The organism is Hydrogenophaga sp. L76, assembly GCF_057654755.1.
In genome coordinates this window covers 57672-113438 of the sequence record NZ_CM172807.1, presented here as the reverse complement: position 1 = coordinate 113438, position 55767 = coordinate 57672, and the positions used below count along the sequence as shown (strand labels likewise).

Genomic DNA, 55767 nt, shown 5'->3' with positions numbered 1-55767 from the left:
CGCCTTCCTCGACCAGTTCGCGGACTACCGCGCCACCATCGGCCCCGCCATCGCCTACCTGCAGGGTCGCGACTCGACGCTGGCCCACCGCATCGCCGCGCGCGGCCTGCTGCCCGAAGGCCCGCGCTTCTCGGCGCTCGACGCCTACGTGGACGACGGCAGCGGCGACCCGCTGGCCTGGGCCTTCGGCGCGCTCGGCGTGCAGGACAAGGCGCGCCACCTGTGCACGCTCTACCTCAACGATCTGGCCGACGTGCTGCGCGACGCGGTGGACGAACGTTTCGAGTTCGTGCGCTACGCCGAGTCGCTGGCCAGCAGCCAGCCCACCTTCGACCCGCTCGCGGCCGCACTGGCCGCGCCGCCCACGCTGGTGGATGACCTGCTGAGCGACCTGACGCTGGCCGCCATCCACCGCCACAAGCCCGCGCTGGTGCTGCTATCGGTGCCCTTTCCCGGCTCGGTCTACGCGGCCTTGCGCATCGCGCAGACCATCAAGGCGCACCACCCGCACATCCGCATCGCGCTGGGCGGCGGTTTTGTGAACACCGAACTGCGCGAACTGTCCGACCCGCGGGTCTTCGATTTCGTGGACTTCGTGACGCTGGATGCGGGCGAGCGGCCGGTGCTCTCGCTGATCGAACACCTTCATGGGCAACGAGGGCGCCAGCGCTTGCAGCGCACTTTTGTGCTCGAAGACAGCACTCACCCCAACCCACCCCCAGGAGAAAAGGGAGAAAAAACCAGCACGGCCACCGTGCGCTACGTCAACTTCGCCGAGCCCGACATCCCGTTCGAAGACGTGGGCACGCCCACCTGGGACGGCCTGCCGCTGGACCGTTACCTGAGCCTGCTCGACATGCTCAACCCCATGCACCGCCTGTGGAGCGACGGCCGCTGGAACAAGCTCACCGTGGCGCACGGCTGCTACTGGAAGAAGTGCAGCTTCTGCGACGTGAGCCTCGACTACATCGGCCGCTACGAAACCGCCACGGCAGAGAAGCTGGCCGACCGCATCCAGCAGATCGTGGAAGAAACCGGCCAGACCGGCTTCCACTTCGTGGACGAAGCCGCGCCGCCCAAGGCCCTGAAGGCGCTGGCCGAAGAGCTGATCCGGCGCCAGCTCAACATCTCGTGGTGGGGCAACATCCGTTTCGAAAAAACCTTCACGCCCGAGCTCGCCGAGCTGCTCGCTCAAAGCGGCTGCATCGCCATGAGTGGCGGCCTCGAAGTGGCGAGCGACCGCCTGCTCACGCTGATGAAAAAAGGCGTGTCGGTCGAGCAGGTGGCCCGGGTGACCAAGGGCTTTTCCGACGCCGGCATCCTCGTGCACGCCTACCTGATGTACGGCTTTCCCACGCAGACGCTGCAGGACACGGTGGACGCGCTCGAATACGTGCGCCAGCTGTTCGAGGCCGGCTGCATCCAGAGCGGCTTCTTCCACCGCTTCAGCTGCACCGTGCACTCGCCCGTGGGCATGGACCCGACGGCGTATGGCATTGAGCTGATCCCGCTGCCGCCGGTGAGCTTCGCCAAGAACGACATCGGCTTCATCGACCCCACGGGCACCGACCACGACGCGCTCGGCATCGGCCTGCGCAAGGCGATCTACAACTACATGCACGGCCTGTGCGTGGAAGACGATGTGCGTCGCTGGTTCGAGCACCTGCCGCACAAGGTACCCAAACCGACCGTGAGCCGGCACCGCATCGGCAAGGCGCTGGCCGCCGCGGCCCACTGACCCCGGCCAGAGGCCGCGCAGGGACGGCGCGGCCTCAGCGCATCATCTGCAGGTACGCGGTGGTCACCGCCACCTGGGATTCGTCCAGCGAGGTCGCCACGGTGGTGCCGAACGCCATGCGGTCGTCAATGGGCCAGACCTGCCCGACGGTGGTCGCGATCGCGTTGGCGAACGACACATCGCGGAAGCGGCCGAAGCGTGCGTCGTTGCGGCCATCGATCTGCTGGTCGAGCATCGACGCCAGAGACGGGGTGACGCTGCTGAGCACCATCACGTTGCGCGGACGAGTGGCGTAGGTGTTGACCGTGGCGCCGGGTTCGGCCCAGTTCACGCTCTGGAAACAGACCCGCACTTCCTGCGGGTTGCCGTTGCTGTCCAGGTAGACGTAGCGGTCCGCGCTGCCGGCCGTGCGCCCTTCGGGCAGGCGCACGCCGGCGGCCAGGAACGCGTTGAGCATGTCGTTGCCGCACAGCTGGCTGCCCGCCGGGGCGGTGCCGCCGTTGATCTGCCCGGTCGGGTTGGTGGCGCTGTCGCCGGGCGGGCGCCCCACGCCGTTCACGTAGGCCTCGTACGCCAGTTGCCAGCCCTGCACGAAGTCGGTGGACAGGCGCTGGTTGGCCGCGCTGCGCTGCAGGTCGCGGCCCACGGCCACGGCGCCCAGCAGCAGACCGATCACCAGCAGGGTGATGCTCAGCTCCACCAGGGTGAAGCCGCGCTGGCGATGGCCAGGCTTGGTGAGCTTGGCATTGGTTGGTCGATTCATGGTGCACACCCCGAAAACATATGTAGGACTCAGAAGCCGATGGCATCCGCGAGCAGCGCGTTGCGGTTGATGGAGATGGACAGGTCGGTGATCGCCGTGGTGCGGGCCGCAAATTCGGCGTGCGTGTCCTGGGCGTCCACCAGCGAGTCCACGGCCAGCCCCATGGCGACACCCGCAGCAATCCCGCCCGCCACCGCGGCGGCGATCCCGACCGCGGTCAGGCCGATCTGGAACGATCGTGCGCCCACGCTCATGGTGGTGTCGGCGGTGGCCGAGAGCATCGCCTGGGCGGCGTCGGCCCCGCCGGCAATGGCGCTGGTCACACCTGCCGTGGCGGCCGCGACGTCCGCCTCCGCCAGCTTGACCAGCACGTACAGCTGGTCCCGGTAGTCGTACAGGGCCCGCTCCAGCACGAACGCTCCGGTGGCGGCGTTGAAGTGGGCGTGTTCGGCCACCGACAGGCCCGTCTCGCAGCCCAGCAGGGCAAACAGCTCGGCGTGGCTGGCGGCGAGCACGGTGTCGTCGTAGGCGTGGGTCGCGCGGGTGCTGGACGATTCGAAGGTCGGCGACGCGTCGCTGGCCGTGGCGTTGGCGCCGTCAAAGGCCTGGCCGTTGCCGTCGGCGTCGAGCAGCCCCGGCGCGGCGATAGCGAACGCGGCCGGGCGGCGCACGCCCGCGGAGATCACCCCGAGTGACCCGGCGGGCGCGGTGGCGGCGTCCGAGGCGGTGTTCAGCGCCAGGCAGACATCCACCTGGTTGACCGCGGCGGCACCGCCCACGCCGCAGGGCGGCGCGTTGGCCGCATTGCATGCGCTGTTGAGCGGCGCCGCAACGTCGCCGGACTGGGTGGCACCCAGCAACCCCGCCGTGGCCACGGGCAGGGGCGGCGCGCTGCCATTGGGGGCGTTGCCGTTCTGCGGGCGGGGGTCGGGCGTGCGCACGCGCAAGGGGTTCATGCGGTCCTGCGCCACCGCCAGGTCGCGGTCCAGATGGGCTGTGGCCGAGGCCTCGCGGGACACGCCGTAGCGCAGCCGGCCGGCCTCGGGTCGGGGCAGAGCCAGCGTCTGCCAGGGCACATAGCCGACCTGGCGCAGCCCCCCGCCCGCGAGCGAGCAGGACTCCACGCCGTTGGCGTCGGCCGCCGGGCAAGGCAGGCGGTGCCGGGCGTACAGAAAACCCAGCACCGACTCGCGGGCCTGTTGTTGCGCATCCAGCTGCACGGCAGACACCCGCTGGCCGGCGGACTGCTGCCAGAACGCCACCGCCCCCCACACGATGAGGCCCAGCGCCAGCAGCGCCACCGAAATTTCCACCAGCGTGAACCCCTTCATCCGCTGTCTCATGGGTTGAGTCCTTTCGTGTCGAGTGCGATGGACTGGCTCAGCGCATCGGCCAGCGCGTTGAATACCCCGGCCGCGTAGGTGCTGGTGGCGACGAGCTTGGCCCTGGAGTCCACCAGCGCCTGCTGGGCATCCACCAGGTCCTGCGCGGCCAGCCCGACTTCCGTGACGGCCACGGCCATGTTGACGGCCGCGATGGCCACGGCGTAGACGGTCAGGCCTTCGGTGTTGGCCGCCGAGGCCAGCCCCACCAGAGTGCTGGTGGTGGAAATGGCCAGACCCATGGCGGCCATGGCCACGCCGGTTTCGGCGCCGCTCACGCCGTCTTCGGCCGTGGTCACGTCGAATTCGCGCAGCGACCAGTATTCCTGCATCACGCGGGTGGTGTCGTACTGGGCGAAGGCCGCCTGGGCCGAGCCCTGGGCGGCGCTCAGCCGCGCCACGCAGCCCAGGCGCGTGGACAGGTCGGCCGGCCCCACGGCCAGGCCGATGTCGTCGAAGCCCTCGTCCTGCGCGCGGCCCGGCAGGTCGAACCGCCACGAGCCGCCCGCTCCGACCCGGTTGTTGCCGTCGAACTGGCCGTTCATCCCCGGGTGCACCAGCGTGTAGGCCACCGGCAGGCTGGCCGTGATGTTGCCGGCGCTCAACACGCCGGCTGCCGTGGGATTGGCCGCGAAGCCGCGCAGCAAGCGGCACCAGTCCAGCCCGTTGACCGCCGTGCGCCGGGCCGCCGCCGAGGTGATCAAGCTGGTCACCTGCGTGGCTGCGGTGGCCGCGGCCGGCGCCTCGGCGGTGGCCACCGGCAGCACCGGCACGCCGTTGAAGTCGATGTTCAGGTCGGGCGATATCCAGGCCGCTCCGGTGGCGGCCAGGTCGGCACCACCACCGCGGTTCACGCCGTAGTGCAGCACGCTCATGTCGCTGCTCAGGCCCAGCGTTTTCCAGGGCAGGAAAACGGCATCGGCCGTGCCGCAGGCTTCCACCCCGCCGGTGTTGGCCGCGGAGCACGGGAGCCGGTGGCGCGTGAGCACGAAGCCCTCGACCGCCGATTGCGCCTCGCCCAGCTGGCGCCGCATGTCCTGCGCCGAGACGGGTTGTTGCGTGGCGGCAATCCAGCGCCAGAGCATCAACCCGATCACGCCGACGATCACCAGCGACACGCCCAGCTCGATCAGCGAGAAACCGCGCTGCCGGCGGCGGATGACAACGGGGCTCATCGCGTGCCCCCCTTCACATCGACGTTGATCAGCAGATCGGCGGCCGTGGTGGGCGACCAGGGCGTGACACCGGTGCCGGTGAGGTTGCAGGCCGGCGGGTTGTCGGCCTGGGCCTTCAGGTCGTCGTAGCGCTTCTTGGTATCCACTTCCATCTGTTGCGCGGCGCTGAGCTGCGTGTTCAAGCCGTCGAGCTGGCGCTGTATCGTCAGAGGCCTCATGTATCTGCTGTCTGCGTGGGGTTGCGTCGACCCCGTGTTACCGCCCGATCCATACAGGTCCCGCATCGCCGACTGCACGTACGGGCTGCTCTCATAGCTTCCCGCCGGGCAGGCCGGTACCGGGAGGGGCTGCGGGGTGCAGGCGATATAGGTCGTGGGCGGGTAATAGAAGTTGTAGGGGCCCAGGCTGCCATTGAAGAGAGCGCTGTAGGCCGACTGGTAGTTGCCGCGCGCGCCGTTGAGCACCGCCAGCGCGCTGGCTTCGGCGGTGATGGCGGCCTGCAGGTTCGCCCAGGCCTGGTTCCGCTTGACGATGGCGTTGTCGCGCTCCGAGGTGAGCGTGGTGACGTCGTTGAGCAGCGCCAGCTCACCCTGCTTGTTGCTGCGCTGGAGCTGCAGCGCTTCCTTGGTGGTCGGGTTCGTCTCGGCGGCGATCTGGATGTCCAGCGCGGCGATCTCCGCCTGCACCTGGGGTATCAGCGTGGTGCGGTTGGCCAGCATGTTGTTGTAGCGCACGACGATGTCGCTCCAGCTGTTGTATTCGTTCTGGTAGTTCACCCGGGAGGCCTGGGCCGCGGCGTAGTCCACGGCCTCCTGGTTCCAGGTGTTCGAGCGGTTGACCAGAAGGTTGACGGTGCCGTCGAGGTTGGACGACGAGCCGCCGTACCTCACCCAGTAGTACAGGGTGTTGATCGCGTTGGTCTTCGCGGTGTTCGCGCTGGCCAGTTCGATCTGCTTCTGCGCGATCTCGCCCTGCACGCGGGTGACCTCGGCCTTGGCCTTGTTCCACTCGGTCAGCGACGCGGCGAGCGCCGCGCTGACATCGGGCACGGGGCACGACACCGATTCCGGCGGCCGGCTGTTGTCGGCCAGCACCAGTGCGTTGCCCGCCATGATCGCGGCCGTGACGTTCAGGGCGATGGTCGCGGTGTTGGCCACGGTGGACGCACCGGCGAGCACGGCCGAGGCGATGTGCTGCGGGAAGGCGGCGCAGGCGTTCACCGCCAGGCCCAGCGTGGCGCCGCACAGCGTGGCCTCGGCCACCGCGTTGCCCGTGTCCGAGGCGGCTTCCACCACCGAAGCGGTCAGCTCCACCGCCGTGATCGCCGCGCCCAGGGCGGCGAAGATCACCGCCCGCTCGGCGGCGTCGATGCTGTCCTCGCGCATCTCGTCAACCTGATCCACCACGTCCAGCCCCAGCGCCACGGTGTCGATCGACTGCGCCAGCGGCTGGCAGTGGAAGGCCGACTGCAGGCTGGCGAACGAGCGCTCGCGCACCACATCGTCGTAGCTGCTGAGCAGCGGCGAGCGGTCGGGGTCTTCCACGGTATGGCCCGCCGAGGCGTTGACGCCGTCGAACAGCGAGCCGTCGCCGTCGGTGTCTTCCAGGCCCGGATGCACCAGCGCATAGGCCACCGGGCGCAGGGGCGCGGAAGTTACGTGGGCCATGCCCGTGCCGAAGGTGGCGACCGCGCCCTGCCCCACCCGCTGGCACAGGTCGGGCAGGGTGATGATGTCGGCCTGGTAGCTGCCGCCGCTGGCGGTGGTCTCGCGCATGGCCGCGAAGGTGGTCGCGTCCCCGTCGTACTCCAGCGGGCGCCAGTTGTCGCCCCTCAGCGCCAGGTCGTAGGCGGTGGCGCCGCGCTGTACCAGGTAGCGCAGTTGCGCCACGCCGACGCCCGCATCGGCCCCCGCCAGCTTGAGCGACACCGAAGGCAGCCAGCCCTTCTGGGCCCCCGCGGCACAGTCCTCCAGCCCGTCACGGTCGGTGTCGGGGCACGGCAGGCGCTGCATCACGGTGGCAAAGGTGATCACGGCGGTGTCTGCCTGGGACAGGGACGCGCGCTCCTGGCGCGAGCTCTGCAGCGCGGAGCGTTCGCGCCATTCGAGGTAGCCGACCAAGGCCAGCCCGCCCACGATCGCGATGAACAGCAACACCTCCAGCAGGCCCAGGCCACGCTGGCGGCGCCGGACTTTCAGGGTGGGCACACCGGCCCCGGGCGCCACACGCATCAGCCCCCTCCCAGCGAGTGGTTGACCGACTGGCGCACCAGGTCGTAGATCGGCAGCAGCAGCGCCACGATCAGGAAGATGAACAGCGCGCCGGCCAGCAGGATGAGCGCGGGCTTGATGATCTCGCCCAGCGACTTGACCACCACGTCCAGTCGCTTGCGGTATTCGCTGGCCAGGCGGTCAAGCTGTTTGTCCAGCGAACCCGACTCTTCGCCCACGGAGATCATGCGCACCGCCATGGCCGGAAACCCGCCCACGCGGCGCATCGAAGCGCCGATGCCTTCGCCGCGCGCCACGCCGTCGCGCACCCGCAGCAGGCGCTCGCGGTAGAACTGGTCGGTGGTGGCGCGGGACAACACGTCCAGGCTGACCATGAAGTCCAGACCGGCGCGCACCAGCAGGGCCAGGTGTTCGCTGATAAAGGCCATGCCCGAGGAGGTGGACAGGGTGCGCGCGATCGGCAGGCGGTGCAGCAGCTCGTGGCAGGCAAGCTTGAAGCCGGGGATCGAGCGGTACAGCCACATCAGCAGCAGGATCAGCAGCACCACACCGACCACGAACAGGACCAGGAACTGGACCAGCGCGTCCGACACGGTGATCAGCCACTGCGTGAGTGGCGGCAGCTTGGCCTGGAGCTGCTTGAACAGCTGGGCCATGTTGGGCACCACGTAGTAGAGCCAGAAGAAGCCCACACCCAGGATCGTGGTGAACACCAGCACCGGGTAGATCAGCGCCGTGCGGATGTCGCGGCGGATGTCGATCAGCCGCTCGATGTGCGAGGCCGACTCCAGCAGCATCCGGGGCAGCTCGCCCGACTGGTCGCCGATCTCGGCCAGGTTGCGCACGGTTTCGGGGAACACGTCGGGGTGGCGCGCGAACGCCTGCGGCATGCGCATGCCCGAGCCCAGGTCGGTGTGCACGCGCTGCGCGAGCTCGGCCACGCCGTCGTCGCCGGACTCGTCTTCCACCAGCGTCCTGAGCGCCTCCATCATCGGGACGCCCGCGTCCAGCATGATGCCCATGTCGCGCAGGAAACCGGCCAGGTCCTGCTGGCGCACGTGGCGGCGAAACAGCCGCAGCCGCAGGTCGTTGACGGCGGTGAACCAGGCCGGCAGGCGCACCAGGTTGAGCACGGCACCCTCGGTGGTCTGCTCCAGGCGCAGGCGTACCGAGTGGTCGCGCTCGACCAGCAGGCGCAGAAAGCCGCTCTTGACCTTGCCATGGGGCAGCAGCACGCGGTAGAAGTAGGTCCGCAGACCGGCGGCAGTGCTCATGGCTTACTCCAGTCCAATGGCGCGGCGCACCTCGTCGACCGTGGTCTCGCCCTGGAGTACCCGGTACCGGGCCAGGTGCACCATGGGCTTGAGCCCGCTGGCCTCGGCCAGCTCGCGGATGCGCGCCCGGGGCGCCTCGCCCACGATGGCGTCGGCCAGCTCGCGCTTGACCGTGAGGATTTCATAGACCGGCAGCCGGCCGCGGTAACCGGTGCCGCGGCAGTGGATGCAGCCGGCGCCGTGGTGCACCATCGAGACCGCCGGCCCGAGCCAGGCTTTTTCGTCTTCGGTCGCGGCGCGCTGGGTCTTGCAGTAGGGGCAGATGCAGCGCACCAGGCGCTGGTTGATGACCGCCACCAGGTTCTCCGCCACGGTCTCGGCGTCCACCCCGAGCAGCCGCAGGCGGGGCACCACGCCAAAGATGCCACCCACGTGCAGGGTGGAGAGCACCAGGTGCCCGGTGGACGACGCGTCAAGCGCGGCCCGTGCCGTCTCGGCATCGCGCACCTCGCCCACCAGGATGATGTCCGGGTCGTGGCGCAGGAAGTGCCGCATGGCGCTGGCAAAGTCGTAGCCGGCGCGCCGGTTCACCTCGGTCTGGCAGGCCACCGGCACCCGGTACTCCACCGGGTCTTCCACCGTCAGCACGTTGCGCTCCACCAGCGGCTGCACGCGCAGGGCGGCGTGCAGGGTCGTGCTCTTGCCCGAGCCGGTGGGGCCGGTGATCAGGATCAGTCCGTGCGGGCGGGCGAAGGCCTTTTCCATCTCGGCCACGTCGTCTTCCAGGAAGCCCAGGTCCTGCAGGCGGTCGAGGTCGCTGCGCTCGGCCAGCAGGCGCATGGCCACGCGTTCGCCGAACTCCGAGATCATGGTCGAGACCCGGATCGTGTAGGTGGCGTCCATCAGCTTGATGGTGAAGCTGCCATCCTGCGGCAGGCGCTGCTCGCTGGCGTCCATGTCGGCCTTGAGCTTGATGAACGACACCAGGCGGTCCAGCGAGGGCGGCATCGCAAACATCGGGCGCAGCACGCCGTCGATGCGCATGAGCACCCCGCGGCTGCGGGCGGTGGGGGCGAGGTGCACGTCCGTGGCGCGCTCGCGCACGGCGGTGTGCAGGATCAGCTCCATGAGCCGGTCGGGGCTGTAGGCGTGGTCGCGGTCGTCAGCGAGCTTGCGGATCTCGGATTCGATCAGCCGCTCGACCGGGTTTTCCTGGAAGTAATAGTGCTGGTGAATGGCGTCGATGACGGCGAAGAACTCGCCCTGCCAGAACACCACCTCCTGGCCCACGCGGCGCTGGATCAGCGTCGCCACGGCCTCGGGCTCCGCGTCGCCCAGCAGCACCCGCAGCTTGTCGCCCTCACGGCCCACCGGCAGGAAGTTGTGCGTCAGGCACAGGCTGCGGTTGAAGGCCGCGGCCACTTCCGGGTCGACCGCGGGCACCTCCCGGAATTCGATGCCGCGCTGGATCGCCAGCTGGCGCGCCAGGTCCTTGGCGCTGATGAAGCCGAGCTCCACCAGCATGCGCCCGAGCTTGTGCCCTTCGACCGCCTGCTTCTGGCGCACGTAGTCGATCACGACCTGGCTGACCAGACCGTTGGACACCAGCATCTGGCTGAAGCTGAGACGGGTTTCTTTCATGGGTTCCATCCCGGTATCACTGTTCTTGTACATAGAACTTCTCCAATAGCAGGCCGCTCAGGGGGTCCACCTCACCCGAGGGACTGAGGCCCAGTTCGTTCTGGAATTGCTGCAGGGCGCGCCGGCTGCGCTCGCCCCAGATGCCGTCCACTTCCCGGGGCAGCAGGCTGCCGTATTCGGTCAGCGCGATCTGGAAGCGGGCCGCGGTCAACCGTTTGTTCAGGGCGTGGCCGGCCTGGGGCGTGCTCCAGGTCAGCCAGGGCTGGCCCTGGCGGGTGTCCATGCAGACATCGGCCAGCCGGGCCAGGCGCGCACCCAGCAGCTGATGGGTCCTTTGCGCCAGGGGCTGGCTCACCACGATGCGCCCGGCGGGCTGTTCGGTGGCGGGCTCGCACCCGGCGCCAAAGAGGCCCTGGGCCGCCACCGTCTGCGGCGAGGGGGCCGGCGCTGTGCCGGGCAACGACGGGTTCAGCGCGACCGCCCGGGCGGCCACAGCATCCGCCTGCGGCTGCGCGCGGCCGGCATCCAACCCGCCAAAGCGCGAGCCCAGGGCCGCCCCGGTGGCGACCAGGCCGGCGAGGGCGGCGGCGACCAACCACGGCCGGCGGTCGCGCACCGGCGGCACCACGCGCACGACCGCTGCCGTGGGCGTGTCCACCAGATCGACCCGGCTGTCGTTGATGGCCTCTTTCATCAGGTTCGAGTCGATGACGTTGCCGTTGCGCGCCGCCAGTCCGTACAGGCAGCGGTCCATGATCAGATGGATCTGCCGGGGCACGCCCTGCGTTTCGCGCCAGAGCAGCTGGCAGGCATCGGTCTGCAGCACGAGCGAGCCATCGCTGCCGGACGACTCGAACCGGAACCGCACGTAGTCGGCGATCTCGGCGCTGGTCAGGCCGTACAGCCGCGAATGCTTGACCAGGCGGCTGCGCAGCTGGCGCAGGCTGTGCTGGGACAGCATCTCTTCGAGCTCGGGCTGGCCGGCCAGCAGGATCTGCAGCAGCTTTTCCTGGTCGGTCTCCAGGTTGCACAGCAACCGGATCAGCTCCAGCGAGCTGGCCGAGAGGTTCTGCGCGTCGTCGATGATCAGCAGGCAGGTCTTGCCGTCGCGGTGGTTGGCGAGCAGGAAGGTGTTGAGCGCGGCGATGTCGGACGACATCGCGCCGGTGCCTTCCAGACCGAAGTCCTGCAGCACGGCGGCCAGCAGCTCCGGCCCCTGCAGGAAGGTGTTGAACACCAGCGCGGAGACCACGTTCTTCGCCGCCAGGTCCGTCATCAGGCGCCGCACCAGCGTGCTCTTGCCCATGCCGACTTCGGCCGTGAGCAGTGAGAAGCCCTTGCGCGACAACACGCAATGCTCCAGCTCGACGAGCTGCTCGTCCAGGTGTGGCGTCGAGAAGTAGCAGCCCGCGTCGGGCGTGTAGGGAAAAGGGCTGCGCACCAGGCCCAGGGCGGTCAGGTGGCTGTTGGGGGTGTTCATGGCTGGGCCTCGCTGCGGGCCAGCTGATCCACCGCCGTGCGCAACACGGCCGAATTCGGGTTCTGACGCAGGGACTTGGCCAGCACGTCCCTGGCCTGGTCAAGGCGCAGGCGTTTCTTCTCGATGGCGGCCAGGTTGAGGCTGGCGTGTTCGTCGCCCGAGAGCTTGGCCAGCAGGCGCCGGTACAGGCGCTGCGCGCCGTCCAGATCGTCGGTCTGGTGGGCAAACCAGGCCTCGGCGCGCAGGCGGGCCACCGACGACTCCGGCAGCTTCGCCTGGATCGCCAGCAGCTGCTGGCGGGCCGTGTCCACATCGTGGCCAGCCAGCGCGTGGTTCAGCGCATCGAACAGGGCCGGCAACTCGTCGGGCACGGGCCGTGCCACAGGCACGCTCGCTGGGGGAGGCGCGCTCTCGGCGTCTCCCTTCCTCGCGGCGGCGGGCTCGGCGGACTGGCGTGCGTCCTGAGCATTCGGGACGTTCGACACGTTCTGCTCGGACGCGGCCGGCGCCCTGGCCGGGCCGGTCGCGGCCGGTGCCGGTACCGACAACGACGGCGAAAACACCAGTTGCGGCGAAGCGGTGGGCAGCGGCCGGTCCGCCTTGGGCAGGTCCACTTCAGGCAGATCCGCCACAGGCAAGGCCACCGGGGCAGCGCCCGGCAGCGCCGGAGCAGCGGGCGCAGGCGCAGGCGCCGCGGACGGCCCCTGCTGGGCCGCCAGGGCCAGGCTCACCATCCACCCGGTCAGCACCGCCACGGTCACGCTCCCCACGCCCCACAACACCGGCTCGGGGTTCCAGCCGCGCCGGACCGGCGCGGGCGTGGCCACGCCTGTCCTCCGACGGCCAGAGGGTTGTAACGGTGCCGCCTGCTGTTCGGTTTGTTTGAGGGCCTGGTAGATGAGGCTCATAGGAGGCGAACACGCAGCACGACGATGAGCTCACGGGCAGACTGGCTGGTGTTTTCCTTGGTGACCAGCTTTCCGAAGAGGGGCACATCCGACAGGAACGGCAGTCCGCCGTTGTTGTTGGCGCTCTTCTGGTCGATCAGGCCACCGACCACGACCACGTCGCCATCGTTCACGTTCAGGGTGGTGGTGAGGCCCTTGTAGGCCACCTGGGGCAGGCTCACGCGGTTGGAGTCGTTCACCTCGACCAGAGCCAGGCTGGAAGGGTCCACATCGCTTTGCACCGGGTTGATCAGCAGTTCGATGCGACCGTCCTCGCGGATCATGGGCAGCACGCCGACCATCACGCCGGAGAACACGGCGTCGGTCTGCACCTCGGACGAGGTGGTGGTCGCGCCCCCGCCGATGTTGTTCTCCGCCGAGCTCGACTTGGACACGTAGCGCTGGCTGGTGCCCACCGACAGCATCGCGGGGGTGCCGTTGCGCACCTGGATGTTCGGGTTGGACAGGATGCGCAGGTTGCCGAACGAACGCAGGGCGTTGATCACGGTCGATCCGCTGCTGTCCTGGTAGGCCAGGCCGCCGCCGGTCTGGCCCGTGCCCTGGCCGACCAGCCGGGCCGGAATGGTCAGGCTGCTCGCGGGGTAGTTGCGCGTGCGCGAAGAGTTGGGCAGATTGGCCACGCCACCGGCCAGTTCCAGCGCGCTGGAGCCGAAGTTCAGTGCGACCCGGCTGCGCAGCTGGGTCCAGTCGATGCCGAACTGGTAGCCATCGTTGAGCGTCACGTCGATCAGCTGCGCCTCGATGTAAACCTGCTTGGTCAGCATGTCCTGGGTGTTCTTGATGAGCTTTTCCACCGAGCGCATCTGGGACGGACGGGCCTTGACGAACAGCGTGCCGGAGGTGCGGTTCAGCGTGAAACCGTGTTGCTGGTTGGGCTGCACCACCTGGGTCGGGTCCTGGTTGCCGCGGGCCGCGGAAGCCGGGTCGACCACGGGCGAGCGGGCCTCTCCCAGGATGGTCTTGAGGTTGTTCTCGATCTCGGTGTAGGGGTCGGCCCGGTTTCCGGCCGCAGCACTCATGGACAGGCTGCCCGAGATCGCGGAGTTGGCGCCGGTGGCGTTCGAGCCGAACACGTTGCCGCCCGAGTTCAGCGACATCTGCGTGTTGATGTTGAGGAAGTCCATCGCGAAGAACTTCTCTTCGTGCAGCTTCACGCGCAGGGTCTGGTTGCGGATTTCGCCGGCCACGTCGTAGCTGCGCAGCAGCTCGTTGAAGGCCTCGCGCAGCGACACGTCCTTGAGGAACATGTCGGTCAGCGCACCCTGCTGCACCACCGCCGGCTCGACGATCAGGTTGACCTTGGCCGCGTCGGCGAAGGCGGTGAGGATCTGGCTGATGTTGCCGTTGGAGACGGCCACGCTGATGGTCTTGCCTTCCAGCGGGTCGTAGGTGGGGGCCGCGGGCTCCAGGGGTTTGACCGCCGCGGTGCGGCGCATCTCCCGCAGGATCTGCTCCTGCTGGGCCAGCAGCTTGGCCGACTCGGCGCGCGACACCTCCTGCATGCGCTTCAAGGAATCGACGTCGGGGTCGCTCAGGTGTTTGGCGCTCTGGGGCGGCGGAGCCACGCAGGCGCCCAGCAAGGCTGCTGAAACAATCGCGGTGGTGGTGGCCATTCCGGGCTTGAGCATGGAGATCTTGAAGTGGTGCATGGCGGTCTTTGAAGCGGAGAAAACGGTGAAGGAAAGGGCGGGGGCTCAGGGCAGGCTCTTGCGCAGCCAGCCGGCCAGCTGCGCCGGCGATTCGGAAAGAACGACGTCGTCGTTGGTGGCACTCACGGGGGTTCCGGGGCTGAACACACACGGGCCGGCGCTGGCATGCGGCGGGTCCAGCCGCTCGCCGTCACCGCTGCGGTCCTTGAGCGGCACCACGATCCAGTAAGCGACCGACGTCTGCCGGTTGGCGGTGCAATCCACCGCGCCGGCCACACCGCCGTCGCCGGTCAGGTGGGGCTGGTCGCTCGCCAGCGCCAGGCCGGCCACGTTGTTCAGGGCAACGATCAGGTCGCTCACGTCGCGGTGGTTCACATGGCCGGGCGCGTCGCCGGTGCGCTCCAGGTTGAGCGCCAGGTCCGCGTCGGCCGCGGCACTGGCGTTGGGCGCGCGGTACACGGCGTAACGGGCGCGGTATTCGGCCACGGGCAAGCCGGCGCCCACGCTCACATAAGGGAACCAGCCGATCCGGTTGCCGCTGCCGCAGACACCGCCAGCCAGACTCTCCAGGCCTGTGCCCGCAGCGCTGGTGTCGGGGCATGGCAGGCGCCCGTGCCGCACGGCGAAGGCGCGCAGCTGCGACTGCACCTGCCGGGCCATGTCCTGGGCCTGCCGGCGGTCCTTGCCATCGAGCACCGTGTCGTAAGCGGAAAAAGCGGCCCAGCTCAGCAAGCCGCCCACCACCAGCACCACGGCCATCTCCACGAAGGTGAAGCCGTGTTGCGCGCGGGTGCGGACGGGCCTTGTGCGCGCTCGGCTCAAGGGTGTTTCTCCCCGGCCAGCAGGTCTCGCGAGTACGACTGCATGGTCTTCGCGCCGTTGGCCATGCGGTCGCTGATGTCGCGCAGCTCGCCCAGGATGGCCTGGCGGCGCGCCACGTCCTGGGGCGCCGTGCTCTGGGCGATGCGGCCCAGTTCCTCGCTCAGGCGCTGGGTCGTCACGCTGTGCTGGATCATCTCCCGCATGACCTGGAAGTACCGCGGGTCGAACTGGCCCTGCCCCAGCGTCTCGATCTCGTCGAGCAGCCCCTGTGTCTCGGCCAGCGACAGCTGGGGCCCTTTGCTCAACAGCTCGTTGACCTTCACGCGAATCCGCACCCGGATCTGGCGGCGCTGCTCGCGCGTCAGGGCAGGGCCACTGGCCTGGGCCTGGGGGGCCACGGTCCAGGGGGCGGCGCTGCCTTCAGCGCCCAGCCCAGGCCCGGGCGGCGCGGTGCCGGTGGACGGCGCTGGCACATTGGCGGGCGAGCCCGGCAGGCCCGCGGGCGCGTCCAGCGCGCCGCCAGCCGGCAAACGGATCTGGGGTGCACCCGGCCGCGCCACCACCAGACCCGGCTCCGAGGCCGGCCTGGACAACCAGACGCCGGCCAGAAAGGCCAGCAGCAGCAGACCCAGCCCGCCTCCAACGATCACACCCTTGTTCATCAGTGGCCTTTGCCCCGCGAAGGAAAGGCGCCGAGCACGCGCAGGCGCTCCAGCGGAACGGCGACATCGATCTCTTCGCCACGGGCGGAGAACGTGACCGTCTCGATGCGGATGGACTTGACCACGAGGCCACCCGCCACCTGGTCGCCCACGCCCACCAGATACCCATCGACCACGGCCTTGCCTTCGCTGCCGTCGCGCAGCACCACACTCACACGCGGCAGGGCCACAGCCGAGAGCGCGACCCGCGCGGGCCGCGGGCTCCCTTTCACCGGCTTGGCCGTGGCCACCTCCAGCGGCAGGGCAAAGATGCTGCCGTAGTCCGCCTGCGCCTGCACGCCCTGGTCCACCGGCGTGACCGGCACCCGGCCGATCTGGGCCAGCCCGTACGGACGGCCCGCGGCCGCGCCGCGCAGGGCCACCAGCGCGGTTTTCACCTCGTCCTGCTCGCGCACCTGCTGCTCGCTCAGGGGACTGAGCGATACCTGCAGGGGCGGCATCGGCCGGCCATTGCCGCCGATCTGCTGGGCAATGCCCGCCATCGCCAGTACCAGCAGCGCCGTGGCGGCGGTGGTGAGTGTCAGGGCTGCGTATTTCATGGGCTGTATCACTGGATGCTGTACTCGGAAAATGACACCGCGCCGGGTGCCCGCCAACCGGCGGGCCACCCGATCACGGGCCAGGCACTCAGAGGCTCTTGCCCGGCTCGACGGGTTTCAACAGGTAGGCGAACGCGCCCGGTGAGCCGTCGTTGGGAGACACCGATTCGGCCTGCCAGCCCTGGGTCTGCAACTCGGCCAGAAAGCGGCGCAGTTCCCGGTTGGCCGGGCCGTCCACCACGCCGTCCACGCGGAAGCGGGGTTTGGCCTGGCTGTCGGTCCTGACCAGCTGGACACGCTGCACCCGCACGCCGGGGCGCGCCGCCTGGCGCACCGTGGCGAGCATCTGGATCGGGTCGTGGACCGCGGCGAAACCGAGTTGGCGCACGAAGCTGGCCGCCTCGGGATCGAGGGCCGAGGCACTCGCCTGGCCGACCTGGCTCACGCGCTGGCGCAACTGCTCCGTTTCGTCCTGCAGCGCCTGCAGGGTGGTCTGCTCCTGTGTGATCAGGTGGTTCGAGAAAAAGGCAAAGGCACCCAGCCCCACCGTCATCACCGCGATCAGCGCGGCCAGCGGCACCACATAGCGCTCGCTGAGCCAGGCCATGCGGCCCAGCCAGGGCGCCTGGATAGCGTTCGAATCCATCGCGTCGAGCAGGTTCGGCAGCACGGTGGCGCAGGTGGCCTCGCCGTTGAGGAACGACTCGTGCGGCATCAGGCGCACGTCGTTCAGGCCGGCTTCGGCCAGCCGCCCGAGCAGACCACGCTCCACGTCCAGATCGTCGGACAGCACACCGCCCCAGCACACGCCCTTGGGCGCGCCGGTCCAGCCACTGGCCTTGAGCTGCATCACCACGGTGCGCAAGGGGGCGTGCAGATCGGCGGGTTCGCTGCCGATCGCCGTCGCGCCGGCGTAATGCATCTTGCCGCCGGCCGCGCTGAACGCGTGCAACTGCGAGCCCAGGTGCAGCACCTGCAACTGCTCGTCCGCGGCCGGACCCTGGAACAGGCCCGCCAGCGGAACGATCAGGCAATGGTCGGGCTGCTGCTGCGACCAGGTCTGGAACTGTTGCCACAGCTCCAGCGGAATGGCGGTGTACAGCACCACGCTGCTGTCGGTGTGGCGTATCTGCCGGTGCACGAACACCTGCAGCGGGCCGTCCACGGCACCTTCGGCGCGCACTGCTTTTTCGATGATGGCCGCGGCGTACTCGGCCTTGCCCTTGCAGGCCTGCACACCGATCTGCGACTGGGCGAACTCCACCACGACGAGCGCGGGGCCCTTGACATCGGCCCAGGGCTGCAGCTCCCGGCACTGGCCCTGCGCGAGCTGGAACCAACCCTGCGCGCAGACAAGAATGATCTGGTCAGGTTTCATTGGGCACCCAACGGAAAGTAGACAACACCGGAGAGCTCCAGACTGAAGCCCCGGTCATCGGGCAGTGCCGGCGTGAACAGGCCCGCCGTGGGGCTGACCACCGACACGTCGAAACGATCGGCGGCAAACCACTGGAGGCCGCCACCGCCGAGCTGCTGGCCCAGCAGGCGTTCGGCCTCCAGGCGCGACACCGCCGACGGCGCACGCTGGACACGACGGCTGCTCCAGCGGGCGGGGTCGAAGCCCTCGCGCTCGGCCAGCGCGCGGATCTCGGCGTCCTGGCGCGCGTAACGCTCGCGCTGCTCCACCACGGGCATCAGGCCACGCAGCTGGCCCAGCTCCGCCCGGGTGGCGGCCACCTGTGCGCGGGCCTGGTTCAGCTGCGAGACCTGGCTCATGGCGAGCCAGGCCGCCACCGCCAGGGCGACAGTCACAGCGCCGAGGACGATCAGACGTCGATGACGAGACATGGCCATTTACTGATCCATCATCCAGTGGGCGGTCAGCAGCGTGACGCGGTCTTCGTCGTACTGCCGGCCCGTGGCGGTTGCCGCGTCAGGGTTGTTCGCCCCCACCGTGATGGCGTCGGTACCGCTCTGGTTGTTGCCGCCGATGTTGCTGGCGATCGTGTTGTTGGCCTCCCAGGACGTGCCCGGGGCATTGGCGTCGACGGCCTGGGTGTGGGCCGCACGGGCCTGGATGCGGAAGCGGCCTTCGCGCGAGTCGGGCTTGCCGTCGACCAGCTGGTCGATGTAGCGGGCCAGGTCGGGCGTCAGTCCACGCACCACCATCACGTTGCCGGAACCGCTGGCGGTGCCCGCCGGGTTCCACTGGAAACACACCTGCACTTCGGCGGAGTTGCCGTTGGTGTCCTGGTAGACGTAGCGGTCTTCGTGCCCTTCGCCGCGGCCCGGCGGCAGGCGCACGCCGTGGCGGGTCATGAGCGTGCGCAGCGTCTGCACGGCCAGCGTGGTGTCGCCCGCGCCAGACTGGTTGACGGCGTAGCCCTGGCCTTCGCAGATCTTGGCGCCGGTGCCGGTGAAGTTCTCGGGAATGCCGGCGACGGCCTGGCCGCCGTTGCGCTGGCACGCCCCCGTCCCGCCGATGGTGGTCTCGGCGCCGTTGATCATGTAGGTGGGCGCCTGCTGGCAGTCACCGACCACGGTCCCGGTGCGCTGGTAGTACTGGTCGTACGCCATCTTCCACTGCTCCAGGAATTTGTTGGAGACCTTGGTGTATTCGGCGTTGCGCTGCACATCCTTGCCGATGGCGATGGCGCCGATGATCAGGCCGATCACCGCCAGCACAAGGGTCAGCTCGATCAACGTGAAGCCCGACTGGGCGCCCCGGCGGGCTTTGTAAGAATGGGTCATGGCGTTGTTTCCTGAAGAATGGGGACGGGAGGTCACTGGTTCATCTTGTAGACGGCGACCACGGTCACCACCTGGCTCTCGTCGCGCTGGAGGTTGTCACCCGCGGCACCTGCGAGGCTGGCGGCCGTGTCGTCGTTGGTGCGGTTCCACTGCACGCCGGGCGCGTTCGCGATGCCGTTGTCCACGCCCTGCAGGCGGAAACGGCCTTCCTGGGCATCGGGCTTGCCGTCGACCATCTGGTCGAGCATGCGCGCCAGCTCGGGTGTGAGGCCCGAGACGATCATCACGTTGCCCGCGCCCTCGGGCTCACCGGGGTTGTTCCACTGGAAGCAGACCTGCACCTCCTGCGGGTTGCCATTGCTGTCGAGGTAGACGTAACGGTCTTCAAAACCCTCGGCACGGCCGGGCGGCATGCGGATGCCGGCCTGCGTCATCTGCGTGCGCAGGGTGGTGGCCGCGGCAGCGGTGCGCGCGGTCATGGCCGCGTTGTCGGCCTTGTCGCACACCCGGGGCGGTGCCACGACCGCGGTCATGTTGCCGCCCGAGATCGGGAGCACCCCGCCGGCCACGTAGGCGACGCCGTTGACCATCAGGCGCGGCGCCACCTGGTCGTCGCCCACGACCACGCCGGTGCGCTGGTAATACTGGTTGTAGGACTGCTCCCACTGGTCAATGAACTTGTTCTTGACCTTGGTGAACTCCGCATTGCGCTGGACATCCTTGCCGATGGCCATGGCACCAATGATCAGGCCGATGACGGCCAGCACCACCGACAGCTCCACCAGGGTGAAACCGCCTTGGCGTTGCTTTCCAGCAACGCCACCGAATCGCTCAAATCCACGCTTCATGAAGACTCTCCAGTGATTTTTTGTAACCGCCGCGAGTCTATGGAGTACGTTTCTGCTTAATCTGTCACAACCTGTCACAACTCAGCAATACCTTGATAAAGGTCCTGCAGACCTGTCAAAGTGGTGTCAGGCGTGATGTGTCGCACGCCGTGCTGCGGTGCACGGCGGCGTGTGTGGCACGGCGACCCGGGCAGGGTCCGGTGCCGGGCGGGGCGTGTTTATTCGAACCGCAGCGGGCTTGCCAGCCGGTAGCCCCGGCCCCGCACGGCGTTGAGCGCGTCCGCGGGAAAGCCCATGCCATCGAGCTTTCGGCGCAGGCGCCGGACGAGCGAAAACAGGGCGTTGTTGTGGTCGATGTCTTCTTCCAGTCCGGACCACAGCAGACGCCTGAGGGTCTCGCTTTCCACCACGGTGCCGTGTGACAAGGCCAGCGCGTGCAGCAGCATGGCCTCGCGGGCGGTCAGCTGGCAGGGCTCGCCACCGGGGCAGATCAGCTGACCCTTGGCGACCTGCAGCACCGGCAGGGGATCGGCCGGCTCAGACTCCGCGGCCAGCGGCTGGCCGCGTTTCACCAGGGCCGTCAGCGCCAGCTCCACCTCTTCCATCTCGGCGGGCTTGAGCATGTACACGTCGGCCCCGCAGCGCCAGCCGGCCAGACGATCGGCCGGCGAACTGCGCCCGGACAACATGACAATGCCCAGCCCCGGGTGGGCCGCTTTGACCCAGCGCGCCACCTCGGTGCCGCTTTCCTGGGGCAGTCCGACGTCGAGCAGCATCACGTCCGGCACGTGCTCGGCCAGGGCCAGGCGCACGCCCTGGCCATCGCTCACCGCGCGAACCCGCCAGCGGCCGCTGTCCTGGAGGAAGTCCACCAGGGCTTCGCGCAAATCGGTGAAGTCTTCACAGACCAGTACATCCCACATCCATCACACCTTGTCCCCGCCTGGCGGCGGAAAGAAAAAAGAAACACCGATGCCGGGCGGCCCCGTCAGCGTTGCACCGGCTTGACCGCCACGAGGGGCAGCACCAGCGTGAAGGTCACTTCCTTGCCCTGCACGCTGCAGCTCACGTCGCCACCGAGCATCTGCGCGATGCCCCGGACCCAGTACAGCCCGAGCCCCGAACCCGAGTACTGGTGGGCACTGGGTGCCCGGTAGTATTTTTCGAACAGCCGCTGCAGGTCCGGCGCGCCGACCGCACCCACCTGATTGACCACCGACAAAGCACACTGGGGCCTGCCCGTTGAGGCCATCGGTCGCACCGCCACATCCAGCACCACCATAGACCCGGAGGCGGAATATTTGAGCGCGTTGTTCACCAGGTTGCGAACCATCATCAGCACCCGCTCCAGCCCGCCCGCCACCAGCCACCGGTCGCCATGCGCCAGCGTGGACAGGCGCAAGGTATCCACACGCACATGCCGGATGTGCTCCGCCACCAGGCGGTCCAGCAGCGCGGACATCTCGCAGGTCCCCAGCGCCGCCTGGACCGAGAACCCCTCGTCGTCGCTCATCCGGTGCTCCAGCTCGCTCGTGGCCTGCACCTGCTGCAACACCTCGCGCATCTGCTGCACCGAGGCCTCGATGCGATGCAGGTCGCGCAACGCCGCGTCGCGCGAGGCATGGCCGACCTGGGGCAGTTTGCGCTCCAGTGCCGCCCGGGACAGGGCCACGACGGACAGGGGTGAACGGATTTCGTGCAGCAACATGCTCAGGAAGCGCTCGTCTTCCTCGCGCCGCTGGCGCTCGATGTGCACTTGCTGCTGGATCAGCGCGAGCTCGCGCTGATCCAGCTGTAGCTGGCGGCGCAGCAGGACGCCACGGCGCAGCAGCACCAGATGGAGGATCACGGCGGTCAGCAGGTTGATGAACACCCCCGGGTAGAGCTGCATGAATCCCGAGTCCAGCCAGCCCAGGTGGGTGGCGTACAGCAGCCCCAGGAACACCAGGGTGATCACCATGTTGATCCGCAGGAGGTTGAGCAGGAAAACGTCGTGGTACTTCAGCGCCAGCACCATGCACACGCCCAGCACGAGGGAAGCCGGCATGACGACGTTGTTCAGCTGCAGGGCCAGATCGACCCGGTCGAGCGCAATCAGGATCAGTTGCACCGGCAGCGCCGCCAGCGTGAGCCACCACAGGCGCAGCAGCCAGGCGGGCGCTCCGTACTGCCGGTACAGCAGCCGGTACAGCAGGGCGCCGCAGAAAAACAGCACGAAGCCACTGAGCACCGACGCCAGGTCGGCGGCCCGGGGCTGGTCGGGGAACAGGAACTGGTTGCCCAGCCCGAAGTAGAAGACCACGGTGGCCAGCGTGGCGAACTGGAACAGGGCATTGGCGGCCCAGAACCGGTCGCGGTAGAGCACCGAAGACAGCGCCGAGGCCAAGGCCAGGACCAGCACCGCGCCGCAGTACAGGCCCACGCCCGCGAGCGTGAACGCGTTTTCCCGGTCCGCCACCTGCGGGCTGAGCAGGCGCACGCGGATGTTGAGCGCGTTGCGTGTGACCACCCGCACGAACGCGCGCTGCCCCTGGTCCAGCCGCATGTCGGCGCTGAAGGCCAGGTCTTTGCGCATGCGCTGGTCGAAGGCGATGCGATCGCCTTGCTGGTGGACCTGCCAGCCAGACGCCGTGCTGCGGTCCGGGACATAGATGCGCACGTCGTCGAGGTAGCTGGGCTGCACCACCACCACGGCGACGCCCCCCGGCGTCGCCGCGGAAGCCCGCACCTCGAACCAGCGCGCCGCGCTGGAATGACCCAGCGCCATCACCGGGGCCACGGGTTCAAACGCGGTGGGCGGCAGCGCCGACACCGTCTGGATGTCCATGATTCCCTGCGGATCGATGGCCAGCCCCACCACCGCCAGCCCCGCATCCCCCTCGATCAGGCTGGCCAGCCCGATGCTGGCCCACGCCGTGCACAGCGCCACCACCACACTCACCAGGTGGCCGTGGGCGCCGGAGAAGGACGCGCGCTCCAGCAACGACGCCCAGGCCTGGCGCCACCACCCGCCGCGGGGCTTGGGCGCGGCGTCGGTGGTCAGCATCCGCGCGGCACAGCGGCTGACTCTGGCTTGATGGCGTCCCGGGTGAAGCCCATGTCAGTCCGCCCCGGCCGCGATCTGCCGCAGCGCCTGCTCGAACACCGCCACCGGCTGGCCGCCCGAGATCAGGTGCCGGTCGTTGATGATCACGGCGGGCACGGAGTGGATGCCGTTGTTGTTGTAGAACTGCTCGCGCTCTCGCACGTCCTGCGCGAACGCGTCGCTCGCCAGCACTTCGCGGGCACGCGCCTCGTCCAGGCCCACGCTCACCACCGCCGCCAGCAGCACCGCGTGGTCGGCCGGACTTTCCGCACGGCCGTGGTAGGCCTCCAGCAGCGCTTTCTTCAACGCGTGCTGCTGACCCGGAGTGCCGGCCTCTCCAGCCCACTGCAGCAGCCGGTGCGCGTCGAAGGTGTTCCAGATGCGCCCGCGGCCTTCGGCCTTGAATGTGAACCCCGCTTCGGCGCCGCGCTGGCGGATGGTTTCGCGGATCTGCGCCTGTTGTTCGGCCGTGCTGCCGTATTTTTGTGTCAGGTGTTCGCTGATGTCCTGACCCTCAGGGCCCATCTGCGGGTTCAGCTCGAAGGGCTGGAAGTGCATCTCGGCGCTGATGTCGCCCTGCACGGCGGACAGCGCCTGTTCCAGCGCGGAGAGACCGATCGCGCACCAGGGGCAGGACACGTCGGACACGAAATCGATTTTCAGGTGTGTGCTCATGGGTCAGGATGGTAAGGCCGGTGCAAGCCCCGCGCACGCTCGTGGGCTTGCGCGACAATCGACGTCTCGCCATTCAACAGCCGTCCTTCTGTCTCCACGCACCATGACCGACCGCTACGCCGTCATCGGCAACCCCATTGGCCACAGCAAGTCTCCCCTGATCCACGCCGCCTTCGCGCAGGCCACGGGCCAGGACATGGAATACACCGCCATCGAAGGTCCGCTGGACGGCTTCAAGACCACGGTGCAAGCCTTCATCGCCGCCGGCGGCCGCGGCATGAACGTGACGATTCCGTTCAAGCTGCAGGCCTTCGAAATCGCCACCGACCCGATGGAATCCGCCCGCCTGGCCGGCGCGGTGAACGCGCTCAAGTTCGAGGGCGACCGCATCCATGCGCAGAACTTCGACGGCCTGGGCCTGGTGAACGACATCCAGCGCAACCTGGGTGTGTCGCTGGCGGGCAAGCGTGTGCTGATCTGCGGCGCGGGCGGCGCCACGCGCGGCGCCATCCTGCCGATCGCCATGCAGAAGCCGGCGCTGATCGCCATCGCCAACCGCAGCGCCGACAAGGCGCACGGCCTGAAGGTCGACTTCGCGGCCCACGCCACGCTGCAGACCGGGGGCTACGAAGACCTGACCGGCGAGCGCTTTGACGTGGTGCTCAACGCCACCTCCACCGGCCTCTCGCAGGCCGATCTGCCGCTGGCAGCCAGCGCCTTCGCGCCCGGCGCGCTGGCCTATGAGCTGGTCTACGGCAAGGGCCTCACCCCCTTCCTGAAGCAGGCTCAGGCCGCGGGCGTGCAGAACATCGCCGATGGCGTGGGCATGCTGGTCGAGCAGGCGGCCGAGGCCTTCGAGTGGTGGCGTGGCGTGCGCCCGGACACCCAGCCGGTGATCGCACGCTTCACGATTCCTCTGGTCTGAGCCCGTTTTGACTTCGCACCGCTGGGCACAGGCCGTGCCCCTGCTGGCCGTGTTCGGCTCCGTGGTCGCGCTGGGCATCGGCACCTCGTTCGCCAAACAGCTGTTTCCGCAGGTGGGGTCGCTCGGCACCACCGCGCTGCGGGTGGGCTTTTCGGCGCTGCTGTTGCTGCTGATCTGGCGCCCCTGGCGCTGGCCGCTGTCGAAGGCAGACGCGAAAAGCCTGGTGCGCTACGGCGTGGCGCTGGGCTGCATGAACCTGATGTTCTACCAGTCGTTGCGCACCATCCCCTTCGGCGTCGCGGTGGCCATCGAGTTCAGCGGACCGCTCGCGGTGGCCTTCTTTTCGTCGCGCCGCGCGATCGACTACGTGTGGATCACGCTGGCCGTGGTCGGCCTGGGCCTGCTGCTGCCGCTGGGGCACGACGTGGCCAGCCTCGACCCCGAAGGCGTGGTGTTCGCACTCGGCGCCGCGGTGTGCTGGGCGTCGTACATCGTGTTCGGCAAACGCGTGGGCCATCTGCACGCGGGCCACTCCGTCGCTCTGGGCCTGACCATGGCGGCGATCACCGTCGTGCCCTTCGGCATCTGGCACGCGGGCAGCGCCCTGCTGGACCCGGGCATCCTGCTGTTCGGACTGGGTGTGGCCGCGGTATCCAGCGCGATCCCGATCTCGCTGGAAATGGTGGCGCTCAAACGTCTGTCGCACAGCGCGTTCGGCGTCATGGCCAGCATGGAGCCGGCCGTGGCCGCGCTGCTCGGCCTGCTGGTACTGGGCGAGCAGCTGAGCGGCCTGCAGTGGCTGGCCATCGGTTTCATCATGGCCGCCGCTGCCGGCAGCTCGGTGACAGCGCAGCCCGACACCCACCACGGACCCGCCGACGAAATCGTGCAGTGATCGCTTCGCGGTGACGTGATCAGGGTTTTCACTGATGAACTCTAGTCCTCTATAGGACTAGAGTTCATCACATGAACAAACCCCTTCACCTCGTCCCGCCCGCAGAACCCGGCCTGAGCCGCTACGCCTCGCTGGCGCAGGCGCTGCGTGCGCGTGTGATCGCGGGTGAGTGGTCGCCCGGCTCTGCGCTGCCCGCCGAGAGCCAGCTCGCCACCGAACACCGTGTGGCCCTGGGCACCATGCGGCGGGCACTGGAGCTGCTGGCCGAACAGGGCTTCATCGAGCGCATCCACGGCAAAGGGACTTTTGTGCGCCAGGGGCTCTCGGGCGCGACCATGCTGCGCTTCTTCCGTTTCGACAGCGGCACCGGCGAGGTGCCGGTGTCGCGCATCCTGCAGCGCAGTCGTGTGAATGCGCCGGCCGCGGTGTCGCGGGTGCTGGGTATTGGCACCGGGGAACCGGTTCTGCGCCTGCACCGCCTGCGTCTCATGGGCGGCCAGCCCCGCCTGTTCGAAGAGCTCTGGCTCCCGCTCGACCTGTTTGAGCCGCTGGCCGAGGACGACCTCAGCGCCTGGGACGACCTGCTCTACCCCATGTTCGCGCGCCGCGTGCAGGTCCACGTGCACCGCGCACTGGACGACATCGGCTTTGCCCAGCTCAGCGCCACACAGGCCCGCCACCTGGGCCTGCCCGCCGGCCACCCCTGCGCGCAGGTACAGCGCTCGGCCTACGACCTCACCGGGCGCTGTGTCGAACTGCGCATCACGCGCGGTGACGCGCACGCGTTTCACTACACCGTCAACATCACCTGAAGGAGACACCATGAGCAAGATCTGCATTCCCATCGACGTCCGGCTCTCGCGCCGCACCCTCATCACGGCGGCGGGCGCGACCCTGGCCGCCCCCTGGATCGGCGCGCACGCGCAAGGCAAGATCGCTGACGGCAAGCCGATCACGCTGGTCGTCTCTTACCCGCCCGGTGGTGGTGCCGACCTCATGGCCCGCACCATCGCGCCCCGGCTGGAGGCCGCGCTCGGCCAGACCGTGGTGGTGGAAAACAAGGCCGGTGCCAGCGGGCAGTTGGCGGCCGGGCATGTGGCGCGCGCGACCGCCGACGGCAGCGTGCTGCTGCTCGACGCCTCGTCGTTTGCCGTCACACCCTCGCTCTTTCCCAAGCTGCCGTACAACGCCGCCACCGCTTTCACGCCCCTGGCGGTGCTGGCCACCTTCCCCAACGTGCTGGTGTGCACGCCGAGCTTCGAAGCAAAGAGCGTGAAAGACGTGATCCGCCTGGCCAAGGCCGGTCCGCTGAACTACGCCTCGTCGGGCAACGGCTCGGCCCAGCACCTGGCCGGCGCCCTGTTCGAGCAGCGCGCCGGCGTGACGCTGACCCACGTGGCCTACCGCGGCGGCGGCCCGGCCATGAACGATGTGATGGGCGGCCAGGTGCCGCTGTTCTTTGCCAACGTGGCTTCGTCGCTGGGCCACATCAAGGCCGGCAAGCTGCGACCGCTCGCCGTCACCAGCACGCTGCGCGCACGCTCCCTGCCCGACGTGCCGACCATGGCCGAGGCCGGCGTCAGCGGCTACGAGGTGCTGGAGTGGAACCCCATCCTCGGGCCGGCTGGCATGGCCGCCGATGTGAAGGCCACGCTGGTCGCTGCCATCCGCAAGGCGCTGGAAGACGCCGAGGTGCTCGGCCGCATCCGCCAGCTCGGCGGCGACGTGTTTCCCGACGCCAGCCAGCAGAGCGCGGGCAAGTTCATCGCTGCGCAGCAGGCGCTGTGGGCCAAGGTGATCAAGGAACGGAACATCACCACCGGATGAACACGCACCACACCCCTGGGGATGGCTGGGACTGTCATGTGCATGTGTTCGACCCCACGCACCCGGCACAGGCTGGCCACTACCAGCCGGTGCTGCGCGACCTGCCCGAGATCGAGCAAACCGCCTCGGCGCTGGGCATGGGCCATCTCGTGCTGGTGCAACCCAGCGTCTATGGCACCGACAACAGCCTGATCCTGCGGGCGCTGGCCCGGGAGCCGGGCCGTCACCGGGGTGTCGCGGTGGTGGACACCGCCGTCACCGACGCCGAACTCGACGACATGCACCGGCTGGGCGTGCGCGGCGTGCGCTTCAACCTGGTGTCACCGGTGGGCAACGGGCCCGATGCGTTTCGCGTCTTGTCACCACGCCTGAAGGCGCGCGGCTGGCACGTGCAGTGGTATGCGTCGCCCGAACAGCTGGGCACCATCGCCGAGCTGCACCAGGGCAGCGGCCTGACCGCCGTGCTCGACCACCTGGCCGGCCTGCACGCCCAGCTGCCCGCAGCGCACCCCGCCTGGAACACGCTGGAGCGGCTCGCCGCTCAGGGCGCCTGGGTCAAGCTGTCGGGCTGGTACCGGCTGAATGCCACGGCGCCCTACAGCGCGTTGCAAGCCTCCATTCGCCGGGTCGCAAGCCTGATGGGCGAGCACCTGGTCTGGGGCTCCGACTGGCCCCACACCGCGTTCGCGCCCGACGCATTGCCGCCGTATGCAGGCGTGTGGCAGCCGGTGGTGGATGCATTGGGCGGCACCCGCGCCGCCCTGGTGCGCGCAGCGGGCGCCACGCTGTACGCCTGATCCGATCAAGGAACGGGCATGTGCATCCTGCTGGCCGAAGACTTGCCCCCTCCCCTGCCAGCTGTGCGGCGGGCAGGGGTGTAGACCGCTCAGTTCGCCGACGGCACCGGGTGCAGCGGCTTGAGCGCCGGCATTCGGAAGTTGCCCTTGCCACGCTGGTCGTTCACGGTCGAGGTGTTCATCGAGAACAGCAGCGTGGTGTAGGCCACCGCATCGGCGTTCACGTCGAGCGCCGCGTCGTTGTTGTTGGCGTAGGTGTCGCAGGCCTGGTGGTAACACGGGTCGTAGGCCTGGCCTGCGGTGCCGCCCCAGGACGCGGCCTCGGCGGCTGTCTTGATGCCTTCGGCGCCAGTGAACAGGCCACCCGCCGGGATCAGGTTTTCGATGAAGGCCCGGTAGTCCGAGCGCCCGTCGAAGTCGGTGCCCTTGAACGGCACACCCCGCTGCATGTAGTAAGCCTCGAACGCTTTTTCGATCTGATCCGATCCGCCCGGGCCGGGGCCTTCACCCGTGGCGTCCGAGTCGTCGCCGTCGTAGACGAAGAACACGTGGTTGGGCGAACCGATCATGTCGAAGTTCAGGTACAGCGCGATGCGCTCCTTCTCGGCCTGGGACAGCCCGTCGACATAGTTCGTGGAGCCCACCAGACCGGCCTCTTCCGCGCCCCACAGCGCAAAGCGCAGCTTGTTGCGGGGCTTGACCTTGGCCATCTGGACCGCGGTCTCCAGGATCGCCGCGACACCCGATCCGTTGTCGTTGATGCCCGGGCCTTCGTTCACCGAATCGAGGTGCGCACCCACCATCACCACGTTGTTCGGATCACCCGAGCGCGACTCCGCGATGACGTTGCTGGTGGTCGCCTCGCCACGGAAGGTATCGGTCTTGAGCCTGAGCACCAGGCCCGGCGTCGCCGCCAGCTGCTGCCCCAGGGCCTGGGTGACCGAGGTGACACCGATGTCCAGCGCGAAGGCCTCGCCCAGCGTGCCGTTGAGGTCGCCGTCGGCGTTGTTGTAGATCACGACACCGCTGGCCCCGGCCGCATGGGCGTTGGTGGCCTTGATGGCGAAGGTGCAGGCCCCGCGGCTGATGAGCGCGATGTTCCCGGCCGGAAAACCGGCGAAGTCTGCGGCCTCGCAGCCTGGCGTGGCATCGGCTGGCGGGGCCAGCAGGGCCGTCACCGGGGCCGTGATGTCGCCGCTGCCCGAGTACTCCATGGTGTTGTTGGCCAGCGGCGCCGTCGGTCCGGGCGCCACCTGCTCCAGCACGGTGCCCGAGAGGGTGATGAAGGTCTGGAACTGGAAGTCCGTGATGGTGACCAGGTAGCCCGCCTCGCGCAGCACCTCCGCCGCGTAGCCCACCGAAGCGTCGTAGCCCGGCGTGCCCGAGGTGCGGATGCCGTTGTTCGCATCCGCGATCGCCTGCAGGGCCGCCTGGTGGCGCCGCACGCCGTCGAGCGTGACGCATTCGAGCAGCTTCTGGAACGTGTTGTTGACCCTGTTGGCGCAGCTGGAGGAATCCCCCGATGCAGAAGAGCCGGCAGGCGCCAGCTTGGCCACCGCCGCGTCGCCGGAGGTGGCGCTGCCGCTCTCGCCACCTCCGCCGCAAGCCACCACGAGCATCGCAGCGACCGCCGTCGCACTCCACCGTCCTCGGGCCGGGCGCCGAGCATCCATACCGGTCTTCTTCATATCCGTCTCCTGTGTGTTGTTGACGTCATCGGGTCCCGTCGCCATCGATCGACTGGCATCCCGGTCAGCACCGACCGCGAGGGGGAAGGCAGCGTACTCCCCCGCTCGGGACAGCCACAAGAGCACTTACAGACCGACACGAATGAAACGGATTGAACCCACCACCGGAGCCATGGAGCTTGGATCTGGCCGCGCATTGACCGGGCTGCTGCGCGCCGCCCGTGTACGCACCCGTGGAGCGCTGACTGCGCTCAGGTGGCAGCTGGAGGCGACACCAGGCGAACCTCGTTGGGCTGCCGGCCGGGCCGGAGCTCGAAGTGCGCTGGAAACTTCTTGAACAGCTTGGTCGATAGCGCGCTCTTGCCCAGCAAGCCGCCATCGCGCAGGGCCTTGGCCACTTCACCCAGGGGTAGCCAGGCACCGGCTTCGAGGGCCGGTACCGCGACGAGGATGCGCGGCACCGTGAGGCCATCGCCAGGCGCGGCCGGTTTCGCGGCCGTCTTGCGTGCCGGCTCCTTCGGGGCGGGTGGGGCCGCGGGCACTTCCTTGCGGGCGACCGCCTTTTTGGCCGGCACCTTTTTCGCAGCGGCCTTGGTGGTCGGCGCAGCCGCGGGCGCCGAGCGGCGGGCCTTCGCGGGCGCTGCCGCTGGTGCAGGCGACGGCGCTGAGGTCCGAGCGGACCTCGCAGGTCCGACATACAACACGCGGTCGTAGGCCGGCACCGCTTCGGGCGCCATCTTGCTCGCCTCGGAGACGCAGACCACCTGGATGCCGCGTTCCCGCAGCCGCACCACCAGCGGCACAAAGTCCGCATCGCCCGAGCCGATGACGATCATGGCCGGCGCTGGCTGCTGGCAGGCAAACGCCATGGCATCGGCGGCGAGCGCGATGTCGGTCGTGTTCTTGCTCAGCGACAGGTTCACGAACGGCCGGATGGCCCAGGTGCGCAGCGTGTCGGCCAGGCCCTTGAGGTTTTCGGCGCTGCCATAGGCCCGCCGCACCGCGAAACTGCCCTCGGCGGTTTCGAGTGCCTTGAAGGCTTCGTCCACCCAGGCGGGCGAAGAAAGGTTGTCCGCATCGATCAGAAAAACCCGCATGGCTGTGTCCTCCTTGGTTGAGCCTGCAATGTACACAGTGCCACCAGCCTGGCTTGTCAAGGACAGGCTGGTGGCCAGGCTGCGAAACCCGCAAATGCCGTACAGGCCGCCCGTTCCTTGCCGACTGCCATCCGCACTCTCGGCTGCGATATCAGCCCGGCAGCGCGAACACAGTCGCGGCGGCAAACGTGGCAGGGAGCGTGGCCGGGACATCGCTGGCCGGTCCACATACCTCGTGCAGCAGAAGCGGCCTGGCCACTTCGATGCGGAATCGGCCGCGACCGGTGCGCTGGATTTGCATGGCGGCATGGCGCTCTGCGAGTCGACGCTGCAGCAACAGCAGGCGCACGCTGAGGTTGTCCTGCACGGCGGGAAGGCGCAGTTCGTGGCCAGAGAGTCGAAGCTCACGCGTGCTGAACTCGCAGCGCTGATGGCGCACATGTTCGCGCGCGAGCTTCCAGAACAGTGAACCAGCCACGCCCTTGATCAGGTAGTGCGTGTCCAGGAACACGCTGCCGTCGCACGGGTAGTAGCGCACCTCGACGGGTTCAGTTTGCGGAATCAGCATCACCGCAGCAGTTCCTTCAGGTGGCAGTGGCGGGCTTGCGAGCGGCATCAACAAGCGCTCGAATCGCCCAGCGCCGCACGCGCCGCGCTTCGGTGTCGTCGAGTTGCAGAACATCCTTGAGCGCCAGCATGGACTCGGTGCCGACCACCATCGCCAGCGCGCGCGTGAGCGTTTTCAGCGCGACAGGACGGAACTGGCGACGCGCCGGCTCCAGCGCCGCCTCGATCAGCGGCGTGCGGCGGTTCTGGCGCATCGGGATGGTCGAGTCATCGGTACGTCGCACACTGCGATCGAGCGCGTGCTTCATCATCAGGCGCAGGGCAACCTCGTTGTCGCGGATCATCGCCTCAAGCGCCGAATCCACTCGCTCCATGCGTGCCACCGGGTCCTCGGGTGGCCCGTCGAGGAACAACTGCTCGGGCTGGGGCGTATCGAGATCCAGGGATGCCTCGACGATCAACGCGTTGACATCAGGAAAGTGACGGTACGCAGTGGCGCGCGAGACCATCGCCTCCTCGGCAACCTCCTCGAGGCTGGGATTCCGGCCCTGGCGTGTGAGCCGTGCAGCGGCCTGCAACAAATCTTTGCGTGTGCGGCGCAACTGATTCGCGCGCGCCCCGGATTCGTTCTTCATGCCGCCTCCTGCTGTGGCAACTGTTCGAGGATGGCCTCGACGTCGTCGTTGGCCTGGTGGCGGAAGTGCTCGTCGAGCACGCGATCCATCTGTGCGCGGGAAAGTCCCATTCGAATTTTCCTTTTGCCTGTTTTTTAATGAGACGATTTTCTCGTAACTGGATTCATTTCGCAAGAGGGGTTTGTTTTAGCAAATTTTTAGCGTTTGGTTAGCTAACTCTTCACATCGCGGCCAGGTGCTGGCGATCAAACTTTCCGGACCTCCACACATCCCGGAAAGGACCACAGCAATGCCCTCGACTTTTTCCCTCGCTGCCGCAACCTGCGCGCTCCTCGCGCTGGCGGCCCCTGGCCCGGCTGCCGCATTGGACGGGGATCGCGTGCTCGTCGCGCGCGGCCGCTACCTGGCTCAGACCGCCGGCTGCAACGACTGTCACACGCCCGGCTACGCATCGGCCGAGGGCCGCGTTCCCGAAGCGCTATGGCTCACCGGCGATCCGCTCGGCTGGAACGGCCCCTGGGGAACCACCTACGCGACCAACCTGCGTCTGTACATGCGCGAGCACAGCGAGTCTTCGTGGCTGCGCACCGCACGCAGCTTCAAGCCGCGGCCGCCGATGCCGTGGTTCAACGTGCACGCCATGGACGAGCGCGACCTGCGCGCGCTGTACCACTACATCCGTCACCTGGGTCCGGCTGGCGCACCGGCACCGGCCTACGTACCACCCGGACAAGCTCCCGCGGGACCTGTCGTGCAGTTCCCCGGCTGACGCATGCCCATAAACCCACTCCCAATCGTTTGAAAGGAATCCTGACCATGGACCAACCCACCTTGCTGCCGGCGCGCCGCATCGGCCCCGACACCGACCTGTTCTGCACTCACGTGCCTTTGCCCGGCCTGGGCGTACTGCCGGTCAATGCGTATCTGATCCACGCCCGCGAGCCGGTGCTGGTGGACACCGGCATCGGCGCATTGCGCGATGACTTCGTGGCTTCGCTGGCCGCGAGGATGGACCCGGCTGATCTGCGCTGGATCTGGCTCACCCATGCCGATGCGGACCACATGGGCGCGCTGCGCGCCGTCATGGATGTGGCGCCGCAGGCCCGTGTCGTCACCAACTACCTGGGCGTGGGCAAGCTGGGACTGCATCAGTTGCCGCTGGAGCGCACCTGGCTGCTCAATCCGGGGCAGGCGCTGGACGTGGGCAACCGCCGCCTGCTCGCACTGCGTCCGCCGGTCTACGACGCGCCAGAGACGATGGCCTTGTTCGATACCCACACCCGCCACCTCTTCAGCTCGGACTGCTTCGGCGCGGTACTGGCGGAGGCGGCCGGGTCGGCGGCAGAAGTCAATTCGGTCGAACTGCGCGAGGGGCTCGCGCTGTGGGCGACCATCGACGCGCCCTGGCTCGCACAACTCGACCGTGAAACGCTGGCGGCCGCGTGTTTGCCATGGCGCGACCTTCGGCCGCTGCGTGTGCTCAGCAGCCATTTGCCCCCAGCCGAGAAGATCGAGGCGTTGCTCTACTCGGGCCTTGAGTCTGCGCGCGAGCGTGCGCCCTTCGTCGGCCCTGACCAGCAGGCTTTCGAGCAGGCGATCCGGCTCGCTGAGCCCGCACTCGCATGAGCCACTGGTCGTCCTGGTCGTCAGCGACGGTTCCTGCGCGGCGCGCGATGCTGCGGGCTCACGCCTCCGATGTGCTCAGGCGCCGGGAACGAACACCATCGCGATGCTGACCCAGACACCGAAGCTGAAGTAGGGCGTCAGCCAGAGCGCGTCGGCCTTCCACGCGGCCCAGTTGCCGCTGCGCACGCGACGTTGCCAGGCGTCGCGCGCGCCCTGGTCGAGGCGCAAGTAGGCTTGCCCGCCCGCGCGCCCGTGCCGGTAACGGCGCCAGTACATCGGCGCGTCCACGCCCACGACATAGGCAACGAAGGCCATCGAGCAGAGAATCCCGAAGATCGCCAGCGAGTTCACCCAGCCACTGCTGTCGAGAGCGATGACGCCCAGCAGGGCCGCCATCCACGAAAAGCCAGCCGCCCAGAGCATGGACTCGACGGCCTGGCTGAAGTGATTCAGCGTCAGCACGCTGTGCCAGCAGAACCCCTGTGCCACCACCATGAACACCGGGACCGCCCAGGCGGCCTTTTGCACCCACGGCATGCCAGCATGCACGCCCAGCTGCTGGACCAGCAGCCCCAGCTGTATCGCGAAGCAGATCTCGGCGACCGTGGCTGCGGCGCGGCCCAGGAAGATGCTGGACAGGCGCGTGTCCACGACCACGAGCCGCTCGAGGTCCACCCGGGGCAGCACCGAGCGGTAGGCGCACACCAGCACGTAGACACCGCTGACAGGCCCGAAGTGCCATACGGCCAGCCACAGGCACACATTCAGCGCGGCCAGCGCACACAGCGCCCGCCACCACGACCGCACGTTCGCGTCTGCTCCTGCAAGTCCTAGCGCAATACTGTGGCGAAATGATGACATCAGGCGACGAGCTTAACCGGCTGACGATCGCAGAGGCAAGCGCCTTCGCCGCAACAGTCGCGGACTCGCGCGTTGCACACAAACCGCAGCCAGAACCCGAGGTGGCTTCAAGCGCCGCAGCACGTCAATCCCGGTCCGGCGCCCCCAATGGGAAGAGCGGGCGAAACGGCCGCGCCTCTTCCACCGCGCGCGCAAACGACGGGCGGGCCAGCAAGCGCGCCCGGTAGGCGCACAGCGCGGGATACGTCTCGGGAATCGGGTGCACCCAGTCCGCGTAGAACAGCGAGGGCGCGGCGGCGCAGTCGGCCAGCGTGAAGTGTTCGCCATGGGCCCATGTCTTGCCGGCCAGGTGCCCTTCGAGCCAGACGTAGGCGCGCTCCAGCCGCTCGCTGGCGATGGCCCGCCCTTTGTCGACCGTCATCGGATAGCGCTGGAGCGCGGTGTCCACCGCCAGCTGCATCGCGCTCATCACGTACAGATCGAAGTAGCGGTCGAGGAAGCGCACGTCCAGCGCGGCCATCGGGTCGGCGGGCAGCAGGCGCACGGGGCCGGGGTGGGCAAGCTGCAGGTATTCGATGACGAGGCTGGTCTCGACGATCTGGCGTTCGCCATCCAGCAGCAGCGGGAACCGGGCGATGGGCCAGCGCCGCAGCCACTCCGCTGCGTGCTCCGGCGTGTCCGGCCCGATACAACGGAATTCGAACGGGGTGTCGTTCTCGTAGAGCGCGATGAGCGCTTTCTGGGTGTACGAAGAAAAGGGGTGACCGTAAAGCACGAGCGACATGGCGGAACCTCTTGATTCAAACCGCTGGCAGCAGGCAGGCGATGCACTCTACAGGACCTGTCAGCCGTCGGACAGTTCCCCCACCGGTTCGCCACGACAATGGCCCGGTGAAAGCCCACCACTTCGCCCAGCTCGTCGGCCTCTCCGCGCTCTGGGGCGCCTCCTTTCTTTTCCTGCGCATCGCCAGCCCCCTGCTCGGACCGCTGGTGCTGGCGGGTGGGCGCGTGGCGCTCGCGGCGCTGACGCTCTCGGTGATCATGCGCGTGCTCAAGCACCGATGGCCCTGGCAGCACTGGCGCGAGCTGCTGGTGCTCGGCTTGCTCTCGGTGGTGGTGCCGTTCCTGCTCTACGCCTGGGCCGCGCTGCGCCTGCCCGCGGGCTACAGCGCGCTGCTCAACACCACCGCGGTGCTGTTCGGCACGCTGTCATCGGCCTGGTTCAAGGAAGACACCCTGACCGCGCGCAAGCTGCTGGGTTGTCTGTGCGGCTTCGTGGGGGTGGGCCTGATCGTGCGGCTCGGGCCGGTGCAACCCGATACCCCCACCCTGCTGGCCGCGCTGGCCTGCATCGGGGCCGCTGCCTGCTACGGCATGTCGACCCCGCTCATGAAACGCGCCACGGCGCACATGCAGCCGCTGGCCATCGCGGCCGGCATCCACGTCATCTCGCTGGTGCTCGTGCTGCCGGGTGCTGCGCTGGCCTGGCCACAGGCGCGGTTCACGCCCGCCGCACTGGGCGTGTTGCTGGTGCTGGGTGTGATCACCTCGGGCCTGGCCTACTGGGCGCACCTGCGCATCATTCGCCACGTGTCGCCGGTGGCGGCGATGAGCCCGGTGTTCCTGATCCCGGTCTTCGGCGTCACCTGGGGCCACCTGGTGCTGGGCGAGGTGGTGTCTTCCGGCATCTTCGCGGGTGGTGCACTGGTGTTGCTGGCGACCGCGCTGGTGACGGGTTTCAACCCGCTGCGCCGCAGTGGCGTGGAAGACCCGATCCCCTGAAGGGGTGGCCAGCGGGCGGGCCCGGTCCGCCGCTTCAGCGCCGCGACTTCAAAAGGTCGTAGGCGTCGCTCACGCGCTTGAAGGCTTCTTCGGCCAGCTTGTGCACCAGCGGCGACACATGGCCCAGCCGGTCCGGGTGGTACTGCTGCAGCAGCGAGCGGCGCGCCCGCTCCACGGCATCCCAGGAGCTGTTGCGTGCCAGACCCAGCACCGCCCACGGATCCATGGGCGCGGAAGCTGGCGCCTCCGGTATTTCGGCGTCTGCGTCGGCATCCGTTTCGTCTTCGTCGGCGGCTTCGACCTCGAGCCGCTGCACGACGCAGATGCTGTCCTGCCAGTGCACAGCGTATTCCGCCTGGCAACCGGGGCAGCGGATTTCGCCGGGCTCGGGCAGGTGCGGAATGCGCAATCGTTTCTGGCAGCAGGTGCAGCGCAGGATCCCGTGTGGCGGTGCCGCGTCATCCGGCTCGGCCGATTCGGTTTCAGCCTCGGCCTCTGCCACCCTGGCCTCCAGCGCGGCGCGCAACAGCTCGGTTTTCGACATCGGCCGCTGCCGCAGCTCGGCCCGCAGGGCTTCGCACACCGCGGAGTGAGCCCCATGTTCGCGGTGCATCGCGGCCAGTTCGTCCACCGCAAATCCCTGCAGCGGGCGCTGGCGGTTGGGCGGCGGCAGCAGTTCCAGATCGGCGGGTTCGGTAGCCAGCAGCCGGCAGGCGTGCAGCAGGTCTTCACCGGTCAGGTCGTCGCAGGCCAGCGCGTCGGCCGGGTCCAGCAGCCCCGCGAGCATTTCGATGGTCAGGCGCGGCAGATCGAGAAAAACCGCACAGGCCTCGACCACGTCATCGTCCAGCGATTCGATGGGCCGGAAACCGATACGCAGCTGGCTCAGGCTCCAGTAGCTCACGCCCAGGGTCGAGGCCAGTTCGCTCAGCGAAAGGTTGCGTTCGTCGGCACATTGCGAGAGCGCGGCGATCAGCAAGCCGCCGGGTCGGGAAATCTCGTCAAGGTTCAGGCGCCCGCTCCAGGCGACGGGAGCGAATTCGACCGGTTTTTGCCGGAAGGCCGATGCGGCGTCGCGGGCGGTGGCTTGTTGCATGGCGTCTGGCGTTGGTCCTGGCTGGACAGAAGAGGGAAAACAAGCCTCTGATGGTAGCGACACTTTCGTGGCCGATCGATCAGAACGCGTGCAGCAGTCCCGCGGCGCAAGAAGTGCGGTCGTCGCCGTTGCGCTTGACGCAGTCCACGTACAGCGAGGTGCGCTCGGGCAGGTTCGCTTTGACCGCAGGGTCCGGGCACGCCCACCCTATACTGGCAAAATGAACCAGTCAGTACCTTCTGCCGTTCCCACCCCCACGCCCACCGGTCGCACCAACGACCCGGCGCGAACCATGGCCAACATCCTCGATGTGGCCATTGCAGAATTCGCTGAAAAAGGTCTGGCTGGCGCGCGCATCGACGAGATCGCCGCCGCCACGCAGACCAGCAAACGCATGATCTATTACTACTTCGGGAGCAAGGAAGGCCTGTACCTGGCTGTATTGGAAGAGGCCTACCGGGGCATGCGCGAGATCGAAGGCCTGCTGCAGCTGGACGACCTGGAGCCCGAGGCGGCGTTGCAGAGGCTGATCGGGTACACCTTCGACCACCACGCCAGCCACGAGCGCTACATCCGGCTGGTGATGTCAGAAAACATCCAGCGCGGCCAATACCTGGCGCAAAGCACCAGCATCCAGCAGCTCAACGTACCGGCGATCGCCTCGATCCGCCGCCTGTATGAACGCGGTGTGGCCAGCGGTGTCTTTCGCCCGGGCCTGGACCCCATCGACATCCACGCCTCGATCTCGGCGCTCACGTTCTACAACGTGTCCAACCGACACACCTTTGGCCTGATCTTCAAGCGCGACTTCACCAACCCCGAAGTGGCCGCCCAGCGCCGCGCCAACGTGATCGAAACCATCCTGCGCTTCGTGCGCCACTGACCGGACACCTGCACACCATGAAAAAAATCCTCATCCTCAACGGCCCCAACCTCAACCTGCTGGGCACCCGCGAGCCCGCGCAATACGGCCACACCACCCTGGCCGATGTGGAGGCGTTCTGCAAAGCCCATGGCGAGCAGATCGGTTACGAGGTGGAGTGCCTGCAGAGCAACTGGGAAGGTGCGCTGGTCGACAAGATCCACGAATACGGCCGCCTTTTCAAGGAAGGCAAGGCCCTGGGTGTGGTGATCAACCCCGGCGCGCTCACCCACACCTCCATTGCCCTGCACGACGCCATCAAGGGCGTGGACCCCTTGCCCGTGATCGAGTGCCACATCTCCAACGTGCACGCCCGCGAAGCCTTCCGCCACCACTCGTGGGTGTCGCCCGCGGCGGCCGGCATCGTGATCGGCTTCGGCGTCGACGGCTACCTGATCGCCATGGACGGTCTGGTGCGCAAGTTCGTGAACTCGGCCGCCACCCAGAAGCCCTGAGGGCCTTTCCGGGGTTACCCGGAATGCGTTCGATCAACGAACGAATTTGCGCGTTGATCGAACTCCCACAGCCGCTCGATGCGCTCACAAAGCGCGAACCCGACCTACAGTGGCGCACTGCCTTCCACCACACAGCGCGACCCCATGATCAACGGCAACACCGAACTCATCGCCCACATCGGCTACCCGACGCACAGCTTCAAGTCGCCGATGATCTACAACCCGTACTTTGAACACGTGGGCGTGAACGCCATCGTGGTGCCCATGGGTTGCCAGCCGGCCGACTACCCGGCCTTTCTCAAAAGCGTGTTCACGCTGACCAACATCCGCGGCGCGCTCATCACCATGCCGCACAAGGTCGTCACCGTCGGCCTGCTCGACGACGTCACCCCCACCGTGAAAGTGGCCGGCGCCTGCAACGCGGTCAAGCGACTGCCCGATGGCCGCCTGGTGGGCGACCAGTTCGACGGTGCCGGCTTCGTGCGCGGCGTTCAGCGCAAGGGCCTTCAACTCGTCGGCGCGAGTGTGCTGGTGGTCGGCAGCGGTGGCGTGGGCTGTGCCATCGCCGCCTCGCTCGCGGGCGAGGGCATCGCCCACATCAGCCTGTTCGACGTCAACACCTCCTCGGCCGAGGCCCTGGGCCAGCGCATCCGCGACAACTACCCGGCCATCGACGTGAAGACCGGCAGCAACGACCCCGCCGGCTTCGACCTCGTGGTCAACGCCACGCCCATGGGCATGAACGAAGGCGACCCCCTGCCGCTGGACGTGTCGCGCCTGGACGCCCGCACCTTCGTCGGGGAGGTCGTGATGCGCACCGAAATGACCGCCTTCCTCAGCGCTGCACAGGCCAGAGGCTGTCGGGTTCAGGTGGGCTCCGACATGCTGTTCGAAATGATTCCCGCGTATCTGGAATACTTCGGCTTCACCACCACCACGCCCGAAGTCCTGCGCTCGGTGGCCCGCCTGAGTTATTGATCCCAGCGCCCTTTTGCCGCACCCCCTGTACCCCCGCCCGGCCCTGGGCATCGCGCTGGCCATCGCCGCCACGCTCTGTTTCGCCCTGCTCGACACCACCTCGCAGTTCGTGGGCGGGGTGGTGCCCGTGTTCATGGCCATCTGGCTGCGCTTCCTGGTGCAGACCGGCATGACCGTGGCGCTGCTCTGGCCCAGTCAGGGCAAGGCCCTGTTCCACACCACCGCACCCGGCTGGCAGTTGCTGCGCGGTGCGCTCATGGTGACATCGGGCACCGTGGCCTACATGAGCCTGCGCTTCGTGCCGGTGGGCGACTTCACCGCCATCCTCATGCTCGTGCCGCTGGCCATCACCGTGCTGGCCGCGCCGCTGCTGCGCGAACGCGTGCCCGCGCTCACCTGGTGGCTCATCGCGGGCGGCTTCGCCGGCGCGCTCATCGTGATCCGGCCCAAGGGCAGCGACTTCCAGGGCGCCATGCTGCTGCCGCTGGCGCTCGTGCTCATCAACGCGCTCTACCAGATCGTCACCAGCAAGATGGTGAAGACCGAAGACCCCGGCACCATGCACTTCTACACCGGGCTCACCGGCCTGGTGTTCGGCACGCTGGCGCTGCCCTGGTCGTGGGCGCCCATGGCCACCTGGCAGCTCTGGGCGCTCGTGGCGCTCATGGGCGTGTTCGGTTCGCTGGGGCACTACGTCATGATCCAGGCCTACCACCGCGCCCCGGCCTCGCGTCTCACACCCTATATGTACGCCCAGATCGGCTTCGCGACGCTCGCAGGCTGGATCGTGTTCGGCTACGCCCCCGATGTGTGGACCGTGGTGGGCGTGGCGCTGATCGCGGTGTGCGGTGCGCTGGGGGTCCGGGTCCGGCAGGGCTGAGGGGTGGGGAGCGGCCCGAGACAGACGATCTCAATGCGGCCGATCACAGGCTGCGTCGAACCATCATCTCCTTGATCTTGCTGATGGCCCCCGCAGGCAGCAGGCCCTTGGGGCACACGTCCACACAGTTCAGGATCGAGCGGCATCGGAACAGGCGAAAAGGGTCGTCGAGGTAGTCCAGCCGCTCAGCGGTGGCCGTGTCGCGGCTGTCCACCAGAAAGCGGTAGGCCTGCAGCAAGCCGGCCGGCCCGACGTATTTGTCCGGGTTCCACCAGAAGCTCGGACACGCCGATGAGCAGCACGCGCACAGGATGCATTCGTACAGCCCGTTGAGTTCTTCGCGCTGCTCGGTGGATTGCAGGCGCTCCCGCTCCGGGGCGGGCACCTCGTTGAGGAGGTAGGGCCTGATCGAGTGGTACTGCTTGAAAAAGTCGGTCATGTCGACGATCAGGTCGCGGATCACCGGCAGGCCGGGCAGGGGTTTGAGCGTCACCACGCGCGGCAGCGTGTTCATGTTGGTGATGCAGGCCAGTCCGTTCTTGCCGTTGATGTTCATGGCGTCCGAGCCGCAGATGCCTTCGCGACATGAGCGCCGAAAAGACAGGCCCGGGTCCAGGGCCTTGAGGCGCATGAGCACGTCGAGCAGCATGCGATCGCCGGGCTTGACGTCGAGCTCCAGCGTCTGCATGTAAGGCTTGGCATCAAGGTCCGGGTCGTAGCGGTAGATCTTGAAGGTGTGCATGGAGGTTCTTTCAGTGGGGGCTTATGACTTCACCAGCCGCTGAATCCAGTCGAGCAACACGGTGGGCAACGAGGCCGGTGTCTGCAGCAGGGCGTGGTGCTGGGCGCCGAACACGGCGGGCAGGTAGCTGGCGGCCTGCCGGTCCACGGCCAGGCAGAACGGCGAGATGCCCTGCAGCCTGGCTTCGGTCACGGCCTGGCGGGTGTCTTCGATGCCGTAGCGCCCTTCATAGACATCGTTGTCGTTGGGTTTGCCGTCGGACAGGAGCAGCAGCAGCCGGTGCGTGGCGCCTTCGCGCATGAGCGTGGCGCTGGCGTGGCGCAGGGCGGCGCCGGTGCGCGTGTACTGATCGGGTTCGAGCGCCGCGATGCGCAGCGCCACGGCGGGGCTGTAGGGCTCGTCGAAGCGCTTGATGTCCCACAGGCTCACCGCGGCGGGCCCGTTGCCCGAGAAGGCCTGCACCGCGAAGGGCTCGCCCATCGCACCGAGGGCGATGCACACCAGCAGCAGGGCCTCGCGCTCGACGTCGATCACCCGGCGGCTGTTCGAGATCCAGCCGTCTGTGGAGCCGCTGACGTCGATGAGGATCAGGATGGCCATATCGCGCCGGGTGCGCTGTTGTGAGCAATACAGGTCGTCGGCCATGGGCCAGCCGGCGCGCAGGTTCGCCAGACCTTCCACGCAGGCTTCGAGGTCGATGTCGTCGCCGTCGGTCTGGCGGCGCCGCAGCGTGCGCTGGGGGCGCAGGGCCGCGAAGCGCTGGCGGATGGCGCCGAGCAGCGCGCGGTGCGCGGCCAGCGTGTCGTCCACCCATTGCTGCGCGCCGGCCGGTGCCGCCAGCAGACGCACCGTGGCGCCTGGGTGGCGGTAGGCCTCGATCCGGCAATCCCACTCGGGGTAGCTGAACGCCTGGGGTGCGTCGGACGCTGCGGCCTTGGCGTGACGGGGCTGCACCGTGGGCGGGTCATCGGACAGTAGCACCTCCCGGGCCTGGTCCGGGGTCCAGACCAGCCGCGCCTGCGCCAGCTCCGAGACCAGGTCGGCGAACTCGTCGGCCGCCGCATGCTGGTCGCGGTCGGTGGGCCGCTGCATGCCGAACGGGTCCTCCGCCTGTTCGTGGGGTACCTCGGGCGGGATCATCCACGCGCCCGGCGCTGCTTCGTCCTCCTGCCCGGCGCCTTCACGCACTTCGGGGCGACGTGCCAGGCGCGCGCTGCGAGTCGCGCGGTCGGCGGTGTCGCCGACCCCGTCACTGCCCGCCAGGGGAGAAACCATGGCCTCGCCCGGCGTGCGCAACTCGCCGGTCCAGCCATCGCGGAACAGGAGCGGGACGCCCAGGCGCCCCGCGCTGGGCAGGTCGCGGACCATTTCGGCGGCGAGGAGGTGCGCGATGCAGGCCGATTCTTCCGGCGACGCATGGATGGGTGCGTGCACATTCGGCCCCTCGCAAGGCTGCGCGATCAAGTCGCGCACCCAGGTCTCCAGCGGGCGGCGCGCAGCCGGGAACTGTGCCAGCGGCGGGCGGGCTGCGAGCGCTGCCCGGCGCAAGCCGTTCAAGGAGCTGGACATGCCGCGCAACAGGCGCGCCAGCGCAGCGTCAGCCGCGATGGCTTCCAGCAGCAGGTAAATGTCGAGAACCAGCGGCGAGTCACAGAGGTCCACGCACGCAGCGCTGCCCCGGCTCGCCCGCATGGCCTGCACCAGGGCCATGGTGCGAAAGCGGTCCATGGCCAGAGCGGTATCCGCGAGGCCGGTTTCCGACGGCAGCCAGATGCACTGGCCGTCGGTGGCCGGCAGCGCCATGCGCGCCTGCGGGAAACCGCTGCGCTGGAAGGTCTTGGCAAGCCAGGTGGGCCTTGCCGGCATCTGCGCCGTGCGCAGGCGGTAGGCCGTGCCGAACACCGCCTCGATCAGCAGGCCCAGTCGCGGCGCCACATCGACCAGCAGGGTCACGGGCCGGGAGGGTGCCCTGGCCCGATGCCGTCGCCACAAGCGCTGTGTGAAAACGGTCGCGTGCCGGGCCACGTCGGTGATCACGTCCTCGGCTTCGGCCATCGGGGTGTTCCTCGATCAGATGAAGGTGGCGTCGACCAGGTCGCGCATCGCACCCACCAGCGCTTCGTCGTCCGACAGCGGCGACACCACAGCACTCAGGCAAGCCTGCCGCGGCGGGATGCCACTGACCACCAGCGCGGCCGCCGCGATCAACAAGCGGGTGCTCGGCACCTCCGCCAACCCGCGGTCGCGCAGTTGGCGCAGCCGTTGCCCGAACGACACCAGCGCCACGGCCGTGGCATGGTCGGCACCGGCCTCGCTCTGGATGATGGCCGCCTCTCGCGCGGCCGGTGGAAAGTCGAAGTCGAGCGCCACGAAGCGCTGCCGCGTGCTGGGCTTGAGGTCCTTGAGCATGCGCTGGTAGCCCGGGTTGTAGGAGATGACCAGCTGGAAGCCGGGAGCCGCCACCAGCGTTTCACCGGTCTTGTCGATGGGCAGGATGCGGCGGTGGTCGGTCAGTGAATGCAGGACCACCATGGTGTCCTGCCGCGCTTCGACCACCTCGTCCAGGTAGCAGATGGCGCCCTCGCGCACGGCACGGGTGAGCGGCCCGTCCTGCCAGGTCGTGCCGTCGTGGCGGATCAGGAAGCGGCCAATCAGATCGCTGGCGCTCAGGTCGTCGTGGCAGGAGATCGTGACTAGGGGGCGTTTGAGCTTCCAGGCCATGTGTTCGACAAACCGCGTCTTGCCACAACCGGTCGGGCCTTTGAGCATCACCGCCAGCCGCAGGGCGTGGCAGTGCTCGAAGATGGCCACTTCTGCGCCCGACGGCAGGTAATACGGCTCGTCGGCGGTCGATCGCTCTGACCCGTCCAGTGGGCCGACGGTGTGGAGCAGTGGAGCGGCCAAGGGGTCCCTCACAGGGTTGACAAGATGGCTTCGGCTTTGGTCGAGCGAGGCGCACCGGGGTCCGCCTCGACATCGAAGCGCGGTGCATGGCGGAAGAAGTCGTAGATGAACAGCCCCACGCCGATCGCGAACAGCGAGCCGGTGGCGATCAGCATGACGAAGTGCACCTGTATCTTCAGCTGCGCGTCGAGGTAGCCCATGCCCATGATGCGTTCCAGATAGACCTGCGCGATGCCGGCGGTGGCGAACGAGAGCGTCATGCCGAACATGCCGCCCAGCTGCATCCAGAACGCCCAGTAGCCGAGGCTGCTGCCTTGTTCGCTGCGCCCCGGCGTCATCGCCGGCAGGGCATAAGTGATCATGGCCAGCACGATCATCGCGTAGGCCCCGTAGAAAGCGGCGTGCCCGTGCATGGCGGTGATCAGCGTGCCGTGGGTCCATTTGTTGACATCCGGAAACGTGTGCGCCAGGCCCAGCAGGCCGGCACCGAACAGGGTGAACAGCGCGCTGCCGATGGTCCAGTGCAGCGCCAGCGTGTTGGGGTGCGACAGGCCGGCGCGGCGCATGGCCGAATACGCGAACATCGCCATGCCCACCAGCGCGGCGGGCTCCAGCGCGCTGAAGATGCCGCCGATGGGCAGCCAGTACGACGGAACGCCCACCCAGTAGTAGTGGTGCGCCGTTCCCAGGATGCCGGCGATGAAGACCAGACCCACGATCACGTACAGCCACTTCTCCATCACCTCGCGGTCGGCACCGGACAGGCGGATCAGCAGGTAGGCCAGGAAACCGCCCTGGATCATCACCCACACGCCCTCGACCCAGAGGTGGATCGTCCACCAGCGGTAGTAGATGGAGACGGTGTAGTTTTCGTACTCCAGCAGCGCGGGCAAATACAGCAGAGCGGCCAGGCCGAGGCCGAGCACGAGCACACCTTCGGTGGTGGTGAAGCGTCTGGAGCGCCAGATCGTCATGCCGATGTTGTAGAGAAAGATCAACATGCAGATCACGATCACGATCTTGTGCGGCAGGGGCTGTTCCAGCAGCTTGTTGCCGGTGCCGTAGCGAAACAGATAGCCCACCACGGCGGTCACGCCCATCAGGGTCCAGAGGACCAGCTGCACGTAGGCGAGCCTGGTGCTGTAAAGCTCGGTGCGCGATTCGTCGGGCACCATCCAGTAGGTGGCGCCCATGAAACCGGTCAGCACCCACACGATCAGCAGGTTGGTGTGGATCACTTTGGTCACGTCGAACGGCAGGATGTTCAGCAGGGGATCGGGTCCGACGTATTTGGCGGCCGACAACAGCCCGAACACCAGTTGCAGCCCGAACAACACCATGGCCACGGCGAAATACCAGTAAGCAACCGATTGAGACCTGTAGCGCATGTCAGAACTCCTGCAGAAGTGGCGGCGGGGGCCCGCTGCCCGAGTGGGTTTGGCGGCTTCGAAGCCCGTTACTTGAAAGTCGCCAGGTACGCAGCGAGGTGGTTGACCTGTTCGGGTGTCAGGTCCTTGTCGTAGGTGTTCGGCATGAAAGAGACCCCGTCGGCCGAGTACATGGTGCCCGCGACCAGGTGCGCGCTGGGCTGGGTGATGGACTCGCGAATGAAGGCCTCCAGGTCGGTGGCGCTGCCCTTGTAGCCGGGTGACGCCAGGGTCTGCTGTGCGCGTGTGGCGATGCCGGCCAGCGAGGGGCCCGCCATGTCGGCTCCCGCCGTGAGGGAGTGGCAGGCGGTGCAGGCGGGTGCGGCGGTTCGGAACACGCGCTCGCCCAGGGCCACCGGGTCCTTGGCGGAAGCATCCGCGGTCGATCCTGCTGCAGGCGTCGATGTCCCCGCCACGGCGGCTTCGAGGGTCGGTTTGCCGGCCCCTGTGCCAGAGCCGGTGACCGTGATCGGCCGCGGTGGCCAGTCCTGGTTGTCCACCCGGCTGACCCAGTCCAGGAACGCGATCAGGCCGTCAATGTCGGCATCGCTCAGGTCCTGTCGGGGCATCAGCCGGCGGTGGCGCTGTTCGTCGTAAAACTTCGACGGGTCTTTCAGGAAGGCCCGCAGGTAGGGCGCGCCGCGCTGTTGCGCGATCTTGGTGAGGTCGGGTGCGTAGTACGCCCCTTCACCGAACAAGGTGTGGCAGTTGATGCAGTTGTTCTTGTGCCAGACATCCTTGCCCAGGGTGACCGCGGGCGTGATGTTCTGTGCGTTCGTCAATTTCGGAAACTGGCGGTGGCTGTCGACAGTGAGCCCCAGAAAAATCAGCGTGGCGAGCAGGGTGGAGCCGATCGCGAAGTAACGTGCCTGGCGTTTGTTCATGTGTCTGCTCCCGCGTCAGACGCTGATGCCCGTCCAGTAGATGATGCTGATGGCGCTCGCGTACGCGATACCGGCCAGCATCAGACCGAGCACGACATGGCTGAACACCTGGAGACTTCGGTACGCGGTCATGGGGAGCACCTCGACGGTTGCGCCTGCGCGCTCTCGGAGGCGAGAGAGGCAGGCAGACGGTGCATGTTGGCGAGTCCGCGCCACTCGGTCCGTGCGGTAGCGTACCGAGCCGAGGGCGCTTGCGAGCAAGCGCCCTCCTGACCACCGACCGGGGTCTTCGACCGCAAGCCTGGCTGGAGCCGGGGGACGGCACAATAGGGCCGATTTATCTGCCCTGGCCTCCGGCCGGGCTCAGACCGTCGTTGCCATGTCTTCTTCCATGTCCCGCCCCTCCCCGTCCCTCAAATCCCGTTGCGCGCCGCTGCTGCTGTGCGCCCTGCTGGCCGCCTGTGCGGCACCGATGTCCACGGATGTCAGCGAGGCCGACGAGCCCGAAGAAAGCAGCCACGTCCCGGTACCGCCGGTGGTGCTGGATGGCACGGCCTGGCAGGCCACCAACCACATCGAGGGCCTGGTGCCCGGCACGCACTGGGAGCACCAGGTCTACGCCAGCCGCCGGCCAACGCGCTACAGCGCCACCGAACACGAGGGCCGCCCGGCCGTGATGGCCCGGGCCGACGGCGCCAACAGCACGCTGAGCCTGCCCCTGACCCCACCGCCCGGCGCCCTGCCCCAGCGCATCCGGTTTTCGTGGTTCGTGCCGGCGCTGAACCCGAAGTTCGACCTGCGCGAGAAGGGTGAAGACGATGCCGTGGTGCGCCTGATCCTGAGCTTCGAGGGCGACCGCAGCAGCCACTGGCGCGCGCGCGACCACCTGGTGTCCGAGTTGTCGAACCTGATCGCGGGCAAGCCGCTGCCGTTCGCTTCGATCATGTACGTCTGGGACAACCGCTACCCCGCGGGCACCGTGATCCCCAACCCCTACACCGACCGCATCCGCCAGATCGTGGTCGAGTCCGGGCCGGACCGGCTCAACCAGTGGGTGGACTTCGACCGCGACATCGAAGCCGATTTCCGTCGGGCGTTCGGCGAAGCCCCGGGTCCGCTGGTCGGCCTGGGCCTGATGAGCGACTCCAACAACTCGGGCGACTCGATCACCGCCTGGTACGGGCCGATGGACCTGACGCTGTCGCCCGCCAGACCCTAGATTCCCGCCTGCACGGGCTTCGCGGGCGCCAGGCCGGCGCTTTAGCATCGCTGCATGGATGCCACCTCGCTCACTGTCTTTTTCAAGTCCACGCTGATCGGCCTGCTGATCGCCGCGCCCGTCGGCCCCATCGGTCTGCTGACCATGCAGCGCACGCTGGAGCGCGGACTGGCGGCCGGCCTGGCCACCGGCATGGGCGCGGCCGTGGCGGACGCTTTGTATGGTGCGATCGGGGCATTTGGCGTGAGCTGGCTGGTCCATACCCTGATCGAGGCCAAAACACCGCTGGCGCTGGGCGGTGGCGCGGTGCTGCTGGTGCTGGCCTGGCGCACCTGGCGCGCGCCCGTGACCGACGCGGTCGCCCCGGCGCGCGATGCCAGCGACCTGCTCGGGCTGGCGGCGGGCACCTTCGTGTTGACCCTGGCCAACCCGGCGACCATCGTGTCCTTCATCGCGGTGTTCGGTTCACTGGGCGGCAGCCTGCAGTCGGCGCCTTCACCGTTGTGGATGGTGGCCGGTGTGCTGGTGGGTTCGGCCGCCTGGTGGCTGCTGCTCACGGCGCTGATCGCGCACCAGCGGCACCGCTTCACACCGGCCTGGCGCAGCCGCATCAACCGCGGATCGGCCCTGCTGCTGGCCGGGTTTGCGCTGTGGCAATGGGCTTCGCTGGCGGCCCGGTGAACAGCCTCAGCCGCCGAGACCGGCGAAGACGTTCTGCACGTCTTCGTTGTCGTCCAGCGCGGCCAGGAAGGCTTCCACCTCTTCCAGCGCTTCGGCGCTCAGGCTGGCCGGGTCGATGGGGTTCTTGGGTTTGTAGCCCAGCTTGGTCGACAGCACGGTGAAGCCGTGTGCGGGCAGCGCGCGGCTCACGAGGTCGAGGTCCGTCGGGTCGGTGAGGAAAACCGTGACGCCCTCTTCATCGGCGGGCTCGAAGTCCTGCGCACCAGCTTCGATAGCGGCCACTTCGGCATCAGCGTCCTTAGCAGCGGCCTCGGCTTCGATGATGCCGACGTGGTCAAAGTCCCAGGACACCGAGCCGCTGGTGCCGAGCTGGCCCTTGCGGAACAGCACGCGCATGTCGGAGGCGGCGCGGTTGACGTTGTCGGTCAGGCACTCGACCATCACCGGCACGCGGTGCGGCGCGAAACCTTCATAGATCACGTGCTCGTAGTTCACCGCCTCGCCCGTGAGGCCGGCGCCCTTCTTGATGGCGCGGTCCAGCGTGTCCTTGGGCATGGAGACCTTGCGCGCCTGCTCCACCACCAGGCGCAGCCGGGCGTTGGCCGCCGGGTCGGCGCCGTTGCGCGCGGCGATCATGATGTCTTTGACCAGCTTGCCGAAGAGGCGGCCCTTGGCGTTGGCGGCCAGATCCTTGTGTTTTGCTTTCCACTGCGCGCCCATGGGGAGTTCCTTGTGTTGTGTGCTGACCGGGGTGCATGAGTTTAGTGGACGCCCGGGAACGGGGCGCCATCCGGCAGGACGGCAATGCCGGACATGCGCCCCAACCCGCCATCGACGACCCCCCTGTTCCTGCTGACCTTGACCCTGGCCCTGTCCTGCGGCGGCGCGCACGCGGCGGGATCACTCTGGCAGCGGGATCTGAAATGCGCCAGCGAAAAGAGCGAGCGCGCGCGGGTGATCTGCAAGGCGTTGGAAAAGGACATGCAGTGGGCGGGCACGGGTCACGCGATGCCCGGCTTACCTTCTTTCCAGGTGACCTTCAAAACCGCAGCGCGAGTGTTCTGTCGCTTGCCCGTGCGCGCCGAAGACATCCCGACCCTGGTCGAAATGGGCCTCTGGCATCGTTACGCGAGCACCGACCACAGCATGCGTGCAGCCCAGTTGACCAACGGCACCACCTCCCTGCTGGCGTTGCTGGGCGATGCCGCCAAACCCCATTACCCGTCGATGGAAGCCATCCACAAACCCCAGGCGTGGATGACGGACCGGAAAATTGACTCGCTCCGGCGCGAGATAGAGAACATGACAGACCATCCGGCCAGCGTGTTCAGCCCCCGCTCTCCCAACTACCTGCTCAAGGGCGGCTGCCAGAACGTCCCTTGAACACCCGGTGCTGGCCCCGTCGTTCTGCGGCGAACCGTCGAGCCCGGCCCATCCGCTAAACCTTGCCCCCGGCCTCAGGAAAGTCCCGCCAGCCGCCGGTCCAGCTGGAAGCAGGCCGCGAACACCTGCCGGTCCGGCACGTCTGCCGAGGCCAGCTCCGCCAGCAGCAGCCCGTCCACCGCCGCCCGAGCCGCGGCGTCGTGCAGGGCTTCGATCACCAGCACGCCGTCGAACGCCCCTTCCACGCTGCGGCGCATCGACTTTTCGCGCGTGGGCACGCCGGTGGCCGCAGCGTCCACCCGCATCAGCCAGACCTGGGCCACCGCGTCCAGCGCGGCGATGCGCTCCACCAGCGCCCTTTGCGCGCCCTCGTTCAACAAGCCAGCGGTTTCCAGGTCCAGGCGCAGCGGCACCGCCACCGCGCCACAGCCCAGGCCCGCACGCGCCACCACCGGCCCGCCGCCGCGCGCGAAGTTCTGCAGGATGGGCATGACGCGCTGCGACCAGGGTGTGGGCGCGTTCAGGCGCGCCAGATACGAAGGCCCGGCCAGCGCGTCCGCTTCCTGCAGCTCGTAGGTGATGAAGAAGCGCCGTTTGCCGGCGACTTCGCTGCGGAACACGCGACCCGAGAGAAAACCGTCCACGCCCACGCGCTCCAGCACATGTTCGCGCGTGAGCCAGTGCAGGTAGTCGGTTTCAAGTTCCGGCTCGATGTCGCTCCAGATGGCCAGCTGGGCCTGTCCACGTGTGGGCATGTTGTCTCCTGATCGGTTTGTTGTTCAACGGAAGCTGCGCGGAGATGAGCCCCGCCCATGCTCAATACACCAGCGATTTCAGCCGCATCTGGTTCGGCAGCGGCACCGAACGGCGCAGCACGTCTTCGGCCAGCCACAGGGCCGAGCGGCGGCCGCGTTCGGCCACCATGGGCAGGGGCATCTGCTGGTAGTCGTCGTTGAAGACCTCGAAGCTATAGTCGCCCGCGTAACCCAGGTGGTCGAGCTTGAGCACAAGCTCCACCAGCTGTTCGCTGTGCACGCCTTCGCCGGGAAACACGCGGAAGGTGCGCGCGGTGCTCATGCGCTCTTCGAAGGTCTTGGTCTCCTGCCACATGAAGTCGGCCAGCTGCACCAGGAAGATCTTGCTCGGGTCAAGGTAGTCGATCTCTTCCAGGGATGTCTTGGCGGCGAAGATGTGGAACGAGTCCAGCCCCAGGCCCAAGTTGGGGCAGTCGGCGCGGCAGACCACGTCCCAGGCGGTGGTGAACTCGTTGACCGTGCGGCCCCACGAGAGCCCCTCGTAAGCGATCCGGATGCCCAGCGGCAGCGCCAGCATGGCGAGCTTGCGCAGGTCGCGCGCGAGGTGGTCGAGGTCCTGGCTGGCGTGGGTCGAGGTGGACGAACACGCGAGCAGCAGCTTGCAGTCGAGCGCGGCGCACATCTCCAGCATGGCCTTGGCGATGTCGACCTTGTAGTGGTGCAGGTGGCCGCTGAGGCCTTCGAAGTCGCGCAACACCTGGAACCCGGTGCCGCGCAGGCCACTGGCCTTGACGGCCGCCACCGCGGCTTCGATGCCACCGGGGTGGCCGTTGATGTCGTTGGCCTTGAGCATGACCTGCGAAAAGCCCGCGGCCTGCATGGCGGCGAGCTTGGCCTCCAGCGGGCCGGCCAGGGTGATGGTGTCCATGCCGAAGCCCTGGATGGCTTCGACGATGGCGGCTTGGGAGGGCTTCATGGCTTCAGCCCCCCACCTGCATCTCGCTGTGCACCAGCTCGAACACCACCGAACCGAGGTAGGTCTTGGTGATGGCGCCACGCGGCTCGGTGTGCGCCGCCGGAGTCTCGACGAACTCCACGCCGAGCGCGCGCAGCGCTTTGACGGCGGCGAGCACGTCGGGCACACCCAGGCCGATGCGCTGGAGCTTTTCGTCCGCGTCGTGCACGTTGAACTCGGGCTCGACCAGCTGCAGCATGAAGCGTTTGCCCGGGTCCATGGCGGCGGTGCGCAGCAGCGTGCCTTTGGGCATGATGCCGAAGCGCTGCTCGTCGGGGATGAGTTCGGTGCCGAAGAGTTCGTTGTAGAACGCGATCCAGTCGTTGCTGCGTTCGGGGCCGATGTACTGCACGATGCCGAAGAAGTGGATGCCGGCGGTGGCGGGCGGGCGCTGGTCCACGGTGGGGATCGGCACGAAGTCCACGTCGTAGATCGAGAACTCCTTGTAGCGGTCCACGAAATAGATGCGGCTGCCGCCCGCGCCGTGGATGGCCGGGATGTTGAGTTCCATCACCTCGGCGTGGGTCTGCACCGCCCAGGCACCGCGTTCGAGCACGTAGTGGTAGGCGGACCGGGCGTCGCGCACGCGCAGTGCCATGGCCGAAATCGAGGGCGCATCGCTGCCGTGGCTGGCGCCCAGGGCGTCGGAGGGGTGGGCGTTCACCACGATGTTGATGTCGCCTTGCCGGTACAGCAGGACCTCGCGCGAACGGTGGCGTGCCACCGGGCGGAAGCCCATCATTTCCAGCACCTGGCCCAGCGCCTGGGGCTGGGTGGTGGCGTATTCGATGAACTCGATACCGTCCAGCCCCAGCGGGTTGGCGGCGTCGCTGAACGAGGCTTGCAGGGGCTCGCGGCCTTCGCTGGTGTTGAGCAGCAGGTCACTCATGAAAAACCTCCGGATGAGAAGGGCGCCGGCAGTGGGGCACGGGCCGTGCCCGCCAGACAGCCCATTCTGCGTCTGCGCACTGTAGGGTCAGAATGGGGGAATTCCTTGCTTGCGGCCGGCGTAGGAGTTCGATAATCGATCAGCCCAATACGATCACCGATCGATACAAGGGTTTTCCTGAATCCCTCTTGCCCCCGCCGCCGTGAACAACCCCTCCCTTCCCAACCTCGAAAAACGCGACTGGATTGCCGGCCTGGAAAAGGGCCTGTCGGTGATCGAGGCCTTTGACGACCAGCACCCTCGCCTGACCGCGAGCCAGGCCGGCACCCGTTGCGGCCTCACGCGCACCGCCGCGCGCCGCTACCTGCTCACGCTCGCGCACCTCGGGTATGTGGGCAGCGACGGCAAGCTGTTCTGGCTCACGCCGCGCATCCTGCGCCTGGGCCATGCCTACCTCGAATCGGCGCGCCTGCCGCGGGTGGTGCAACCCTTCCTGCAGCGCATCGCCGGCGCCACGCAGGAAATCGCCTACCTCGGCGTGCTAGACGGCGACGACGCGGTCTACATCGCGCGCAGCGGGGCGCACCGGCACATGAACACGGGCTACATGCTGGGTTCGCGCATCCAGGCGCAGCTGTCGACCGCGGGCGTGGCGATCCTCGCGGGCATGGGCGAGGCGGCTTCCGATGCCTGGCTCGCGACTCGCGAGCTGCAGGCGTTCACGCCTTTCACCATTTCAAGCAAGGAGCAACTTCGCAGCGCGTTGCAGCGCTTTCGCCGCCAGGGTTGGGCACTGCTGGAGCAACAACTGGAATTGAACTACCGCGGCATCGCGGTGCCCCTGCTCGACCGCAACAACGCGGTGCAGGGCGCGATCAGCATCACCATGCCGATCAACCAGGAAAACACCGAAGACGCGATCAAGCGCGTGTTGCCGGTGCTGCAGGAAGTGGCGCGCAGCCTCAGGCCGCTGATCTAGGGCCTGTTCACCCCATTGTTCAAGACGGATGTCAGTGTGAACGGGCCCTTGCCCTTTGCTCCAGCGCGCGCAGGCGCAGCGCGCAACCCGTGGCCACCAGCGCACAGGCCGCCGAGAGCCAGAACACGCTGGCCAGTCCGAAAGCCGAGCTCAGCAGCCCGCCGCCCAGCCCACCCATGACACCGGGCAGGCCGTAGCCGATCACGGTGTAGAGCGCCTGGCCGCGCCCGCGCAGGCGGCCCGGGAAATGGTGCGAGAGCAGCGCGATGCACACCGTGTGGTGTGCGGCGAAGGTGATGGCGTGCAGCGCCTGCGCCAGCAGGAGCAGCGGCCACACCAGCGGCAGGCCGGCGGTGAGCCCCATGCGCAGGGCCATCAGGCCCGCGGCCAGCGCCAGCCAGCCGGTGAGCGAGATCAGTGGCAGCCAGCGCCCCTGCGTGAAGAACCAGCCGATCTCGATCACCACCGACACCGCCCACAGGAGGCCGATCACTGTCTTGCTGTAACCCAGCGAATCCAGGTAGAGCGAAAAGAAGACGTAGATGAAGATGTGCGCGAGCACGTGGAAAAACACGGCCGCAAAGAACCAGCGCACCGGCGGCTGGCGCAGCACGGGCCACATGTCGGGGTGATCGGTCTCGTGGTGGGCGGCTTCCTTGAAGTCGGGCAGCAACCAGACACTCACCGCCACCGCGGCCAGCGTACCGAATGTCCAGGCCGGGAAGTGGCCCATGCCGAATCGCTCGAACCACCAGCCCGCCACCACCACGGTGATGAGGAAGCCCAGCGAACCCCAGAGCCGCACGCGGCCGTAGCGCCTGGCGTCAAACGCGCCACCCTGGCTCACCAGGTGCGCCAGCGCGGCTTCGCTCATGGGCATCATGGCGCTGGTGTGCGTGAACATGAGCAGCAACACGATGAACAGCGCCACGCCGCCGAGCGGAAACCACAGCCCTATGGACAGCAGCAGCGCCACCGTGGCGCCATAGCGCAGCAGCTTCACGCGCTCGCCGGTGCGGTCGCTCAGCGTGCCCCAGGCGTAGGGTGCAAACAGGCGCGTGGCCGACTGCACCGAGGTCAGCACGCTGATGGCGATCAGGCCGAAGCCCAGCTCTTTCAGCCAGAGCGGCAGGTAAGGATTGAAGAAGCCGATGTGCGCGAAATAGCTCGCGGACAGGGCTGCAAAAGGAAGAAGCTGTTTTCTTTCAGCCACGCGAGGCCGCAGCGATGTCCGGCGTGTCCACATGCACGTCGCCACACTGCGCGCGGTGCCGCAGCGCGTGGTCCATCACCACCAGCGCGAGCAGCGCTTCCATGATGGGCGCGGCGCGGATGCCGACGCAGGGGTCGTGGCGGCCTTTGGTGATGACTTCGGTGGGTGCGCCGGCCACGTCGATCGAATCGCGCGGGATCAGGATCGAGCTGGTGGGTTTGATGGCGATCGACACGTCCAGGTCCTGCCCGGTGCTGATGCCGCCGAGCGTGCCACCGGCCTTGTTGCCCACAAAGCCTTCGGGCGTGAGCGAGTCACCGTGCGTGCTGCCGCGGTCGCTCACGCTGGCGAAACCGGCGCCGATCTCCACGCCCTTGACGGCGTTGAGGCCCATCATGGCGTAGGCGATGTCAGCGTCGAGCTTGTCGTACAGCGGCTGGCCCAGGCCCACGGGCATGTTCTGCGCCACCACGCGCAGGCGCGCGCCACACGAGTCACCGCTCTTGCGCAGTGCGCCCATGAAGTCTTCCAGCGCCGACACGTCGGCCACCGGCGCGAAGAAGGGGTTGTTGGGCACGTGATCCCAGCTCTCGAAGCCGATGGCCACGTCGCCGATCTGCGTCATGCAGGCGTGGAAGGTGGTGCCGTATTTTTCCTTCAGCCACTTCTTGGCCACGGCGCCAGCCGCCACGGTGGGCGCGGTCAGGCGTGCCGAACTGCGGCCGCCACCGCGCGGGTCGCGGATACCGAATTTCTGCCAGTAGGTGTAGTCGGCATGGCCCGGGCGGAAGGTCTGCAGGATGTTGCCGTAGTCCTTGCTGCGCTGGTCGGTGTTGCGGATCAGCAGGGCGATCGGTGTGCCGGTGGTCTTGCCCTCGTACACGCCACTCAGGATTTCGACC

General features: G+C 68.0%; 54 protein-coding genes (2 of these 54 running past the window's edge). 17 read left to right on the top strand and 37 right to left on the bottom strand.

What is annotated here, in order from left to right; genetic code table 11:
• Positions 1–1738 carry the 3' portion of a B12-binding domain-containing radical SAM protein gene (locus tag AC23D4_RS00535; protein ID WP_472888825.1) on the top strand. It extends 230 nt beyond the left edge of the window, so only the last 1738 of its 1968 coding nucleotides appear in the window; its start codon lies off the left edge, out of view; the stop codon is at positions 1736–1738.
• Between the two features lie 34 nt (positions 1739–1772).
• Here the strand turns inward: AC23D4_RS00535 and AC23D4_RS00530 are convergent, their stop codons facing one another.
• The 19 genes from AC23D4_RS00530 to AC23D4_RS00440 all read right to left on the bottom strand — a co-directional run bounded on the left by AC23D4_RS00530 (position 1773) and on the right by AC23D4_RS00440 (position 23743).
• Positions 1773–2501 (bottom strand): type II secretion system protein, encoded by a 729-nt coding sequence (locus AC23D4_RS00530; protein WP_472888826.1) that lies wholly within the window; start codon positions 2499–2501, stop codon positions 1773–1775.
• Positions 2502–2530: 29 nt separating this feature from the next.
• A complete protein-coding gene (locus AC23D4_RS00525) occupies positions 2531–3844 on the bottom strand; it encodes a type II secretion system protein (protein WP_472888827.1) in 1314 nt (437 codons plus the stop codon).
• Positions 3841–5058, bottom strand: coding sequence for a type II secretion system protein (locus tag AC23D4_RS00520; RefSeq protein ID WP_472888828.1), 1218 nt, complete (start codon positions 5056–5058; stop codon positions 3841–3843). Before AC23D4_RS00520 ends, AC23D4_RS00525 begins: the two co-directional genes overlap by 4 nt.
• The gene (locus AC23D4_RS00515) at positions 5055–7289 is read right to left on the bottom strand and encodes a type II secretion system protein (RefSeq protein WP_472888829.1); all 2235 of its coding nucleotides are present in this window, start codon (positions 7287–7289) and stop codon (positions 5055–5057) included. Before AC23D4_RS00515 ends, AC23D4_RS00520 begins: the two co-directional genes overlap by 4 nt.
• Positions 7289–8563, bottom strand: a complete 1275-nt coding sequence (locus AC23D4_RS00510; protein WP_472888830.1) for a type II secretion system F family protein — start codon at positions 8561–8563, stop codon at positions 7289–7291. The genes AC23D4_RS00515 and AC23D4_RS00510 overlap by 1 nt, the downstream gene beginning before the upstream one ends.
• 3 nt (positions 8564–8566) lie before the next feature.
• Positions 8567–10204, bottom strand: coding sequence for a GspE/PulE family protein (locus tag AC23D4_RS00505; RefSeq protein WP_472888831.1), 1638 nt, complete (start codon positions 10202–10204; stop codon positions 8567–8569).
• A gap of 16 nt (positions 10205–10220) precedes the next feature.
• A complete protein-coding gene (locus AC23D4_RS00500; protein WP_472888832.1) occupies positions 10221–11684 on the bottom strand; it encodes an AAA family ATPase in 1464 nt (487 codons plus the stop codon).
• Positions 11681–12511 (bottom strand): tetratricopeptide repeat protein, encoded by an 831-nt coding sequence (locus AC23D4_RS00495; protein ID WP_472888833.1) that lies wholly within the window; start codon positions 12509–12511, stop codon positions 11681–11683. Before AC23D4_RS00495 ends, AC23D4_RS00500 begins: the two co-directional genes overlap by 4 nt.
• Positions 12512–12588: 77 nt before the next feature.
• Complete coding sequence (mshL, locus tag AC23D4_RS00490; protein ID WP_472888834.1) at positions 12589–14301, bottom strand: pilus (MSHA type) biogenesis protein MshL; 1713 nt, start codon at positions 14299–14301, stop codon at positions 12589–12591.
• Positions 14302–14346: 45 nt separating this feature from the next.
• Complete coding sequence (locus AC23D4_RS00485) at positions 14347–15123, bottom strand: type II secretion system protein (RefSeq protein ID WP_472888835.1); 777 nt, start codon at positions 15121–15123, stop codon at positions 14347–14349.
• Positions 15120–15785, bottom strand: coding sequence for a hypothetical protein (locus tag AC23D4_RS00480; protein ID WP_472888836.1), 666 nt, complete (start codon positions 15783–15785; stop codon positions 15120–15122). Before AC23D4_RS00480 ends, AC23D4_RS00485 begins: the two co-directional genes overlap by 4 nt.
• Positions 15785–16384, bottom strand: a complete 600-nt coding sequence (locus AC23D4_RS00475) for a hypothetical protein (protein WP_472888837.1) — start codon at positions 16382–16384, stop codon at positions 15785–15787. The genes AC23D4_RS00480 and AC23D4_RS00475 overlap by 1 nt, the downstream gene beginning before the upstream one ends.
• A gap of 88 nt (positions 16385–16472) precedes the next feature.
• Positions 16473–17762, bottom strand: a complete 1290-nt coding sequence (locus AC23D4_RS00470; protein WP_472888838.1) for a hypothetical protein — start codon at positions 17760–17762, stop codon at positions 16473–16475.
• Positions 17759–18232 carry a hypothetical protein gene (locus AC23D4_RS00465; protein WP_472888839.1) on the bottom strand — a complete coding sequence of 158 codons (474 nt, stop codon included), beginning with the start codon at positions 18230–18232 and terminating at the stop codon, positions 17759–17761. The genes AC23D4_RS00470 and AC23D4_RS00465 overlap by 4 nt, the downstream gene beginning before the upstream one ends.
• Positions 18233–18238: 6 nt before the next feature.
• On the bottom strand, positions 18239–19135 hold the full coding sequence (locus AC23D4_RS00460; RefSeq protein WP_472888840.1) for a type II secretion system protein: 897 nt from the start codon (positions 19133–19135) through the stop codon (positions 18239–18241).
• Positions 19136–19167: 32 nt separating this feature from the next.
• Positions 19168–19983, bottom strand: coding sequence for a type II secretion system protein (locus tag AC23D4_RS00455; protein WP_472888841.1), 816 nt, complete (start codon positions 19981–19983; stop codon positions 19168–19170).
• 218 nt (positions 19984–20201) lie between these two features.
• Positions 20202–20906, bottom strand: a complete 705-nt coding sequence (locus tag AC23D4_RS00450) for a response regulator transcription factor (protein ID WP_472888842.1) — start codon at positions 20904–20906, stop codon at positions 20202–20204.
• A gap of 65 nt (positions 20907–20971) precedes the next feature.
• Complete coding sequence (locus AC23D4_RS00445; RefSeq protein ID WP_472888843.1) at positions 20972–23029, bottom strand: sensor histidine kinase; 2058 nt, start codon at positions 23027–23029, stop codon at positions 20972–20974.
• 54 nt (positions 23030–23083) lie between these two features.
• Entirely contained in the window at positions 23084–23743 is a 660-nt protein-coding gene (locus AC23D4_RS00440) for a DsbA family oxidoreductase (protein WP_472888844.1), read from the bottom strand.
• Positions 23744–23846: 103 nt separating this feature from the next.
• Here AC23D4_RS00440 and aroE point away from each other — a divergent pair, with 103 nt between their 5' ends.
• The 5 genes from aroE (at position 23847) to AC23D4_RS00415 (ending at position 28187) form a co-directional block, all read left to right on the top strand.
• Positions 23847–24668 carry a shikimate dehydrogenase gene (aroE, locus tag AC23D4_RS00435; RefSeq protein WP_472888845.1) on the top strand — a complete coding sequence of 274 codons (822 nt, stop codon included), beginning with the start codon at positions 23847–23849 and terminating at the stop codon, positions 24666–24668.
• A 7-nt stretch (positions 24669–24675) separates the two neighbouring features.
• The gene (locus AC23D4_RS00430) at positions 24676–25563 is read left to right on the top strand and encodes an EamA family transporter (RefSeq protein ID WP_472888846.1); all 888 of its coding nucleotides are present in this window, start codon (positions 24676–24678) and stop codon (positions 25561–25563) included.
• Positions 25564–25634: 71 nt separating this feature from the next.
• Entirely contained in the window at positions 25635–26375 is a 741-nt protein-coding gene (locus tag AC23D4_RS00425; protein WP_472888847.1) for a GntR family transcriptional regulator, read from the top strand.
• Between the two features lie 10 nt (positions 26376–26385).
• Complete coding sequence (locus AC23D4_RS00420) at positions 26386–27390, top strand: tripartite tricarboxylate transporter substrate binding protein (protein WP_472888848.1); 1005 nt, start codon at positions 26386–26388, stop codon at positions 27388–27390.
• Positions 27387–28187, top strand: a complete 801-nt coding sequence (locus AC23D4_RS00415) for an amidohydrolase family protein (RefSeq protein ID WP_472888849.1) — start codon at positions 27387–27389, stop codon at positions 28185–28187. The genes AC23D4_RS00420 and AC23D4_RS00415 overlap by 4 nt, the downstream gene beginning before the upstream one ends.
• 89 nt (positions 28188–28276) lie before the next feature.
• Here AC23D4_RS00415 and AC23D4_RS00410 read toward each other — a convergent pair whose 3' ends face one another.
• The 4 genes from AC23D4_RS00410 to AC23D4_RS00395 form a co-directional block, all read right to left on the bottom strand.
• A complete protein-coding gene (locus AC23D4_RS00410; protein ID WP_472888850.1) occupies positions 28277–29875 on the bottom strand; it encodes a M28 family metallopeptidase in 1599 nt (532 codons plus the stop codon).
• 251 nt (positions 29876–30126) lie between these two features.
• A complete protein-coding gene (locus tag AC23D4_RS00405; RefSeq protein WP_472888851.1) occupies positions 30127–30972 on the bottom strand; it encodes an NYN domain-containing protein in 846 nt (281 codons plus the stop codon).
• A 151-nt stretch (positions 30973–31123) separates the two neighbouring features.
• Positions 31124–31540 (bottom strand): hypothetical protein, encoded by a 417-nt coding sequence (locus AC23D4_RS00400; RefSeq protein ID WP_472888852.1) that lies wholly within the window; start codon positions 31538–31540, stop codon positions 31124–31126.
• Positions 31541–31556: 16 nt separating this feature from the next.
• Positions 31557–32174 (bottom strand): TetR/AcrR family transcriptional regulator, encoded by a 618-nt coding sequence (locus AC23D4_RS00395; protein ID WP_472888853.1) that lies wholly within the window; start codon positions 32172–32174, stop codon positions 31557–31559.
• Between the two features lie 289 nt (positions 32175–32463).
• On the opposite strand from AC23D4_RS00395, the gene AC23D4_RS00390 reads away from it, so the two are divergent.
• Positions 32464–32943, top strand: a complete 480-nt coding sequence (locus AC23D4_RS00390) for a c-type cytochrome (RefSeq protein ID WP_472888854.1) — start codon at positions 32464–32466, stop codon at positions 32941–32943.
• A 47-nt stretch (positions 32944–32990) separates the two neighbouring features.
• Entirely contained in the window at positions 32991–33800 is an 810-nt protein-coding gene (locus AC23D4_RS00385; protein ID WP_472888855.1) for an MBL fold metallo-hydrolase, read from the top strand.
• A 75-nt stretch (positions 33801–33875) separates the two neighbouring features.
• On the opposite strand, the gene AC23D4_RS00380 is transcribed toward AC23D4_RS00385, so the two are convergent.
• Together AC23D4_RS00380 and AC23D4_RS00375 are read right to left on the bottom strand one after the other, a co-directional pair.
• Positions 33876–34607, bottom strand: coding sequence for a hypothetical protein (locus AC23D4_RS00380; protein ID WP_472888856.1), 732 nt, complete (start codon positions 34605–34607; stop codon positions 33876–33878).
• Positions 34608–34785: 178 nt separating this feature from the next.
• Positions 34786–35445: a glutathione S-transferase family protein gene (locus AC23D4_RS00375; protein ID WP_472888857.1), complete on the bottom strand. Its 660-nt coding sequence runs from the start codon at positions 35443–35445 to the stop codon at positions 34786–34788.
• A 107-nt stretch (positions 35446–35552) separates the two neighbouring features.
• Here AC23D4_RS00375 and AC23D4_RS00370 point away from each other — a divergent pair, with 107 nt between their 5' ends.
• Entirely contained in the window at positions 35553–36443 is an 891-nt protein-coding gene (locus AC23D4_RS00370; protein ID WP_472888858.1) for a DMT family transporter, read from the top strand.
• A gap of 34 nt (positions 36444–36477) precedes the next feature.
• Here AC23D4_RS00370 and AC23D4_RS00365 read toward each other — a convergent pair whose 3' ends face one another.
• Positions 36478–37539 carry a DnaJ domain-containing protein gene (locus AC23D4_RS00365; protein ID WP_472888859.1) on the bottom strand — a complete coding sequence of 354 codons (1062 nt, stop codon included), beginning with the start codon at positions 37537–37539 and terminating at the stop codon, positions 36478–36480.
• Between the two features lie 220 nt (positions 37540–37759).
• Here AC23D4_RS00365 and AC23D4_RS00360 point away from each other — a divergent pair, with 220 nt between their 5' ends.
• The 4 genes from AC23D4_RS00360 to AC23D4_RS00345 all read left to right on the top strand — a co-directional run bounded on the left by AC23D4_RS00360 (position 37760) and on the right by AC23D4_RS00345 (position 40774).
• A complete protein-coding gene (locus AC23D4_RS00360; protein ID WP_472888860.1) occupies positions 37760–38422 on the top strand; it encodes a TetR/AcrR family transcriptional regulator in 663 nt (220 codons plus the stop codon).
• Positions 38423–38439: 17 nt separating this feature from the next.
• Positions 38440–38916, top strand: a complete 477-nt coding sequence (gene aroQ / locus AC23D4_RS00355) for a type II 3-dehydroquinate dehydratase (RefSeq protein WP_472888861.1) — start codon at positions 38440–38442, stop codon at positions 38914–38916.
• A gap of 144 nt (positions 38917–39060) precedes the next feature.
• Positions 39061–39894, top strand: a complete 834-nt coding sequence (locus tag AC23D4_RS00350) for a shikimate dehydrogenase family protein (protein WP_472888908.1) — start codon at positions 39061–39063, stop codon at positions 39892–39894.
• Between the two features lie 13 nt (positions 39895–39907).
• Entirely contained in the window at positions 39908–40774 is an 867-nt protein-coding gene (locus AC23D4_RS00345) for a DMT family transporter (protein WP_472888862.1), read from the top strand.
• Positions 40775–40817: 43 nt separating this feature from the next.
• Here AC23D4_RS00345 and AC23D4_RS00340 read toward each other — a convergent pair whose 3' ends face one another.
• The 5 genes from AC23D4_RS00340 to AC23D4_RS00320 form a co-directional block, all read right to left on the bottom strand.
• Positions 40818–41516 carry a succinate dehydrogenase iron-sulfur subunit gene (locus tag AC23D4_RS00340; protein WP_472888863.1) on the bottom strand — a complete coding sequence of 233 codons (699 nt, stop codon included), beginning with the start codon at positions 41514–41516 and terminating at the stop codon, positions 40818–40820.
• Between the two features lie 21 nt (positions 41517–41537).
• On the bottom strand, positions 41538–43571 hold the full coding sequence (locus tag AC23D4_RS00335; protein WP_472888864.1) for a nitric oxide reductase activation protein NorD: 2034 nt from the start codon (positions 43569–43571) through the stop codon (positions 41538–41540).
• 15 nt (positions 43572–43586) lie between these two features.
• On the bottom strand, positions 43587–44420 hold the full coding sequence (locus tag AC23D4_RS00330; RefSeq protein ID WP_472888865.1) for a CbbQ/NirQ/NorQ/GpvN family protein: 834 nt from the start codon (positions 44418–44420) through the stop codon (positions 43587–43589).
• An 8-nt stretch (positions 44421–44428) separates the two neighbouring features.
• Complete coding sequence (locus AC23D4_RS00325; RefSeq protein WP_472888866.1) at positions 44429–45808, bottom strand: cbb3-type cytochrome c oxidase subunit I; 1380 nt, start codon at positions 45806–45808, stop codon at positions 44429–44431.
• A 68-nt stretch (positions 45809–45876) separates the two neighbouring features.
• Positions 45877–46731 (bottom strand): c-type cytochrome, encoded by an 855-nt coding sequence (locus tag AC23D4_RS00320; RefSeq protein ID WP_472888867.1) that lies wholly within the window; start codon positions 46729–46731, stop codon positions 45877–45879.
• A 391-nt stretch (positions 46732–47122) separates the two neighbouring features.
• Between AC23D4_RS00320 and AC23D4_RS00315 the strand changes: the two genes are divergently transcribed.
• Positions 47123–47950 (top strand): DUF3047 domain-containing protein, encoded by an 828-nt coding sequence (locus tag AC23D4_RS00315; RefSeq protein WP_472888868.1) that lies wholly within the window; start codon positions 47123–47125, stop codon positions 47948–47950.
• A 54-nt stretch (positions 47951–48004) separates the two neighbouring features.
• Positions 48005–48631 carry a LysE family translocator gene (locus AC23D4_RS00310; protein ID WP_472888869.1) on the top strand — a complete coding sequence of 209 codons (627 nt, stop codon included), beginning with the start codon at positions 48005–48007 and terminating at the stop codon, positions 48629–48631.
• Between the two features lie 6 nt (positions 48632–48637).
• On the opposite strand, the gene AC23D4_RS00305 is transcribed toward AC23D4_RS00310, so the two are convergent.
• Complete coding sequence (locus tag AC23D4_RS00305) at positions 48638–49351, bottom strand: YebC/PmpR family DNA-binding transcriptional regulator (RefSeq protein ID WP_472888870.1); 714 nt, start codon at positions 49349–49351, stop codon at positions 48638–48640.
• 93 nt (positions 49352–49444) lie between these two features.
• On the opposite strand from AC23D4_RS00305, the gene AC23D4_RS00300 reads away from it, so the two are divergent.
• Positions 49445–50014 carry a hypothetical protein gene (locus tag AC23D4_RS00300; RefSeq protein ID WP_472888871.1) on the top strand — a complete coding sequence of 190 codons (570 nt, stop codon included), beginning with the start codon at positions 49445–49447 and terminating at the stop codon, positions 50012–50014.
• A gap of 74 nt (positions 50015–50088) precedes the next feature.
• Here the strand turns inward: AC23D4_RS00300 and AC23D4_RS00295 are convergent, their stop codons facing one another.
• The 3 genes from AC23D4_RS00295 to AC23D4_RS00285 form a co-directional block, all read right to left on the bottom strand.
• The gene (locus AC23D4_RS00295) at positions 50089–50769 is read right to left on the bottom strand and encodes a hypothetical protein (protein ID WP_472888872.1); all 681 of its coding nucleotides are present in this window, start codon (positions 50767–50769) and stop codon (positions 50089–50091) included.
• Between the two features lie 61 nt (positions 50770–50830).
• Complete coding sequence (locus AC23D4_RS00290; protein ID WP_472888873.1) at positions 50831–51745, bottom strand: sugar phosphate isomerase/epimerase family protein; 915 nt, start codon at positions 51743–51745, stop codon at positions 50831–50833.
• A gap of 4 nt (positions 51746–51749) precedes the next feature.
• The gene (locus tag AC23D4_RS00285; protein WP_472888874.1) at positions 51750–52673 is read right to left on the bottom strand and encodes a VOC family protein; all 924 of its coding nucleotides are present in this window, start codon (positions 52671–52673) and stop codon (positions 51750–51752) included.
• 202 nt (positions 52674–52875) lie between these two features.
• Between AC23D4_RS00285 and AC23D4_RS00280 the strand changes: the two genes are divergently transcribed.
• Entirely contained in the window at positions 52876–53652 is a 777-nt protein-coding gene (locus tag AC23D4_RS00280) for an IclR family transcriptional regulator domain-containing protein (RefSeq protein WP_472888875.1), read from the top strand.
• Positions 53653–53683: 31 nt separating this feature from the next.
• Here the strand turns inward: AC23D4_RS00280 and AC23D4_RS00275 are convergent, their stop codons facing one another.
• The gene (locus AC23D4_RS00275) at positions 53684–54865 is read right to left on the bottom strand and encodes an MFS transporter (RefSeq protein WP_472888876.1); all 1182 of its coding nucleotides are present in this window, start codon (positions 54863–54865) and stop codon (positions 53684–53686) included.
• Positions 54858–55767, bottom strand: partial view of a chorismate synthase gene (gene aroC, locus AC23D4_RS00270; RefSeq protein ID WP_472888877.1) — the 3' portion only. Its footprint extends 191 nt past the window's final position; 910 of the gene's 1101 nt are visible here — the last part of the coding sequence; its start codon lies off the right edge, out of view; it ends in the stop codon at positions 54858–54860. The genes AC23D4_RS00275 and aroC overlap by 8 nt, the downstream gene beginning before the upstream one ends.

Coding starts and splice junctions, on each gene's coding strand:
- AC23D4_RS00500 (WP_472888832.1), bottom strand. CDS start 11,684: ATGAACACCCCCAACAGCCACCTGACCGCCCTGGGCCTGGTGCGCAGC.
- AC23D4_RS00350 (WP_472888908.1), top strand. CDS start 39,061: ATGATCAACGGCAACACCGAACTCATCGCCCACATCGGCTACCCGACG.
- mshL (WP_472888834.1), bottom strand. CDS start 14,301: ATGCACCACTTCAAGATCTCCATGCTCAAGCCCGGAATGGCCACCACC.
- AC23D4_RS00360 (WP_472888860.1), top strand. CDS start 37,760: ATGAACCAGTCAGTACCTTCTGCCGTTCCCACCCCCACGCCCACCGGT.
- AC23D4_RS00460 (WP_472888840.1), bottom strand. CDS start 19,135: ATGACCCATTCTTACAAAGCCCGCCGGGGCGCCCAGTCGGGCTTCACG.
- AC23D4_RS00390 (WP_472888854.1), top strand. CDS start 32,464: ATGCCCTCGACTTTTTCCCTCGCTGCCGCAACCTGCGCGCTCCTCGCG.
- AC23D4_RS00340 (WP_472888863.1), bottom strand. CDS start 41,516: ATGCACACCTTCAAGATCTACCGCTACGACCCGGACCTTGATGCCAAG.
- AC23D4_RS00320 (WP_472888867.1), bottom strand. CDS start 46,731: ATGAACAAACGCCAGGCACGTTACTTCGCGATCGGCTCCACCCTGCTC.
- AC23D4_RS00335 (WP_472888864.1), bottom strand. CDS start 43,571: ATGGCCGAAGCCGAGGACGTGATCACCGACGTGGCCCGGCACGCGACC.
- AC23D4_RS00290 (WP_472888873.1), bottom strand. CDS start 51,745: ATGAAGCCCTCCCAAGCCGCCATCGTCGAAGCCATCCAGGGCTTCGGC.
- AC23D4_RS00445 (WP_472888843.1), bottom strand. CDS start 23,029: ATGCTGACCACCGACGCCGCGCCCAAGCCCCGCGGCGGGTGGTGGCGC.
- AC23D4_RS00385 (WP_472888855.1), top strand. CDS start 32,991: ATGGACCAACCCACCTTGCTGCCGGCGCGCCGCATCGGCCCCGACACC.
- AC23D4_RS00305 (WP_472888870.1), bottom strand. CDS start 49,351: ATGGGCGCGCAGTGGAAAGCAAAACACAAGGATCTGGCCGCCAACGCC.
- AC23D4_RS00325 (WP_472888866.1), bottom strand. CDS start 45,808: ATGCGCTACAGGTCTCAATCGGTTGCTTACTGGTATTTCGCCGTGGCC.
- AC23D4_RS00295 (WP_472888872.1), bottom strand. CDS start 50,769: ATGCCCACACGTGGACAGGCCCAGCTGGCCATCTGGAGCGACATCGAG.
- AC23D4_RS00525 (WP_472888827.1), bottom strand. CDS start 3,844: ATGAGACAGCGGATGAAGGGGTTCACGCTGGTGGAAATTTCGGTGGCG.
- AC23D4_RS00375 (WP_472888857.1), bottom strand. CDS start 35,445: ATGTCGCTCGTGCTTTACGGTCACCCCTTTTCTTCGTACACCCAGAAA.
- AC23D4_RS00415 (WP_472888849.1), top strand. CDS start 27,387: ATGAACACGCACCACACCCCTGGGGATGGCTGGGACTGTCATGTGCAT.
- AC23D4_RS00450 (WP_472888842.1), bottom strand. CDS start 20,906: ATGTGGGATGTACTGGTCTGTGAAGACTTCACCGATTTGCGCGAAGCC.
- AC23D4_RS00480 (WP_472888836.1), bottom strand. CDS start 15,785: ATGAACAAGGGTGTGATCGTTGGAGGCGGGCTGGGTCTGCTGCTGCTG.
- AC23D4_RS00455 (WP_472888841.1), bottom strand. CDS start 19,983: ATGAAGCGTGGATTTGAGCGATTCGGTGGCGTTGCTGGAAAGCAACGC.
- AC23D4_RS00515 (WP_472888829.1), bottom strand. CDS start 7,289: ATGCGTGTGGCGCCCGGGGCCGGTGTGCCCACCCTGAAAGTCCGGCGC.
- AC23D4_RS00405 (WP_472888851.1), bottom strand. CDS start 30,972: ATGCGGGTTTTTCTGATCGATGCGGACAACCTTTCTTCGCCCGCCTGG.
- AC23D4_RS00400 (WP_472888852.1), bottom strand. CDS start 31,540: ATGCTGATTCCGCAAACTGAACCCGTCGAGGTGCGCTACTACCCGTGC.
- AC23D4_RS00520 (WP_472888828.1), bottom strand. CDS start 5,058: ATGAGCCCCGTTGTCATCCGCCGCCGGCAGCGCGGTTTCTCGCTGATC.
- AC23D4_RS00285 (WP_472888874.1), bottom strand. CDS start 52,673: ATGAGTGACCTGCTGCTCAACACCAGCGAAGGCCGCGAGCCCCTGCAA.
- AC23D4_RS00410 (WP_472888850.1), bottom strand. CDS start 29,875: ATGAAGAAGACCGGTATGGATGCTCGGCGCCCGGCCCGAGGACGGTGG.
- AC23D4_RS00310 (WP_472888869.1), top strand. CDS start 48,005: ATGGATGCCACCTCGCTCACTGTCTTTTTCAAGTCCACGCTGATCGGC.
- AC23D4_RS00365 (WP_472888859.1), bottom strand. CDS start 37,539: ATGCAACAAGCCACCGCCCGCGACGCCGCATCGGCCTTCCGGCAAAAA.
- AC23D4_RS00440 (WP_472888844.1), bottom strand. CDS start 23,743: ATGAGCACACACCTGAAAATCGATTTCGTGTCCGACGTGTCCTGCCCC.
- AC23D4_RS00510 (WP_472888830.1), bottom strand. CDS start 8,563: ATGAGCACTGCCGCCGGTCTGCGGACCTACTTCTACCGCGTGCTGCTG.
- aroE (WP_472888845.1), top strand. CDS start 23,847: ATGACCGACCGCTACGCCGTCATCGGCAACCCCATTGGCCACAGCAAG.
- AC23D4_RS00420 (WP_472888848.1), top strand. CDS start 26,386: ATGAGCAAGATCTGCATTCCCATCGACGTCCGGCTCTCGCGCCGCACC.
- AC23D4_RS00395 (WP_472888853.1), bottom strand. CDS start 32,174: ATGAAGAACGAATCCGGGGCGCGCGCGAATCAGTTGCGCCGCACACGC.
- AC23D4_RS00475 (WP_472888837.1), bottom strand. CDS start 16,384: ATGAAATACGCAGCCCTGACACTCACCACCGCCGCCACGGCGCTGCTG.
- AC23D4_RS00315 (WP_472888868.1), top strand. CDS start 47,123: ATGTCCCGCCCCTCCCCGTCCCTCAAATCCCGTTGCGCGCCGCTGCTG.
- AC23D4_RS00530 (WP_472888826.1), bottom strand. CDS start 2,501: ATGAATCGACCAACCAATGCCAAGCTCACCAAGCCTGGCCATCGCCAG.
- AC23D4_RS00300 (WP_472888871.1), top strand. CDS start 49,445: ATGCGCCCCAACCCGCCATCGACGACCCCCCTGTTCCTGCTGACCTTG.
- AC23D4_RS00465 (WP_472888839.1), bottom strand. CDS start 18,232: ATGTCTCGTCATCGACGTCTGATCGTCCTCGGCGCTGTGACTGTCGCC.
- AC23D4_RS00425 (WP_472888847.1), top strand. CDS start 25,635: ATGAACAAACCCCTTCACCTCGTCCCGCCCGCAGAACCCGGCCTGAGC.
- AC23D4_RS00470 (WP_472888838.1), bottom strand. CDS start 17,762: ATGAAACCTGACCAGATCATTCTTGTCTGCGCGCAGGGTTGGTTCCAG.
- AC23D4_RS00505 (WP_472888831.1), bottom strand. CDS start 10,204: ATGAAAGAAACCCGTCTCAGCTTCAGCCAGATGCTGGTGTCCAACGGT.
- aroQ (WP_472888861.1), top strand. CDS start 38,440: ATGAAAAAAATCCTCATCCTCAACGGCCCCAACCTCAACCTGCTGGGC.